Here is a 57671-nt window from a genome sequence, read left to right as displayed (position 1 = left end):
GGGAGCGAAGCGAGGCAGCAGCACGATCGTCGCTCCGCTCGCGATTCCGGCGTTCAACTGCACGCTCTGGCCGAACGAGTGGAACAGCGGCAGCGCGACCAGGTGGACGTCGTGGGGATGGTGCCCGAACTGCCGGTTCGCCAGCAGCGCGTTGTGCACCATGTTGCTGTGGGTCAGCTCGGCACCCTTCGGCTTGCCGGTGGTACCGCTGGTGTAGAGCACTACAGCGGTGTCGGTTTCGCGAGTCTGCGCGGTATCGAACTCGATCGGCTGGCCGTGCGTGAACTCGGCCAGCGAATCCACCTGCGGGATCGGCGACGTACCGGTGGGGTCGGTTGTGATCAGCACGAAGTGCCGGCAGCCCTCGGTGGCTTCGAACGCGGCGAGGTGGCTGCGAGCGAGCGGCAGTTCATCCGTGCCTTCGAAGCAGAAGTACGCCTTCGCCCCTGAATCGGCGAGGTGGTAGGCGATCTCCCGCTCGGTGAGCAGCACGTTCAGCGGCACGACGGTGGCCCCGGCCTTGAGGACTCCGTAGTAGACAATCGGGAAGTGCGGCAGGTTCGGGCAGCTCAGCGCGACAGTGTCCCCGGGCTTGATGCCGCGTGCCACGAGCCCGTTGGCGACCTGGTTCGCGGCTGCGTCGAGCTCGAGGTAGGACATGCGCCAGCCGTCGAGCACGACCGCGTCACGCTCGGGGAAGCTGCGCGCCGCGTCCTCGAGGAGAACGGCAAGGTTGAGCATGCGAACCTCCGCAAAGTGGATGAGGAGGCTTCATCGTGGCGTGGCGGGCGCGCGCCACGATAGTGAGCAAACCACAAAGTCAAGCGTGGCTGATTCACAAGTCGCCGGTCGACGACCGCTCAGCCGTCAGCTATCGGAACGGCAGATCCTCGGGATACGTGCAGGATGTCGACCAGCGGAGTAGGCAACCGCCTGGCTCCACACCTTGTCGGCTGAACGTGGATATGTTGCTCAACGACAAGACGATCCGCGAGGGCTTGTGGGCCGATCATCGTGTCTCGCCGGTCGTACGCCGGGATAGTCGGCTGCTACCCGAAAGCCCTCACGCACCTCTGCGAGGTCCTGAATGAGTTCCGGAAGATCGACGCTACGGCCGCCCGGCACGCAGGCGCACCCACGCCGTCCGATGGGGCGGATCGCTATCGCCTCGCTGGTCGGCACCACGATCGAGTTTTACGACTTCCTGATCTACGGCACCGCCGCTGCTCTGGTGTTCGGCCCGCTGTTCTTCCCGTCCCTCGGTCCGGCGGCGGCGACGGTCGCGGCCATCGCGACCTTCGGTGTCGCGTTCCTCTTCCGCCCCCTCGGCGCGATCGTGTTCGGCCACTACGGTGACCGGCTAGGACGGAAACGCACCCTCGTCACCACGCTGCTCATGATGGGCGGGGCGACGTTCGCGATCGGTCTCGTGCCGACCTCGGCGGTCGCCGGTGCGGCCGCCCCGCTCCTGTTGCTGCTGCTCAGGGCGGTGCAGGGGTTGGCGCTCGGTGGGGAATGGGCCGGGGCAGCGCTGCTGACGTCGGAGTATGCGCCCGCCGAGCGCCGCGGCCTCTACAGCATGTTCCCCCAGCTCGGTCCAGGCTTCGGCGTAGCGTTGTCCAGCGCCACCTTCCTCATCTCCGCGCTGGCGTTGAGCCCAGAGGCGTTCGTCGCCTGGGGCTGGCGGATCCCGTTCCTGGCCAGCGCGGTGCTGATCGCGGTCGGCCTGTACGTGCGGCTGCGGATCGCGGAGACGCCCGCGTTCAGGAATGCGGCGTTGCGCAAGGAGCAGGTCAAGCTGCCCTTCGTGGACGTGCTGCGCGAGCAGTGGCGGCAGGTGCTGCTCGGCGGCGGCATGCTGTCGATGACATTCGGCTCGTTCTACACCGCCGTCGTGTTCCTCACCGGCTACGCCGGGCAGGCCGAAGGCACCGGCACTCTCGGCCTCTCGCAGCCGACCATCCTGGTCGTCGACATCCTAGCCGCAGTGGTGCTGTCAGCCGCTGTGATCGTCTCGGCAATGCTCTCGGACCGCATCGGCCGCCGCCGCGTGCTGCTGGTCGGCGCCATCTTCGGGATCGTCGCGGGCCCACTGGCATTCCTCATCATGCGACCGGGCGACGCCGTCTCCTTCTTCATCGCGATGGCGCTGCTGATGCTGGTCCTGGGCATCCCGTACGGGCCGGCCGCCGCCTACCTGCCGGAACTGTTCCGCACCCGCTACCGCTACACGGGCGCGGGAATGAGCTACAACCTGGCCGGCATCCTCGGCGGCGCCCTGCCGCTGCTGGTGGCACCACCGCTGGTTGCCATGTTCGGCGGGATGGGAGTGGCCTACTTCCTCTCAGCGCTCGGCGTCCTCAGCACCTGCTGCCTACTCGCCATGAAGGACACGCGCGACGTACCCATCGACCCGGCGGCGTCGGCGACAACAACCATTGCATGAGAAGGAGATCCAGCATGAGTCACCAGCCGATGCCGGACGTCATGACCGAAGTGGCCATTACCCGCCCCGGAGACCCCGACGTGCTGCAGCCACGAACTGTCGCGATACCCACTCCGAGCGAGCAGGAAGTGCTCGTGCAGGTCGAGGCGGCCGGGGTCAACCGTCCGGACGTCATGCAACGGCTGGGCGAGTACCCGATGCCTCCCGGCGTCAATCCCACCCCGGGGCTCGAGATCGCGGGGGAGGTCGTGGCCCTGGGTGAGGGTGTCACCGGGTTCGCGATCGGCGACAAGGTCTTCGGACTGACAGAAGGGGGCGGCTACGCGGAATACTGCGTCATGCCCGCCGCGCAAGCGCTCCCCCGCCCCGACAGCGTCGACGCGATCCACGCGGCGGCCATCCCGGAGACCTTCTTCACCGTGTGGGCGAATCTGTTCGGCATCGCGGCGGCGAAGACCGGTGACATTGTGCTCGTGCACGGGGGCACCAGTGGCATCGGCTCGACCGCGCTGATGCTCGCCAAGGAGTTCGGCATCCGGGCCTGCGCCACCGACGCTGGCCCGGAGAAGTGCGCGGCGGCACTGGAGTTCGGCGCCGAGCTGGCCATCGACTTCCGCCAGGAGGACTTCGTCGACGCCGTGTCCGAGTGGACCGGCGGCCAAGGCGTCGACGTGATCGTCGACATCGTGGGCGGCACCTACCTCGAACGCAACATCACCACGCTCTCCCGGTACGGGACGCTCCTGCTGATCGGGTTCCTCGGCGGCGAAGTCGCCGACAAGGTCGACCTGCTCAAGATCGCCCTCAAACGGGCCACTCTGACCGGGTCGACGATGCGCTCCCGCACCGCGCAGGAGAAGGCCGACATCGCCGGCGACCTCCGCGCCAAGGTGTGGCCCGCACTCGCCGCCGGACGCTGCCTGCCCCTCGTGCACGAGGTGTTCCCGCTGGAGCGCGCGGCGGACGCGCATCGGCTGATGGAGAGCGGCCGACACATCGGCAAGATCGTCCTCCAGCCGACGACCTGACCGACGCCAGGAGAGGAAAGCCAAGTGCCACAACGAAGTGTCACCTTGAAGGTCGCCCCCGTTGCGTTGACAGCCGTGCTGGCGTTAGCCGTTCCACCGGGGCCGGCGGTCGGGCAGCCCGTCGCGCCGCCAACGTCGGCGAGCCCAGCCCTGCCCGACAGCGACGCCTTCTACGTCCCGCCCTCGCCACTCCCCGACGGGCGCGTCGGCGACGTGATCCGCAGCCGCGAGGTCGTCGCACCGCTGTACCCGAACGCAACCGTCCGCCAGATCATGTACCTGTCGTCGAACAACGCAGGTGAGCCCGTTCCCGTCACCGGCGCGCTTCTGACCCCGAAGGGGACTTCCGGCACCCGCAACCCGCTGGTCGTGGTCACACCAGGCACACGTGGACTCGGTGATCACTGCGCGCAGTCCAAACAGCTCAACCCAACGCAGGTCGCTCCCCAGGCCCCGGACTACCTGGCCGTACCGGTGCAGCAACTGCTCTTCAAGGGAATCTCGGTAGTCCTCACCGACTACGAGGGGCAGGGCACGCCGCGGCGCGCGGAGTACCTCGTCGGCCGGGCGGAGGGTCACCAAGCGCTCGACGCGCTCCGGGCGGCGACCCGCCTGACCGGCACCGGCGTCTCCGAAACATCCCCCGTCGGGATCGGCGGGTACTCCCAGGGCGGTCAGGCCGCCGGATGGGCCGCCGAACTGCAGCCGAGCTACGCGCCCGAACTCGACCTCAAGGGCATCGTGGCAGGCGGCACCTTCACCGACATGAACATCTGGATGGACCACGGCGACGGGAACGCCACCGCCGGCGACGGGTTCGCGCTGGCGGCACTGTCAGGTCTGGACACCGCCTACCCGGAACTCGAACTCGAGGAGAAACTGACCGCCGAGGGCAAGCACGTCATGGACCGGATCCAGCAGTCGTGCTACGCCGAGTACCTCACCACATTCGGCACCACGTCCACGGCTGACATCACCGAGCCCGACGTCCTCGCCCTGCCGCAGTGGCGGGAACGCTTCGCCGAGTCGCGGCTGGGCACAGGCAAGCCAGGCGCGCCCGCCTACGTCTACCACGCCAATGCCGACACCGTCGTCCCGTACGAGCTCGGCCGCATGCTCTACCGCGACTGGTGCGCCAACGGCGCGGCGGTGGAATTCGAGAGGTTGACCGGGGTGGATCACCTGGCGCCTCTGCTCGTGCCGCAGCGCGGCGTGGAATGGCTCGCCGCCCGCGTCACAGGCGTCCCCGCCCGCGACGGCTGCCGGGACGTGTCGATTCCGCAGAGCCCCGCCGAGGGGCCATAGGCCCGGCAACTGAGGAGCTACACGGCACCCAGTCGTCGCGTAGTGTGGACAGCCGTGCAGTTGCCGACACGGCTGTCCACACTGGACTATCTCCTGACGAGCGTGCCTACGAGCATGCTTGCTGCGGCGAGTCCGATCGTCGCAGCGAACAGGTAGAACGTGGTGGCAAGCCCCAGCGGCGCCGCGACGAACCCGGCGACGACCACCGGTGCGGAGATCGCCACGTACGCCACGACGAAGTAGGCGGCGAGCGTCTCACCGCGTGCGTGGGCGGGTGCCGCGTGCACCACCCGCCGGGTGGCTCCCATGAATGTCAGTCCGAAGCCGACACCGGTCGTGATCGCTCCCCCGAAGAAGACCACCGGGCTCAGCAGCGGCAGTGACACGGCGGTGACGAGCAGTCCTGCGATCAGCGTCGTGCTTCCCACGATCGACGCCGACGCGTTCGACATCCTGGTGAACACGAGCTGCGCGAGCCCACCCACACCCTGCATGCTGAGGATCACCAGCCCGACGACGAGGTGGTTGTCCACCTGCAGCAGCTCCTTGGCGATGCTGCCGCCCAGACCGAGGTACAAACCGGCTACGGCCCATGCCGCGAAGACCCCGAGCGATGCGAGGACGAACTGGCCGCGGATCTCGGCCGGAACCTTCAACCGCTGCACGCGGAAACCCGCCTCGCCGCCGGAGCGCTCCACCGTTTCCGGCACGCGCCACGCGATGGCGCTCAGCAGTACGAGCGCGATGACCACGAGCAGCACGTACGGCGCCCGCAGTGGGAACGGGACGAACTCCGCCAACGCGCCGGCGACCACGGCGCCGGCCGCGATCCCGGCCGATGTCGACGTGCTGTTCACCGTCGCAGCGAACCGGTGGTCCGAGCGGGGGTGCAGCTCGGCCAGCGCACCTCCCGCGGCCCCGGTGAACACACCGGTGGCCAGTCCCTGCAATCCGCGAGCCGCGTAGAGCCACCCCACACCGTCGGCGAAGACGAACAGGAGCAGGCTGACGACCAGACCCGCGATGCTGACGACCAGCACCGGACGACGTCCGACCCGGTCGGACAGTCCGCCCGCGAGCAGAAGGGCCACGACGACACCGGCGGCGTAGGTCGCGTAGACGGCCGTCAGCGTCGCCGCGGAGAACTTCCACTGCGCCTGGTAGTCCACGTAGAGCGGGGACGGCACCGCGCTGGCCGCCAGCGCGAACGCCATCGCCGCCGCGACGCTCCAGAACGCGAACGCCGATCGTGCAGGTGGCCGCGCCGAACCATCCTCTTTCGCCACACCAGCACCGTCGAGCACATCAGAGCCGTTGTGCTTCACCTTGCTCCCTCTTCCACTTCGATCGGCGATCGGACTGCGCGGCTCAACAGCGGAAATTTCCAGCACATTCCCGCCGCATTCGACATGTGGCACGGGAAACAACAATCAACCGGACTCGAACGAAAATTCGTGGTCGGCCGACAAACGAGGTTGTCGGCCGACCACAATAAATTGGCGTCCGCGTCCCGGAACTCGCCATTCGAGGCCGGGCATCGGGTCGTCGGCGGAGCCGGTTGAGTTGTGGGACATATGGCTCCGGTTTAACATGAGGGCCTGGCAGGCAGTGACGGCACGCATGACTTCGAGAAGTTGGCTTGCGATGCTGCCGCGTTGTCTCCGACAAGAAATTCTGAAACACAAATGAAAGCAGGACGAACGATGACTGCCGAGAACCTGAGCAAGAACCCCACGCCGGACGAGGCGGAGGACAACGCGTTCTTTCCGTCCCCGTACTCGCTGAGTCAATACACGTCGCCGAAGACCGACTTCGATGGAGTGCAGCACAAGGGCGCCTACACCAGAGGCAAGCGGAAGGTCCTCATGATCGCGACCGAGGAGCGCTACCTTCTGACGGAGAACGGCACGATGTTCTCGACCGGCAATCATCCGGTCGAGATGCTGCTTCCACTGCACCACCTGATGGAAGCGGGCTTCGAGGTCGACGTCGCGACGATCACCGGCTACCCGGCCAAGCTGGAACTGTGGGCCATGCCGAGCGAGGACGAGGCCGTTCTGGCGACTTACGAAGCGCTGAAGCCCAAGCTCAAGCAGCCCAAGAAGCTTTCCGAGGTTGTCGCCAACGAGCTCGGCTCGGATTCGGACTACCTCGCGGTGTTCATCCCGGGCGGGCATGGGGCCGTGGTCGGTTTGCCGACCAGCCGGGCAGTACAGCAGACTCTCGACTGGGCGTTGTCCAAGGACAAGTTCATCATCACCCTCTGCCATGGCCCGGCAGCATTGCTCGCCGCCTCGCTGGGTAGGGACGAATCGCCGTTCAAGGGCTACTCGGTCTGTGTCTTTCCCGACGCGCTCGACACAGGACCGAACATCGACATCGGCTACCTTCCCGGCCGGCTGCGGTGGCTGGTCGCCGATCTGCTGAGCAAGCAAGGAGTGACCGTTGTCAACGAGAAGATGACCGGCCAGGTGCACCAGGACGGGAAGCTCCTCACCGGGGACAGTCCCCTCGCCTCGAACGGCCTTGGTCGCCTCGCCGCCGATGCGTTGGTCGAAGCTGTCCAGGCGAAGGCGTGAATCGCCGGCGCACCACGGCCGTGGCCGACGCGGAGGTCAGGTAACCGAACTGGCCACATGATCTGGTGCTGGCCTCCGGCGGCGAACGCAGAGAGTGCCGCCGCACCTGGTAGGACCGCGGGTGCGCACGCGTGAGGGCATCGCGGCCGTTCGGACGTCATCGCATTAGTGATCAGCGTCGCGTTCGCGGATCATGTCACTTACCTTTCCCGCGACCCAGCCAAGCAGCGGCGGAATCAGCGGAGAGAACAGGAGCAAGTAAAGGGCGGCCATATCCACGAGCAAATCGTTCATGATGCAAATCCTTGGGGTCGCGAGCTGCGGTACGACAGGAAGTCGTGATCGGCGTGGCCTTACTTCTGCGGTGCCTCGTGGCCGGGTGACGCTGAGTGGCCGGGAGGTGTCGACGACTCATCCAACAGCGTTGCGAGGGTGCGGATGCCGCGGTGCGGCGGATTCAACTGGTCGTCGCAACACCTTGATCGTGGAGGTGTTGGGGCGGCGATGGCGCTCGAATCGCGGACGGAGTCGATCTTTCACCAGGACTCCTACGGGTATCGGCCTCGTCGCTCGGCGCTGGACGCGGTGGCCAACTGCCGTCAGCAGTGCTGGAAGAAGGACTGGGTGATCGACTTGGATGTCGCCAAGTTCTTCGACAGCGTGCCGTGGGAGTTGATGGTCAAGGCGGTGCAGGCCAACATCTCCGCTGATCAAAAGTGGGTGTTGTTGTATGTGAAGCGGTGGCTTGCCGCTCCGATCCAGCAGTCTGACGGCACCCTTGTCGAGCGGAACCGGGGAACCCCACAGGGGTCAGCGGTCTCGCCCGTGCTGGCCAACCTGTTCATGCATTACGCGTTCGACTCGTGGCTGGAGCGGGAGTTCCCGGCCGTGCAGTTCGAACGCTACGCGGACGACGCCGTGGTGCACTGCGCGACCGAGCGGCAGGCACGCCAGGTGCTGGCCGCTCTCGCCGAGAGAATGGAACAAGTCGGGCTGCGTCTGCATCCCGACAAAACCAAGATCGTGTACTGCAAGGACACCCGACGTCGTGGCTCCCATGAGCACACCTCGTTCACGTTCCTCGGGTACACGTTCCGCCCTCGCAAGGCCACGTACCCGGACGGGAGGCGTTCACATCCTTCCTGCCCGCGGTCAGCGCGGAGGCACTCAAGGCGATGGGTCGACGGGTCCGCTCCTGGCGGATCCACATGCGCGTCAGGGACGATCTCAGTGAGCTCGCCGAAGGGATCAACCCCATCGTGGCAGGCTGGATGAACTACTACGGCCGGTTCTACCGGTCGCAGCTGTATCCCTTCCTACGACGCATCAACACCTACCTGGTGCGCTGGGGTATTCGAGTTTGCCGGCTTCGGTTTTGATGTCGGCCTCAATTTCGGCGCGCTGGTCAGGTACGTCTTCCCACTCGCTTGCCAGGTGAATGAACCCGGTTACAGAGATTGAATGATCAAGATTACGGTGGCTCCGGGTCAACGGTGAGGCCGGTTTGGGCGAGGAAGCCGGTCAGCAGGTGGGGTCGGTACTGGATGCGCTTGAGCCGGTTGCGCACGATCGCGGCGAGGTGGTCGGCGGTGTCGGCGGCCAGGTTGCCCAGGCTGCGTTTGACGTGGGACCACACGCTTTCGGTGGGGTTGAGGTCGGGGGCGTAGGCCGGGAGCTGGATGACGTGCAGCCAGTCCCGGTTGCCGATCAATCGGCGCATCGCGGCGCTGATGTGGGTGTTGAGGTTGTCCCAGATCAACACGATCGGCGCTTTCAGGTACTGGTGGGCGGCATCGAGCAGGGCGGCGTAGTCGGTTTCGGCGAAGCTGCGGCGTTCGCCTTTGCGGGAGCGGTGGATCTTGACCCGGTACAGCAGGTGTGGGCGTTGGCCGGGGCGGACGCAGAACAGACCGGCCACCGAGATCCGGCCGGATCCCCTGCCCGACACCGGAATGACCGGGGTGTGTCCGCGTAGCGCCCCACGTCCGTGCCTTCGGCGGCCGTAGCGTATGACCTGCCTCATCTTCGAAGCAGACCGCCCCACGCTCGGCCGCTAGCCTTTTGCCTGCCGCCACACCTCCTGCCGCCACGTAGCGATCGCCTCCTCGTCGCGTTCGACTGGTCGATGCGCGGGCATCTGCGGGCTGAATCCCATGCGATGCAACAACATCGAGACTCCGCGCAGGGTGTACTGGACGCGGAAGAGTCGAGCGATCAGATCCGCCACCCGCGCCAGGGTCCACCGCTGATCTTCGATGTAGCCGTGCGCAGCGGGGCCTTCCTGCAGCACAGCGGCCAGCCGGTCCAGCTGCTCGGGCGACAGCCGACAGTCGGTCCCCGAGGGCCCCTTGGACACGAGTCCCGCTTCACCGTCGGTCAACCATCGGCGACGCCACACGTACACCGCGTTGTGCGATACCCGTAATCGCTTGGCGATCTCCGGCACCGCCACGTCCTGGGCGAACAACTCCGCCGCCTGCAACCGAACCGCCTCACGCCGGGCCCGGCCCTCAGCCGTCAGCCCACCACTATCGGGATAACGCACCCGGACCGGATACAGCACCCGACCAGCCGATGTCAGCCCGACACGCCGTGATCAAATCCCGACAGTTCAACCTCTGTAGCGACGGCCCGGCGGCCGGGACTTTGCGCGCAAGACGCCACAGTTGCCGTGCTCCGTCGTAGGGCTCTATCTGGCCGGTCCGGATGGCGGCGGCGACGCTGCGCGCCACGGTAGTCGCGGCGGTTTGATCATCGAGGGGCTGGGCACCGATGCCGGTCAGTACTTGGTCGACCAGTGGTTGAAGTTCCTCACAGAACACGTGGAGTGCGGTCGGGGCTGCTGCAGGGATGTGTGACAGCCGAGATGGCTTGCCTGTGTGGCGGGCTGGAAGGATGTCGCTGTGCCCAAGCCCTATCCCCCGTGAGTTCCGTGAGGACGTCGTCCGGGTGGCCCGTAATCGCGAGTCGGGCGTGAGTCTCGCGCAGGTGGCCCGGGATTTCGGGATCCATGAGATGACGCTGCAAAAGTGGCTGCGCAACGCCGATGTCGACGAGGGCGTCAAGCTCGGCGTGACGTCGGATCAGGCTCGTGATCTGCGCGAACTCAAGCGCCGCAACCGGTTGTTGGAGCAGGAGAACGAGGTGTTGCGGCGGGCGGCGGCGTATCTGTCGCAGGGCAATCTGCCGGGAAAATGATGTACCCGCTCGTGGGTCAGCTGGCCGCCGACGGGATTCCCGTGGCGGTGACGTGCCGGGTACTCAAGCTCCACCGCCAGCAGTACCCGGTGGAGATCCCAACCGGTCACCGATACCGAACTGGCCGAGGCGTATGTGGCCAACGCGATCTTCGACGCCCACCGGGATGATCCGGAGTTCGGATATCGCCTGCTGGCCGACGAGGCGTGGGCGGCCGGGCACTCGGCGGCCGAGCGCACGATCTGGCGGCTCTGCTCGAACAACGGCTGGTGGAGCGTGTTCGGCAAGAAGAAAACGCGAAGCACAAAGCGTCGCGTCGCGGGGCCGGCACATGACGATCTCGTGCGCCGTGATTTCACCGCCGAGGGCCCGAACCGGTTGTGGCTGACCGGTCTGACCGAGCATCCCACCAAGGAGGGCAAGCTGTATGTGTGCGCGATCAAGGACGTGTGGTCCAACAGGATCGTGGGCTACTCGATGGCCGACCGGATGGAATCGGCGATCGTGGTCACCGCCCTGGATTCGGCCGTCGCTCGTCGCGGCGCCGACGGCCGGCCACCGCGTGACCGGATGTGTGCTGCACAGCGACCGCGGTGGGCAGTTTCGGTCACGCAAGCTGCACCAAGCTCTGTTCCGGCACCGCCTCCGCGGCTCGATGGGCCAAGTCGGATCAGCTGGCGACAACGCCGCCATGGAAAGCTTCTACTCGCTGCTGCAGCACAACGTCCTCGACCGACGCCGTTGGGCCACCCGCGAGGAGCTACGGGTCGCGATCGTGCGCTGGATCGAGCGCACCTACCACCGCCGACGCCGCCAACCACGACTCGGACGCCTCACCCCTATCGAATTCGAGACAATCATGACCAAGACCGCCAACCAGGCAGCCTAACCACCTGTCACCAAACCCTGCAGCAGCCCCTCTCGGCGTGATCGAGGAGTTGGTGCCAGAGCAGTTGTGGTCTCGGGTTCAGCCGTTGCTCCCGCCACGCCCACCTCGCCGACATCGGTACCGGGCCGGTTGCCGGCAGATGATCGGGCCGCCCTGGTCGGCATCGTGTTCGTACTCAAGACAGGGATCACCTGGAAGGGTTCAAACACCTCCGCACTCGCTACGAAAGGCGCGCCGACATCCACCTCGGGCTCCTCCAACTCGTATGCGTCCTGATCTGCAACACGAACGCTCCCCGCAGACAACAGACCCACAGCGACGGAGCAGCCACTGCCCCACGACGTGACGTGGACACAAGCTCTGTGTCGGTCGCGTGCCCGCGATAGTGAGCGATCGCGCTCATCGCCTGCGCGCGGCTGAATGCGCCACACCGCTGGCGACCGACCGCATGACGTAGCGGCAACTAATCCACCGCAGGGGTGACCGGGCTTATCTTCCGGTCGGGCCCCATGACCAGGCAGAACCCATGCTTTTCGAACGCGAGCCCTCGGCGAAACAACGCTAGTGCCGTGTCAGGCAGGGTTTGCCCTGTTTGATCGCGACGCGCCGTGGTTGGTGCCGCATAGGTTGGTGTGATCGTTTCAGACTGTGGATCATGGCTGAGCGGGTACGGGTTCGGGAGCTCGATGACGATGAGGGCAACCGGTTGTTGCGGATCATTCGTCGTGGCAGTGGGTCGGTGGTGACCTGGCGCAGGGCGCAGATGGTGCTGCTGTCCGCGCAGGGCATGCCGGTGGCCAAGATCGCGACAGTGGCGTTCACCAGCGAGGATCGGGTTCGAGACGTGATCCACAACTTCAACACCGACGGGTTCGACTCGCTGTACCCGAAATACAAGGGTGGACGTCCGCCGACGTTCACTCTGCCGCAGCGGCGAGAGATCAAGAAGGTCGCCAAGTCCAAGCCTGCCGAGCACGGGCTGCCGTTTTCGACCTGGAGTCTGACCAAGCTGGCGGATTTCCTGGTCGCCGAGGGGGTGGTCGAGGACATCAGCCACGAGGGCCTGCGCGCGATCCTGCGCGCGGAAGGGGTGTCGTTTCAACGGATAAAGACCTGGAAGACCTCCCGGGATCCGGACTATGCGGTGAAGAAAGCTCGTATCGAGCACCTGTATGCGATCGCCGACGGCGAGATCGTCGGCGAGACCGACGATCCGACCGTGGTGTTCAGCATGGACGAATTCGGGCCACTGAACCTGCAACCCCACCCAGGACGGCAGTGGGCCGAGCGGGGTGGCAAGCACAAAGATCCCGGCCGTGACCCCCGGCCCCGGCAACGAGCTACCTACACGCGTCCCCACGGGGTCCGCCACCTGCTCGCCGCTCTCGACCTGGCCACCGACAGAATGTACGGACACGTCAAGACATCCAAGAAGCGAACCCAGTTTCTCCAGTTCTGCCGCTACCTGCGCGGTCTGTATCCACCGAAGGTGCGCATCGCGATCGTCTGCGACAACGCCAGCCCGCATCTGAGCACCCGGATCGACACCAGGGTCTCGGTCTGGGCTGAGGCCAACAACGTCGAGATCGCCTACACGCCAACGAACTCGTCCTGGATCAACCGCATCGAGGCTCAATTCACCGCGCTGCGCTACTTCACCCTCAACGGCACCGACCACACCAGCCACACCGAACAAGCCAGCATGATCCGCCGCTACATCGCCTGGCGAAACCGCAACACCGACAACCCCCGACTACGCAAGATCGTCCAACGGGCAAACGTAGCCTGACGCAGCACTAGTTTCCAGTTCGCCCAGCTCAGGCGCGGTCCAGCACTTTTGCCCTGAGTGTGACGCAACATCCGTCCAGTGTGCGTATGTTCTCCATGCACGTACGGCTGGTCCGTCGGATCAACGGACGGTTCAGTTGTGGTCTGCTTTCGGGCCTTCTTGCGAAGGTGCCGATGGTGCCGAAGGTGCCACTACATGGATGCGGGCACCTTCGGCACCATCGGGCACCTTCAGGCATAGCGCCAACTCAGATGAGCACTGCCCCGCCTCATCCAGGAGACGGAGCCCACGTTCTCATCGCACCAGCACCACTTACTCGTCACCTCCCCTGCAGTGCGCGGCGGGGGGGTGCGGTTCGCCAGTCAAGGCCGCGACCGCAGCGGCGACCTCCTCCAGGCCGGCCCGGATGTAAGTCGTGGTCGTGCCGCCATCGCCGCCGCTGCTGTCGGTATGGCCGGCGAAAGCCCGGGCGACCGCATAACCGAAATGGCGTTCCACCCAGGTCAGGGTGGTGTGGCGCAGCCAGTGCGTGCTGATCTGCTGCGAGGCCACCCACGGCAGATGCTCGCCCAGCCTGCGCCACAGGTAGTCGTAGCGGCGCCGGGTGATCGGCTCCCCGATGGCATACCGCAGCAACTGCCCACCCGATTCCGCCGCACCCCGATGCTCGGCGTGGTCCTGCAGATGCCGCATCAGGGTCGGCGAGACCGGTTGCCAGCGCACCGTTCCGCCTTTCTCCTGCAACAGCACCAGACACTGCTGCGGGTCCAGATCCCGTGGACGCAACGCCAATGCCCCGCCCCGGCGGCAGGCTGTCTCGGTGTGCAGCCGCAGCAGCAACGTATCCAGCGCCGGATCATTGCCCGTAGCCGCGGCCACCTCGTTGATCTCGGCCAGGCCGGAATCCGGCAGCCCCCGACGGGTGGACGGCAACCGGCGCGGTTTGGGTACCCGCTTGGCCGGGTTGTCGCCCTCGGCGATCCACCCGTCGGCGACCGCGTGGTTGTACACGCACCGCAGCGCGGCGATCAGGTGCTCGGCCGCACCCCGCCCGCCACGGGCATTGCGCCGGGGCACCACGTGGGTTCTGACGTGCTCGGCCAGCTGCTTGATCTCCAGCGCCGTCGGCTCATCCAGTCGCCGGTCAGCCCAGTGCTCGAGAATCCGGTTCCAGTACGAGCCATACACCCGCCTGGTGCCGGCCGACACCGCATCGGACACCTTCGGGATGTACTCGGCGAACGTCGGCGCCACCGGCTGCTGCGGAGGTCCAGCCACCAAGTCCTCTGGAGAAAGACCCATGCGCGCCAGCACCAGCCGCGCGGCTTCGATCTCCGCCTGCTCCGGCTGACCACCGCTCATGGCTGCTCACCCCCGACCAGGGAGTTCGCGTGCGGGGCCAGCACCGCGTCCAGCGCCCACATCGGAAAGGCCACGACCACATCCTGTGCGGGGTCGGCAGCCAGCAGCAGCCGGTCTCCCGCGCCCACGCCCACCCGAGTGCGCACCGGGGCCGGAAGCAGCACACGGCCTGCCGACGGGATCGTGAACGCGCCCTGCGGATCACGACGCACCACCGCCGCACCCCCACGCACACTCACACTCAGGTGATCACCGGCGGCCCAGCCCAGCGCCCGCACGACCGTGTTCTCGGCGATCCGGCCCGAGGCATCCACCCGTCCGATCCCGTAGCCCCAGGACGCGTCACCAGGAACAGTCGCGACCTCGGCCAGTGGCAGCCTCGACCGCACCCGCCGGGTCTCGGCCGCCACACGCGACCGAGCACCCGTCGACTGCGGCACCAGGGCCGACACGACCTGCTCAGCCATGGCCACCACCCCGGCAGCCATCCCGCTGAGCACCGGCCAGGAAACACCGAAAACCACTGCAGCAGGAACCCCGCTGCAGTGGACCGTCCAACTGTGTGTGTTGGGGAAATCGCACGCGATTTTGTGTCCGAGGACGGAGCCGACCCATACGCCTACCCCACCCAACACGGCAACATCGACCTATGACCGAACGATGGACTGCGAAAACGCCCGCTATACGCACTCACATTGCCGCCACTGGAGCCAACGTCAGATGACAGCCCACCGCAGAACTGACAAGAGCAGCGGCGTCTGCGTGGCCGGAGTCATCTGCACGAAGTAAGCGACGAAGCCACTTACCAGAGCGAGCCGCCGCAGCCGGCCGGGAAAGACCGCGCCCTACGGCGAGCACCGAAGCGTTCTGGATATTGGCATCCGCGCCGATCTCGATCGACTCGTTCTCAGCCGACAGCACGGCTGAGCACCCACGCCGACGTGCGCATACCAGTAGGCCGGTCGTCCAGGTCGCCAGTGGCGACCCGGGGAGCTCCGTTCCTCCCAGCCAGGGCGGATGTCCGTACCGGTCCCAAGCGTCAGCGCGTCGAGCACTCGCGGTGGCGCCGTCACTTCGACCCCGTGCCGGCGATCCCCTGCACGAACTGCCGCTGGAACACCAGGAACACGATCAGCACCGGCAGCACGGCGATCGTCGTGATGGCCAGGATCGTGCCCCACGGCGTGGAGAACAGGTCACCGCCCTGCAGCGAGGCGAGCCCGACGGGAAGCGTGAGCACATCGTCGCCCTGCAGGATGACGAACGGCCACAGGAACTCGTTCCACCGCGCCGTCACCGCGAGGACCGCGAGAACCGCAACCAGCGGACCGGACAGCGGCAGGACGATCCTGCAGAACGTGCGGATCTCGCCGGCCCCGTCGAGCCGGGCCGCCTCCATCAGCTCGTCCGGGATGGACATCATGAACTGCCGTGCGATGAAAACCCCGGTGGCCTCCGCAGCGCCGGGCAGGATGACGCCCCAGATCGAGTTCACCAGGCCGAGGTTCACCGCGACCAGGAAGGTCGGCACCAGGGTGACCTGGATCGGGACCATGATCGTGAGCAGGTAGGCGAGGAAGAACGTGGTGCGGCCACGGAAGCGGAACTTCGCGAACGCATAGCCCGCCATCAGGCTGACCGTGACGCTCAGCAGCGCGCCGAGCACCGAGATCACCACCGAGTTGCGGATCCAGGTCAGCAGCGGGTACCCGGTGAACGCCTCGACGTAGTTCTCGAGGGTCGGGTCGGCCGGCCACAGCCGGAACTCGGGACTGGTCGCCTGACCGTTGGGGGTGAGCGAGGTGACGATCATCCAAAGGAACGGGAACAGCATCACGAGCGTGATCGACGTCAGCAGCACGAGCACCAGTGCCCCGGCCGCCTGCCGCCTGCGGGGCCGCCAGGCGGGGCTCCCGGGTTCGACAGCCGGCACGCCTGGGGACAGTGCTCCGCCTTGCGGCCGGCGCAGGTTCTGAGCACGGTGAACAGACATCATGCGACGTCCTCCGTCTTCCGGCTGGCGCGGAACCTGAGCAGTGTGAACAGCACGAGGATCAAAGCCAGGACGACACCTGCCGCGCTCGCATAGCCCATGTTGCCCTGGGCGAACGCGGCTCGGTACACGAACTGGATCAGCACCGTCGTCGCGAAGCCCGGACCGCCGCCGGTGAGCACGAACAGCAGGTCGAACACCTGCAGCGAGAACACCACGTTCACGATGAGCAAGAAGAACGTCGTCGGCGCGAGCAGCGGCCAGGTAACGCTGCGGAACCGCCGCCACGGGCCCGCCCCGTCGAGCTGCGCGGCCTCACGAAGGGATTCCGGGATGTTCTGCAGCGCCGCGAGGTAGAGCACCATGCAGAACCCCACCCGGCTCCACAGCACGGCGAGGACCACCGTCGGCATCGCCCATGTCGTCGAGGTCAGCCACGGGACCCGGCTCGCCCCCGCAGCGGACAGGGCGTTGTTCACGACGCCGTAGTCGCCGTTGAAGATCCAGGACATGATCACCGCGACGCCGACGCCGGAGGCCACCATCGGCGCGAAGAGCAGCGTGCGGAACACCGCACGGCCGGGCAGCGGCCGGTTCAGCAGTACTGCGAGGAACAAGCCGCCGGCCATCGCCACCGGAACGGTGCCCAGAGTGAACACACCGGTGTTGCGCAACGCCTCCCAGAACAGTGGGTCGGAGACGAGCCTGGCGTAGTTGCCCACCCCGACGAAGTCAGGGTCGATTGTCACCGACCCGCTGAGTGTGCTGAACACGAGTGCGGCACCGATGGGGATTAGACCGAACAGCAGGAACAGGATGCCGCTGGGCAGCAGGAAGGCATACGGCACGATCTGCCGGCGCAGCGGCACGCGCCGTGCGCGCTGACCCGGCCCGGGACGAGTGCGCTCCTCAGGCATTGGCCAGACCTCGCTCGATTCGCTCTGCCGTCTCCGCGGCGGAGGCCTGCCCGATGAACAACAGGTCGAGAGCGTCGCCGAGCACCTCGCGCACGGTCTGGTAGTCGCGAGTCGCCATGTCCTGGCCCACCGATTCCGGAACGCTGGCCAGTTGCTCGATCGAGATGGCGATGTCGTCCGGGCGATACCGGTAGCCGACGTCCTGGGGTGTCACCGTCGCGAACGGCGAGATCGTGCCGCGGTCCCTGATCGCGGGCGTCGACCGTTCCGGAGAACTGGCGAAGTGCAGGAACCGCGCGGCCAGCTCCGGGTCCGGTGAGCTAGAGGTGACGACGTGGACGGAGCCGCTGAGGTTCGTCGCCGGGCGGTCCGCGGTGAACAGGTACGTGACGCCCCACTGCTCGTCCGGCATCGACTTGCGCAGTACCGAAACCTGGGCCTCATGGACCATGAACCCCACCTGCCCGGTCGTGAACAGCGAGGCGGCGGTATCGGCCTGCGAGGCCTTCACCGTGTTGCCGAGGGAGATCAGTCCCTCCGCGTAGAACGATCGGGACCACTCGAGCGCAGCCTCCGCGGCGGGCCCGCTCATGGCCGGTGTCCCCGTCCCGTCGAAGAGCGACCCGCCGCGCTGGTAGAGCGCCGGCAGCCACCGGTTGCCGCTGTTGGCGTTGATGTAGCCGTAGGACGTGCCGTACCGCCCGGTGATGCGTTTCGCCTCGACACACATCTGCCGGAACTCGTCCCAGCTCCAGCCGTCTTCGGGGGAGCCCGGAATGCGGGCGCCGATCCGGTCGACCACGTCCCGCCGGTAGTAGCAGGTCATGCACGTCGTCTCCTTCGGCAGCCCGAAGACCTTGCCGTCCCGCTCGACCAACGCGGCGAGGACCGGCAGGTAGGAGTCCATGTACCCGGCCGGGAGGTACGGGGCGATGTCTACCGCGGTCCCGTTGCGGGAGTAGCGGCTGACCGCCGAGACACCGAGCTGCACGATGTCGGGCGCCTGACCTGCGGCAGTCCGCGCGACGAGCCATGCGTCGAGCGCACTCTCCGGAAGCGGGGTGAACTCGATTCGGCAACCGGGGTTGCGCGCTTGGAACATGGCGGCGGACTCACGCAGGTGATCCGGCCACACCCCATCGTTGCTGGTTGCCATGGTGACCGTGCCGTCGGCCACCCGGCGCGCGGCGCAGCCGGACAGCGCGGACGATGCGGCCATGCCGACCCCGGCGAGGCCGGCGAGCTCGAACATGCGGCGGCGGGACAATGCGACGGGCGTGGGCATGCGAGTCCTCCTCGACTCGGCGGGCCGTGTGGTCAGGACGGCAGGACAAGCACCTCGAAAAGTCCGATCGCGGGGAGAACAACGGTGAGACCGCCATCGGCAGGCTCGATGGCCGGTTCGTGATCCGCCACCAAGGCGCGGACCCGCTCTGTGCCCGTGCCGCGCACCGTGATCCGGTGACCGGCGGGGACCGTGACGGGGCTCCCGAACGACTGGTGCCGTTGTCCCGTGAGATTGCGGAGGTGGATCACCTGGCCCACCTCGGAGCGACCGACGACGACCTCTACCTGGCCGGGTAGATCAGTCTCGATCTCCAGTCGCGCGCCGAGCAGCTCCCGCGCCGCATCCGCGATGACGTCGCCCAACCCGCCGAGCCCGACCTCGCGGTAGGCGCGACCAGGTGTCCACGGCAGTGCCACCGACCGGCCGGAACCGTGCTGGTACTCCAGTTTCGGCGGGTGGTCCAGCGGCAGGTGGCCGTAGCACTTCTCCGGGGGTCCGTAGGGGGCTCGCGACAGCACGGACATCCGCGGAACCGCCCCTGCACGCGGTCGGACGACGTGGAAGGCACCCAGGATCGGCAGCACCCTTCCCGGGTCCTCTCCGACCACCGCGGACGACCAGGTCATCTCCGCGGTGTCCATCGAGACGAGCCGCCGGCCGACTCCGCTGGACCCGAGTTGCGCCCGGTCGGCGTCCAGGCCGGTCGCGCCCGTGGTCAGCAACGCTCCGCCACGCTCGACGTACGCGTCGAGCTCCTTCGCAGCCGTCTCATCGAGCGCGCCCAGGTCCGGGAGCACCAGCAGCGCGAAGCGGTCCAGCGCACCGGCCTGCCCGAGCTCCGCGAGACGGTTCTCGGGCAGCGCGTCGAAGGGCACGTGCCGCTCCAGCAGGGCCGTCCAGACACCGCGGAACTCTGCTTCGGCGTGGGCGGGCTGCGTCCCGGCCGGTTTGAGCGGATCGGGCCGGACAAGCGCGGTCCGGGCGGCCGGGACAAGACCTGCGTACACGTCCTGGTGATCCCGGTGGAACCGGACGATGGCCGAGCCTGCCGACAGGCCCCCGTAAGGGAACTCGTCCGGCGTCCCCATGATGTAGGTGGATGGGATCGCCCCACGGGCCACCGCCTGCAGCAGGTACTGCTCGAACAGCCGCGGCTCCTCGCCGACCAGACGGTACGGCATGTCGAGGAAGGCGACCGAGTTGACCAGGACCGGCACCTCGGGACGGTAGCTGCGCGCGACGCTGACGTGCTCCGAAGTCTGGTGCGGCCACAGCGGCCGCCCGATCGCGTTGTTCGCCTCGTGGAAGACGATGTCCGCGGTGTCGCCCATGACCAGCGGGGCCTGCGGGCGGCGCACGGCGATGAACTCCCGTGCCCGCCCGAGCAGCCGGTCCAGCGCTTCGTTCGTCAGCCGCTGCCAATGCGTGTAGCCGGGCGACTCCGGGCCGGTTGGCAGGCTGCCGCCCAGCTGCGGGGCGAATGCTGCCCGGCACGACAGGCACTGGCACACTCCCCGATACCGCTTCGCGTAGTCGATCTCGTTGTAGCTCATCCAGTTGAAGAAGAACCCGTCGACCTCGTAGGAGTCGAGGATCTCCTCGAGCACCTCGAACAGCTTCTCCTGGTAGTACGCGCCACTCGGGCACACGCTGACGAGTCCGTTGTAGACCTGGCGGTCCCCGCCCGGCCCGACGTAGCACCACTCCGGATGCGCCTCGGCGATCGGCCGGGCGACTTTCGAGAAGTCCATCCGCGCCAGGACCCGGACGCCGCGTCGGTGCGCCGCGGTCAGGGTGTCGCCGAGCAGGTCGCCCGATTCGCGCTCACGCAGCACCGGGTTCGGGCTCTGGTGCGGTAACGCCGTCGGGTAGTTGGAGATGATCCCCCCGACGCTGAGCAACCAAGCGTTCGCACCGTAGTCTTGGATCTGGTCGAGCACTCGCTCCACGTCGAGCCCGGCGTCGATCTCGCGGATGTTCGTCTGGAACATCCGGAACGGCCGCTTCCACCACAGCTCTGCGGACCCGGCACCGTCGGCGGTCATCCGGCCACCACTCCCTTCTTCGATCGGTGGCTTCGGTGAGCGCTTGGTCATTCGGTCCCCCTCATCCCGTTAAGACCGGATCTCATTTGGGGTTGTTGTGGGTGAGCAGATCGAGCTTGACCGCGCGGCGGTAGCAGATCACCGCGCACCCCAGGCTGGCGAATGCCGCGTAGTGGGCGGCCTTGCGCTCGTAGCGGCGAGCCAGCCGACGGAACCGGGAAACCCACTCCAGGGTGCGTTCGATGACGTAGCGGTGGCGCCCCAGCCGGGTGGTCGACTCGATACCCCGGCGAGCGATCCGGGCGATGATTCCTCGCCGACGCAACGCGTGTCGGCAGACCGGATAGTCGTAGCCCTTGTCCGCGTGCAGCTTGCGCGGCCGACGCCGAGGCCGTCCGACAGGCCCTCTGACCGGCGCAACAGCATCGATCACCGTCTGAAATTCCCGGTGATCGTTGCGGTTGGCCGCGGAGATGACCACGGTCAGCGGGATGCCACTGCGGTCGCTCATCGCGTGGATCTTCGAGCCTGGCTTGCCCCGATCCACCGGGCTGGGGCCGGTCAGGTCCCCCTTTTGACCGCCCGGATGTACATGCTGTCCACCGACGCCCGGGACCAGTCGATCGCTCCAGCGGTGCCCAGCAGGTCCAGCAGTTCCTGGTGCAGCCGGGTGAACACCTGCGCGGCACTCCACTCGGTGAACCGGCGATGGGCGGTAGGAGCACTGACCCCGAACGACGTGGGAAGTGCTGACCACGCGCACCCGGTTTGCAGCACATACAGGATCGCGGCCAGCACCGTGCGGTCGTCCAACCGACGCCGACCTCCGCCCTGGTGACGTTGCGGCACATCCGGCAACAGCCCTCGCGCCAGCAGCCACAACGACTCCGGACACCACTTCTCCACATCGTCCATCGTTGATCAACAATATCGCCTACCCAACAACACACCCAAATGAGATACGGCCTAAGCTCCAAGGCCAGTGCGTAGAGGGCCGAGTGGTCCAGCTCGCCTCCGCCACGCGCCTTCACGGAGGCGACGAGGGAGGTCATCAGACCAGTGGCCGGCAGGGCGAGCCCCCGCTCGCGCACCGCGTCCGCGACGATGCCGAGGTCCTTGTCGTGCAGAGCGATGCGGAACCCCGGGGTGAGCTCCCCGCTCAACATCGCGGCACCCTTGCGTTGCAGCACGGTGCTGCCGGCCAGCCCGCCGCCCAGCACGTCGAGCGCACTCGGCAGGTCCACCCCGTGGGCACGGAGGAAGACGAGTGCCTCGGCGAGCATCTGGATGTGCCCCGCCACCATCAGCTGGTTGGCGGCCTTGACCACCTGCCCGGCGCCTGCTTCGCCGACATGCACCACTGTCGTGCCCATCGCGCCGAGCACGGGCCCGACCTCGTCGAGTGTTCGCGGGTCGCCGCCCACCATGATCGAGAGAGTTCCTTCGACGGCGCCGGCCTCGCCGCCGCTGACCGGCGCGTCGAGACAGCGGACGCCTGCCTCCACGGCGGCCGTGTGGACTGTGACCGACTCGGCCGGGCTGATCGTGCTGTGGTCCACGAGCACCGCGCCAGGCGACATCGCGGCCAGGACTCCCTCGCCGCCGAGAACCGCATCGAGCACCGCCGGGCCGTCGGGGAGCATCGTGATCACCAGGTCGGCGGCCGCACACGCCTCGCGGAGCGAGTCCGCCACGATGCCGCCGGTGGCCGCCGCCCGCTGCCGCGACTCCGGTGACCGTCCGCAGACCCGGACCTCGTATCCGGCGGCAACGAGGTTGGCCGCCATGGGGCGGCCCATCACGCCCGGGCCGATGAATCCGATCGTCTTCATGTCGTCTGCCTCCATCGAGCCGTCTGGCTGAGTCACGCGGACAGGCGGGCCCCGGTCTCGGGGTGGAAGAGGTGGATCTCGCTGCGGTCGCGCAGCGCCACGGTCACCTTTTGTCCGAGCTCGGGCGGCGTGCGGCCGTCGGCGCGGACGACGAAGCGCTCCTGCGAGCCGTTGACGTCGATCGAACCGTGGACGAGCGCGTCGGCTCCCAACTCCTCCACCAGCTCGACGGTCATCGCCAGCCCACCGTCGTCGTCACTCGAGGTCAGCGACAGCGCCTCGGGGCGAACCCCGAAGGTGATCTCCTCGAGGTCCCCGGCACCGGCGACGGCCTCCCGCGGCAGCGGGATGGTCGTCCCGTCCAGCACCGCGCCGTCGCCGCTGAGCGGTACCGTCTTGAGGTTCATCGCCGGTGAGCCGATGAAGCCGGCCACGAACGCGTTGGCCGGGTTCTCGTACAGCTCGCGCGGGGAGGCGCACTGCTGGAGCAGGCCGTCCTTGAGGACCGCGACCCGGTGACCCATGGTCATGGCCTCGACCTGGTCGTGGGTGACGTAGATGGTGGTGGTGCCCAGCCGCTTCTGCAGGGCGGCGATGTTGGCGCGGGTCTCCACCCGCAGCTTGGCATCCAGGTTGGACAGCGGTTCGTCCATCAGGAACACGCTGGGCTCGCGCACGATCGCCCGGCCCATCGCGACCCGCTGGCGCTGCCCACCCGACAGCGCCTTGGGCTTGCGGTCGAGGTATTTCTCCAGGTCGAGCATCTTGGCGGCTTCGGTGACCTTGTCGCGGATCTGCTGCTTGGGGGTCTTGCGCAGCTTGAGCGCGAAGCCCATGTTCTCGGCCACCGTCATGTGCGGGTACAGCGCGTAGGACTGGAACACCATCGCGATGTCCCTGTCTTTGGGGGAAAGTCGGGTGACGTCTGACTCCCCGATGCGGATCGCTCCGGAATCCACCTCTTCGAGGCCGGCCAGCATCCGCAGGCTGGTCGATTTTCCACAGCCGGAAGGGCCGACGAGGACCAGGAACTCGCCGTCGGCGATATCGAGGTCCAGCTCGTCGACGGCCGGGCGGGGCGAGCCCGGGTACACACGGGTGGTCTTGTCATACGCAATGGTGGCCACAGCGAGCTCCTTTGCTCCTCGACCCTGAAAGACGCAACGCGCTCCCTTCCAGACACAAACTCCCGGAAGCACGTCCGCAGCGGCAGGAGAGCCCTGCCAACAGCGCTCGAATTCCTCTTCCCGCGCGAGGTTCCCGGGTGTGGGGGCCGCGGACCGGTCCCCACACCCGCTGCCGTCAGGTTCGGCGCAGGCGCTTGTCCAGGGCCTCCTCGGTCATGGCGTAGGGGTGCGGGTCGACGTCGAATGACGATTCCGTGCTCTCGTTGCGGGCGATGCCGAGCCGGTCGAACAGCATCGCTCGCGCGCGCTTGTCGTTCTCCGATTCCTGGATGGCGTAGGTGAGTACGTCATCGACGAGTTCTTCCGGCACGATGATCGCGCCGTCACCGTCGGCGACCACGAGGTCGTCGCGGCGCACGAGTTGTCCGCCGATCTCGACCTGCATGCTGTGGCCACCCCACTCGACGCGCCCCTGGTACATGGGCTGGACGATCCAGCGCGACCAGATGGGAATGGCCTTCTGCTCCAGGGTTTCATCGGAGTCGCGGGTACCGCCGTTCGTCAGCACGCCGCGGGCGCCGAGTGCGGCCCAGCACATCGAGTCCATGGAGCCGACCGCGGGAGTCTGGGTGTTGCAGGTGTCGATGACCAGGAACGTCGTGTCGTCGATCTCCTGGGCGAGATCGTTGGCGAAAACCTCGCCGTACCAGTACTCGTAGGCCCACTTCGTGTACTCGCGCGGGGTCATCGTCGGAACGGACTGCTGGGTCGGGACGTGGCGGCAGGTCAGGGCGAAGCCGGCGGCCTTGGTGCGCCACAAGGGCCGGATCTCCGGGGAAACGGTGCCGAGGTGGTGCTTACCGACCCAATCCATCCCGTCGCGGATGTCGGTGACGCGCAGCTTCGCGACGGTGTCGAGGATTTCCTTTTTGCGTTCACTGGGAAGCGACATGCTTGGGTTCACCTTTCGCATTGGCGAGGTACTGATGCGGAAATACCGGGTAGCGCGCTCGCGAGCAGCTGTCCTACGCACCACCCGCTTTCGCCCCGGCTGCCCGTTCCATCTCGGCGAGCTGGGCCACTCTTCTTCGAACATCGGGGCCAGTGCCGAACGTCGCGGAGAGAAAGGCGACCACGGCGTCCTCGGCTATCCGCGGTCCTACGATCCAGGCACCGAGACAGGCGACGTTGACGTCGTCGTGCTCCACGCCCTGCCGGGCGACGTGGGTGTCGTGAACGACCGCGGCCCGGATGCCGGGCACCTTGTTGGCGGCGATCGCGGCGCCGACTCCCGTGCCGCAGACGAGGATGCCCCGGTCAGCGTGGCGCGAGGTGACCAGGTCGGTCACCTTCCGGGTCATCACCGGGAAGTCGCACGGCGCGTCGTCCGTCGTGCCCACGTCGATCACGTCGTGGCCACGTGCGCGGACAGCGTCGACCACTGCCGGCTTGAGCGGGAAGCCCGCGTGATCGTTCGAAATGGCAATGCGCATGATCTGCTCCTAACCACGCAGTCCTGTGGTGCTGATGCCTTCCACGAGAAGACGCTGGAAGGCGATGAAGATGCCGAGCACCGGCAGCAGCGACAGGATCGACATCGCGAACAGGGCTCCGAAAGCCGAGTTGGACGTGGTGTCGATGAACGACCGCAGCGCCAGCGGCACCGTGTAGAGCTCGGGGTCGTTGAGGTAGATGAGTGGGGTGAAGAAGTCGTTCCAGCTGTAGATGAACGTGAAGATCGCCGTCGTGGCCAGCGCCGGTTTCGTCAGGGGCAGGATGATGCGGACGAAGATGCCCAGGTGGCCGCAGCCGTCGAGGCGGGCGGCCTCGTCGAGTTCCCGCGGGATGGTTCGGAAGAACTGCACGAGCAGGAAGATGAAGAACGTGTCGGTGGCCAGTAGTTTCGGTATGACGAGCGGGAGGTAGGTGTCGACCCAGCCGAGCTCGCGGAACAGCACGTACTGCGGAACGAGGATCACGTGGTGCGGCAGCATCAGCGTGCCGAGCATGATCACGAACCACATCTTGCGCAGCCGGAAGTTGATGCGGGCGAATGCGTAGGCCGTGACCGAGCACGCCACCAGGTTGGCCACCACGCACAGAGCCGTGACGAGCAACGAGTTGAGCATGAACCGTCCGAAGGACACCCCCGAGACGCCCTGCCATCCCTCCACGTAGCCGTCGACGGTGAAGTGCTCGCCAGGCCAGATTCCCGGGTCGGCAATGGCGGCATCGTCCCGGAATGACGCCCCGAGCATCCATGCGAGCGGGTAGAACATGACGGCACCGAGCGAGATGAACAGGAGGTGGCGGAGGAACTGCTGACGCGCGAGGAGCTGTCGCCCAACCCTAACCCGTGAGGTTCCGCCTCCGGCGCTGCTTTCGTGGATGGTCATCGTTCGTCTCCGTAGAACACCAGGTGACGGCTCAACGCGAAGAGCCCGGCCGCCGAGGCCGCAACGAGTACGAGCAGGCCCCAGCCGAGCGCGGAGGCATATCCCATGTCGAAGTCGAGGAACCCTCGCTGGTAGAGGTAAAGGGTGTAGAAGAGGGTGGAGTCGGCCGGACCGCCGGTGCCGTTGCTCACGATGTAGGCGGTGTTGAACGCCTGGAACGCGCTCACCACGTTCATCAGCACGTTGAAGAAGATCACCGGACTCAGCAGCGGCAGGGTGACCGACCAGAACCGGCGGGCGGCGCCAGCGCCGTCCATCGCAGCGGACTCGTAGAGCTCGGCGGGGATCTGCCGCAGACCGGCAAGATAGATGATCATCGCGGCGCCGAACTGCCAGACGTTGAGGATCACCAGCGTCCACAGCGACGTTTCCGGACTGCCGATCCAGGAGTGCTCGGTAGACAGACCGACCGTGGCAAGCATGTTGTTCAGCAGGCCGTCGCCGTCGAACAGGTAGCGCCAGAGGATCGCGATGGCCACGCTCCCACCGATCAGCGACGGCAGGTAGAACACCGCCCGGTAGACGGTCAGACCGCGCACGCCGCGGTTCAGGATCGCGGCCAGGAACAGCGCGAACACCTGCACCAACGGCACCGATGTCACGAGATAGGTCAGTGTGACCTCGAGCGAGGTCCAGAACCTCGGATCCTCGGTGAGCATGCGCAGGTAGTTGTCCACCCCGGTCCACTTCGGACTGCGGAGCACGGAGTAGTGGGTGAACGAGAAGTAGAGGGAGGCGGCCATCGGTCCTGCCACGATGGTGACGAATCCGATCAGCCAGGGGCTGAGGAAGAGATAGCCGCTGAGGTTCTCGTGCCGGGCGCTGCCTCGCCGGGCGGCTGGGCTGGTGCGGGTCGTGCCGGCGTCGGGTGGGCGGTCAATCGCAACGGCCATCGACGGGCTCCGTTCAGGCCTCGGACGAATCGGTCAGCCGAGTACGTGCTCGGCGGTGGAGAAGAACGCGTCGACGGCTTCGTCGACGCTCATCCGGTCGAAGGCGACGCGCTCGTACAGGCGCGCCAGTTCCGTGGTGAGGCTGGGGAGCCCTGCTGGATAGGTCGTCGTGGTGAGGTCTCGTGCTTCGGTCAGCGCACGCCAAGTCGTGACGTTTCGCTTGACTCCCTGGGGAGTCTTGGAGTCACCGATGAGAACGTCCTGGGCGTGGACGTTGGTCACGATGCCGTTGTCGGACTTGAATGCGAGTGCGGCCTCGGCGTTGTTGGTGAAGAAGTCGATGAAGGCCGCGGTCGTCGCGACATCGCCGCAGTCGGCGGAGATCGCGATCCCATTGGCCCCGAGGACGTTCGCGGACCGAGAGACCTCCGGGCTCGGCATGGAAACCTCGGAGATAGCCGTACCGCGTTCGTTGGCGGCCAGAACCTGCTCGGTGACGTGGAGGTGCGGGATGTCGCGGGTACCGATCGCAGCAGTCCCCTGCGCCAGCGGAGTGAGCTCCACTGACCCGGTCTGCTTCGGGATGGCCGAGGGCGGAACCGTGACCCCGTCGCTGGTCAGCTCGAGCCAGAGCTGGAACCACTCCGCCAGCAAGCTCTTGCCGAATCCGAGCCGGTCACCGTCGAACATCCGCTCGCCGTGGCCGACCACCCACGAGGTGAGCGTGAACATGTTGGTCGCCTCAATCTCGGTGGCGCGAACCCCGTCGGGCAGACCACGCTGCATCTCGCGCAAGAATGCGGCGTAGTTGTCCCAAGTCATGTCGCTGGTGGGCGCCGTGGCTCCGGAGGAGGCGACCAGGTCCGCGTTGTAGCCGAGGATTCGGACGAACGTGCCAGTGGGGATCATGTACTGCACGCCATCGACGCGTCCGGCCGCCAGCACGTCGTCGGGGATGTTGGACACGTCGATCTGACCGCTTTCGGTGAGGTCGTCGAGCGGTCGCAACAGCCCGGCCTCGGCGTATTGGGCGCAGAAGGTGCTCTGCATGCCGAGCGCACACGCAAGGCCGCCGCCCGCGGCACGCACCGTGAGCCCTTCGACGTAGCTCGAGTAGTCCGCCACCTGGGTTCGTATCCGCGCTCCGGGGTGACGGGCGCCGAAGAGCTCGATGACGGCGTTCACCTTCTTCGCCCGGGAAGGACTACCCCAGAACGCGTAGGTGATCGAGTTGCCGTGAGCGGCTCCCTGCCGGGTGCCACCGCAGCCGGCGACGGCGACCACGGCAGCCAACGTTGAAGCCGCTTTGATCAGGGTCCGACGTGACGTGGTTGCTCGCATGGCGCTCCTCCTCTTCATCGAGTGGTGCGGGAGCGGTGGGCTGGCCGCCAAAGGGGCCTCAGTGCCTACAAGCCGAGTACTCTACACGAGTAGACCTCGAGCGCAAGGGTCAATTGAAGTCAATTCGGCCACCCTCCCGCTACTGGAGAGCGTCGGCACAGCCGCAGGATTCGCGGCAGACGAGGTCGAACTCCTGGTTGTCCAGCCTGCGCAAGGTGCCACCCTCGGTTGCCAGCACGGCAGCCACGGCCTCGCGGGCGATGGTGGCGATGGGCTGATACAACGTGGTCAAGCTGGGGATGGCGAACTCGGCGAGCTCGGTGCCCTCCCCGCTCGCGACCGCCAGGTCGTCAGGCACCCGGAACCCGTGGTCGCGCGCGGCGCGCAGCAGTCCGACGGCCTGAGCATCCGACTCCACGAACACAGCGGTGGGCGGCTCGGCCAGGGCCAGCAGCTCGCCGGCCGCCACGTAGCCTCCAGCTCGCGTGCACGGGCCGTGCCGGATGAGCTCGGGCCGGCTCGGCAGTCCGCTGCCTCGAAGCGCCGCTGCCCACCCCTCTCGGCGTCGGCGGCTGGCCACGAGCCGCTCCGCCGCTCCAACGAACCCGATACGCTCATGCCCGTGCGCCACCAGATGCGCAGTGGCCCGATGCGCACCGCGAACGGCGACTTCGGGTCGATCGATGACCACCGTCGGGATGCCGAGCTCCTCCACAGCTGAGAAGTCCTGCAGCGGATCGACACTCATCAGAACCACGCCGTCGACCCGACGCTCGGCGAGGCTGGCAAGCTGCGCACGTTCCCGATCGGGAAGCCAGGACGTGGTGCAGATGAGCATCTGGTGGCCGGCCTCGAAGGCACGCTCCACGAGCTGCTGCGTGATGGCACCGAAGTAGGGCAGGCCGATGTCGGGGACGACGAGACCGAGGGACTGCGTCTTGCCGGTGCGCAGATTCCGGGCGACTGCGTCACGCCGGTACCCCAGCTCGGCGATCGCGGCGAGCACTCGTTCCTTCGTGGCCGCGGACACCGGCCTCGGCCCGTCGTTGAGCACGTAGGACACCACGGCCGTGGAAACTCCCGCCAGCCGAGCCACGTCGTTACGAGTGACCGCCACTAGTAGTCAGAGGTGCGGAATCCGAAAAGCAGACTCCCTTCCCCCCTCCCCCTCTCACAGACGTGCCTGCGACCATCCGCCTGCTACAGGCCAGCGCGTAGGCTTGGTTTGCCTCCAGTCTAGGCGCCACCGGACACACCCTCGACCCACCACGGTGGGATAGCCGCACACTGTAGTCCTCCGGTGAGTAGTCCTTTGATCCATTTGCGGCCAGCATCACCACTTCGGCCGTTGAAGCAGCGCTGCTTGCGAATCGTTCACGGCAGCGCACTGTTGATCGAAGTGCAGCTTCCGCTGCGATCATCGCGAGCCCGGCCAGGGCAGACTGCGGGCTACACCAAGGAGCTCGCATGTGCCGCCACAAGCGGCGGTTTGACATTCGGGTCGCACGTTCAGCGGTTGGACTTGGCCGGGAGGGAGGCCAGAGCCTTCTCGATCGCCTCGAGAATCCGCAGCGGGGCCTTGTTGAGCGGCTCGCGGAGCTGTCGCCCAGGTGTCCAGCGGGTCGTCCTCCGAAAGACTTCGCCGCGTTCGGGGTCGCTGGCACGGATCGCGGCGAGCACCGCCTGGTACGCCTCGATGTCGTCGATGATCTCGGCGAGGCTGGTCGACAGGCTCAGCGCACCACGCGACGGCGACGAACGCCGATGCTCCTCAACCCAGGTGTGGACCCCACTACCGATGTCGTAGGTGGCCCCGGAGGGGAGTTCAACACGCGCGGTCGCGTTCGGCGGCACCTCGACCCGGAAGTGAACCCGGTCGCCCACGCGCCACCACCTCGAACTCGCTGTGCCGTAAGGCGTTTCATGCCACGCCGAGGCATCCTCGAGATCAGCGAGCAACGTGGGAGCGATGCCGATGACCCGATAGGCGGGTTCCAGCGGGGCGAGGCCGGCGACCTCTCGGTGCAACCAATCCGCCACCGCCCCGAGCGCGTAGTGGTTGAACGAGGTCATCTGCCCCGGGTTGATCGAACCGTCCTCGAGCATGGAGTCCCAGCGCTCCCACACGGTGGTAGCGCCCATGGTGACCGGGTAGAGCCAGGACGGGCACTCCGTCTGCGTCAGCAGCCGCGATGCGGCATCGGCATGCCCGGTGGCGGTGAGCGCGTCGCAGATGACGGGTGTGCCGACGAATCCGGTGGAAATCCGGTAACCGGACGCGCGGACGAGTTCGCGCAGCCGCCTGCCCATCGCATCGCGCTGCTCGTCCTCGACGAGCCCGAACACGATCGCCAGGGCGTACGCGGTGGGCGCATCGGACATCATCCGCCCCATGGGAGTCACATAGGCATCGCGAAACGCCGCGGCGGCCCGGTCGGCGAGACCGGCATAATGCCGCGCGTCGGCTTCGCGCCCGATCAAAGCGGCCGCCTTGCCGGTCAGCTCCGCAGAACGAAAGAAGTACGCAGTCGCGACGATGTCGGCGTCGACCTTCGCCTCGCCCGGCCGCTCCGGCGGGGCATCGGGGTCGAGCCAGTCGCCGAACTGCAGACCGTCCTGCCACAACAGGCTTTCACCGCTTCGCGCCTCGATCACGTCCACCCACGTGGCCATGGCCTCGAAGCATTCCCGCAGCGCGTCGAGGTCGCCGAAACGCTCCCAGAGCACCGAGGGGACCACTGTGATCGCATCGCCCCATGCCGCGACGGGCTCGGACAGGCCGGGCACCTGCGGAATCACCGCAGGTACGACCATGGGGACGACGCCGCCGGCCGCCTTCTGTTCGAGCCTGACATCCTGGAGCCAGGATCGGAGGAATGCGTCGCAATCGTACAGAAACGACGCGGTCGGGGCGAACACCTGCATGTCGCCGGTCCAGCCGAGGCGTTCGTCGCGTTGCGGGCAATCGGTGGGAATAGACAGGAAATTGCCCCGCATGCCCCATACGACGTTGTCGTGGAACCGCTGCAGCAGTGCGTGCGAGGTGGTGAAGCCTCCGGTCCTGGGCATGTCGCTGTGTACGACCACGGCCGTGACGTGCTCCGGAGCGAACTCACCCGGCCAGTTCTCGACCTCGGCGTACCGGAAGCCGTGGAAGGTCCAGCGCGGCTCCCATGTCTCCTCACCGTCGCCGCTGAGCGTGTAGTGGTCCGTGGCCGCGGCATTGCGGAGCGGGCGCACGCCGAGCTCGCCGTTCTCCAGCACTTCCGCGTGGCGCAGGGTCACCGTGTGCCCGCGGTCGCCCTGAACCCGGATCCGCAAGCGGCCGACGAGGTTCTGTCCGAAGTCCAGGACGGTCTTTCCGCTCGGGGTGGCGAGAACTCGCTGCACGGGCAAGTGTTCGACCGCCCGCACCGGCGGAGACGAACGCACGGTGGGAAGCACACCCGGCGCATCCACGCCGGACACCGCTGCCCAGCCCGAATCGTCGAAGCAGGGATCCGACCAGTCCGGCACTTCCAGCCGGGCATCGTAGGCCTCGCCCTGGTAGATGCCGGCGGCGACGACGGGTCCCGAGCCGCAACGCCACGTTTCACCGGTGACGACCAGATCCTCGGTTCCGTCGGTGTATTCCAGAACGAGCTGGGCGGCTGCCGCAGGTGGCCCCTGGTAGAAACGGCGTGCTTCGTCGCGGAAGCCGAATCGTTCGGTGTACCAGCCTCCGGTGAGCACGATGCCGATCGCGTTGGTACCCGACCGCAGGTGTGCGGTGACATCATGCACGTCGGCGTTGAGCCGCCACTGGTAGCTGGTCCAGCCAGGCTTGAGCTCGGTGTCGCTGAGGGCGACGCCGTTGACCTCCACGTCGTACGCGCCAAGCGCCGTGGTGTAGAGCAGCGCCCGGCGAATGTCGCGACCGAGCTCGAAGGTGCCGCGGATCAGCTGCGGATCTTCGGAGCCGGACCCGACCAAACGGGCGTGCCACTGCCCCGGTTCGAGGGCTGCGGCAGTCACCTCGGTCTCCGCACTCCACGGCGAGGCGGACCTGTCCGCACCGTGGACTCGGACGCGCACCTGGGCGGTCTCGCGCGGTCGTAGCGGAGCGAACGGCCACTCGACCAGAACCGAGTCCCTCCCCTCGATCACGGCAGAGCTCGTATTTCCTTGCCGTGTGACGGCGAGCTCCGCTCGCGCCTGGATCCATCCGGGGATCGTGGTACTCGTCTTCCAGGACACGCGTGGCTCGGTTTCACCGAGGAACGTCTCACCGCTGAGTCCGACCCGCGGAGCGCCGACCGTGACCTCACTCGCCTCGCGCATCACTGGGCCTGCTCCGCAACGGCTACGACTGGGGTGCTCGAGCCCAGCGACTCATTCCCGGGGTCGCGCAAGCGGCGAATGATCACAGCCCCGATGAAGCCCGACACGAGCGCGAACGCCGTCAACAGGAAGTAGAGCCCGTACGGGCTCCAAGCGATCAACGCGGGCGTGAACAGGGCAAATCCCGCGGCGATGAACCTGGCGGCGGCCATGGTCGCTCCCTGCACCGTCGCCCTGGCGTTGACCGGGAACGACTCCTGGGTCCAGATCTTGTAGAGCGCCTCACCGACGAAGGGGAAACCCACGTTGTAGAGCACGAGAGCAGCGATCATCACCGGCAGCACCGTGCCACCGCTGACCGCGATCAGAAGCTGGCATGAGCTGAACACGACGACCCCGGCGACGAAGAAGCGACTGCGCCACTTCGTGTCGGCGATGCGCGTGAACACGATCGTGCCGACCAGCCCGATGAGAGTGGTCAAGAACGACAGGGCAGTCGCGGTGCTTTGACCAGTGCCGCCCACGGTGACGAGGAAGTAGGTCTTGAACGAGCCGAACGTGTTGGCGACCAGAGTGAAGAACACGTAGAACAGCGCCGTCAGCACGATCATGCCCCGGAACGAACCGCTCTTCAGCAACGCGCGCAACGGAAGGGCGGTCGCCACGTCGACGCCCTCCGCGCCGTGCCGGGCCGCCGCCTCCACCTCAAGGTCCTTGAACGGCGGGTAGAACGCGCGAAACGCGAACGTCGCGCCGCCCAGAACCGCAAGCAGGGCGAAGATCAGGCCGATGCCGAGCACCCCGAGCGTCGACACGGCGAACCCGAGCAAGGTCGTGAACACGACGCCCGCGGTCCACATGACGTGCGTGAACGCGACCAGCCTGCCCTGAGCACCCGCTGGCGCACGCTCGGAAAGCACGGCGATCGACGTCGGCAAGTCCGCCCCCGCCGCAATGCCGATCACGATCACACCGGCCACCAGCACGGCCGCGTTCGGGGCGAGCGCGATGGCGATGGCCGCTGCGGCGTACACCAGGATGGTGATCGAAAAGACGCGGCCGCGACCAAAGAGGTCGGCAATCCGACCGCCAGTCAGCGCACCGAAGGCGATGAACAGGGTCAACGCGGAGCCGAGGACCCCAACGGTCCACACGTCCAGGTCGTACCTCTCCTGCCAGAGCGCGAGCCCCAGACCGACGGAGATGATCGCTCCCGAGTCGAGGAAGGACGCCATCCCCGCGGCAACCGCGAGCCTCCAATGCCTACCGTCAAGCCGCACGGGAGGCACGGCAGTCGTATCGGCCATGGAAGACCCCTTCCCCGTCGAGCTACGAGATGACGAGTGTCAGACAGGCAAATAGAACGTTTCAAGCTGATGGCCTCAGCAACGTGGCACGTCACTGGCGCGACGTCAAGAGGTCAAACACGCCAGTTGGTAAAACGTTCTAATGCGCTGGTAGATCAAGGATCGCCACGGAGGCGGCCAGATGGTGCTGCTGAGTACGCGGAGCCGCCTTCGGGTGCTTGGCGCGGCTCCACGAATTCGTGGCACATGGCACCGCCGGCATCATGCCCTACTACGGCATGCCAGTCGGGCTGACCATCGACGGCGAGACGGTCGAGAAGGTCGGTTTCGGCTACAGCAAGCAGATCCTGACCAGGCTGCTGCGCGTGCGCCTCGGATGCGACGGCGCGATCATGACCGACTGGGAAGTCGTCAACGACAACCACGTCGGCGACCAGGTGCTACCGGCCCGCGCGGGTGGGGCGTGGAACACCTCGACGCGCCGGGGCGCATGTGGGAGATGGGCCGAGGTGGATGGTCGGCTTCGGATCAGCAGTGTCATCGACGAGTCAGGAATGAGTCCGTGCCATGCTGATCAGGAACCCGATCAGGGACGCAGCCGAGATGATGATCGCGATGCCGACCACGACGAGGATTCCGGCAGTCATCAGCACGGGCCTCTTCCGCCCGAGCTCGTCCGCGATCGCCCCGGCGATCGGGCTGATCACGACGGCGGCACCGTTTCCGACCAGGTTCGCGAGGAACGCGCAGACGACCTTTGCCGGCGTGGAGCCCGGAGGCGACACTTCTGCGGGAGTCGAGCAGCGTTGAGCCAGGTTTTCCAGCGATGTAAGGGTCAAGCCGTCGCGCGCCGGCATTCGAGCGATGTCGCCGATGAACGAGGGATGTGCGGCCAGGCGATCGCGCTGCGCGCGCGATGCACTTCAACGCGGGCTTCCAGTCCTCATTCGGGTCCACGGCAACCGCCATGTCTCAAGCAGGCCCTGGCGGATCATCTGCGCGATGTCGACACGCCCCGCTACATGGCTGCAGAGACCCCTGAAACTGCGGTCACCAGCTGAAAATGATCTTACCACTCAAAGCGGCGTCTGCTTCTTCGAGCATCGTTTCGAACTGAGCGATCGGGACCACCTTGTCCACCGTGGCAAGAAGGTCGATCTCGTGCCGTCGGACGAAGTCCAGCATGTCCTGCCAATCTTCGATGTCGTAGAGCCATGACCCCTTGATGGTCACCTGCTTCAGAATGGCCACAGGTACCGGCCCCACGGACGTTTCGTGGCCCAGACCCACAAGAACGATCGTGCCTCTGCGCCTGATCGCTGAGACCAGAAGCGCGTGGACGGACCCGACTCCCGTGGTATCGATGATCGCCTCGGGACCTTCCCCTCCGGCCAAGGCGTGCACCGCGTCGACCACGTCCGGACGTGAGCCGTCTACGACAGTTGCCCCGAACTTCTCGGCAACCCTTCGTCTCCCTTCCGAGATGTCGACACCGATGATCTCCGCTCCGAGCGCTTGGGCGATGAGAATGATGTTGAGGCCGACAGGCCCCAGTCCCCAGACCACGACGGTCCCATTGGGGAAGGAGAAGGCGTTGCGGACAGCGCCCCAGGCCGTGCCGAAGTTGCAGCTGAGCACGGATCCTTCCGGAAATGAGAAGTCTTCGGGCAGCGGGAGCACCTGCCCCACCGGTGCGAGGACGTACTCGGCATTCGAACCGTCGCGCCCGAAAGTCATGCTGTTTTGCGGATCCGTCGCCGCATGGCAAGCCTTGTAATCCCGCTCCCGGCAGTAGCGGCAATCACCGCAACCACCGACGTGGTAAACAACCACCCGCTCTCCGACGGTCGGCCACGTTACGCCTTCGCCGACCGCTGTCACCTCGCCTACCGGCTCGTGACCACTGAACGTTTCGGCATACGGCGCACGCTCGTCCTTCGACGCTCGGTAGCCGTGGAGATCCGACCCGCAGATCGACGACGTTCCGGATTTGATCAGCACTTGCCCCGGACCCGGCGACGGGGTGGGCTTTTCCACGAACGCGACCTCCCGGCCGCCGGGAAATGCGTAGCCTTTCATGAGCACCTTCTGACTTGTTCGATCCGGCATTTCACGGCCAGCCGCGGAGGCAGTCGAAAACTACATGCTTCCTCGAACGATCACGCCCGTCGATAACCTTCGAGTACGCTGTCATCGACATCGTCAAGGTTGACCACGATGTTGTCCGGCGTTCGCGCCGTGAGCCACACCAATTCCTCGGTCACGCTCATGTTCGCCTCAACGTGCGGCATGAACGGCGGGACGAACACGAAGTCACCCTCTTCGAGGTCCTCGTACTTCGAGTAGTTGTCCCCGAAGTAGATGCGCCCCTTGCCGGACAGCACGTACCCGCCGGTCTCCGCTTCACCGTGGTGATGGGGAAGCGACCTGTAGCCCGGTTCGTTGCTGACCTTGCCGTACCAGATCCGAGTGGCGGGCGTGTGCTGCGGACTGACTCCCGAGATCCGCACTGCCCCACCGGACTGACCCGTGTTCCGAGACTCCTGCCCCTTGCGGGTCACCACAGGAACGTCGCCTTCAGCCATCCCTGGCTCCTCTCCACTCCGACGCTGAATCAGGCCACGAGAACATCGACCCACCACCCAACATGTTAACGAACGTACGCTCGCTAGTCTACCTCTCATCTGCATCAGCGTAGGTTAGGACATGCGTACGACTGTTTGCCGAAGGAACCCGCGGCGTAGTGCGGTGGCAACCCGAGAGCACCAGACGGCGGTTCCGCGCGAGGACCGGATCGGCGCACTGCGACCTCGACGGCGCCCTTGCGAGCCCGGCGCATTAAGCAACAGCGCTCTCACTTCGATCCCGTGCCCGCGATGCCCTGCACGAACTGCCGCTGGAACACCAGGAACACGATCAGCACCGGCAGCACGGCGATCGTCGTGATGGCCAGGATTGTGCCCCACGGCGTGGAGAACAGGTCACCGCCCTGCAGCGAGGCGAGCCCGACGGGAAGCGTGAGCACGTCATCGCCCTGCAGGATGACGAACGGCCACAGGAACTCGTTCCACCGCGCCGTCACCGCGAGGACCGCGAGAACCGCAACCAGCGGACCGGACAGCGGCAGGACGATCCTGCAGAACGTGCGGATCTCGCCGGCCCGTAGCCGGAACTCGGGACTGGGCGCCTGACCGTTCGGGGTGAGCGAGGTGACGATCATTTAGAGAAACGGAAACAGCATCACGCGCGCAGGGCACTGCCTGGTCCAGCATATGCGGCGCGACCTGGTTCTCGGCATGCTGGCACGACACTGGCGAACGAGACTTTCGTCGAACCCGCCAGACTCACCTCAGTGAATCGGGGCGTCGCTGCCGAGGCTGCGAGCGGTTCCGGGTCCCCGGACTTGTCCGAGGTTGTCAGCCGTTGAATGCGGCGACCACTCTGGCCACGGCCTCGAGGTTCGCCATGCCGCCGGAGGGACTGTTGGCGGGATCGACCCAGAGGGCGGCTCGCTCGACACCCTGCGCGGCGTACCGCTCGAGAACAGCGGGATCCGGCGGCGCGGAGGCCACGGCGATGCTGATCGAGTCGCGGTCCCGGCCCACTTCATCGACGATCTCCCAGAACTTGGGGATCGACGACTCCAGGGTGGGGTCGTGAGGCGGGGGCACGACGTACCAGGCGTCAGCCCATTCCGCGGCATGCCGCATCGTGGTGGGGCCGGCGCCTCCGAGATAGATCCTGGGGCCACGCGGCTGCTTCGGCTTGGGCCACGACCAGCTCCGCGCGAGCGACGCCTCCACACCGTCGTAGCTGGCTTCCTCCTGGGTCCAGAGGGCCTGCATAACCTTCACCTTGTCGCGAATGATGCTGAACCTCTTCTTCCACACGACTCCGTGGGCCTCCGCCTCCTCCTGGTTCCACCCGAAGCCGATACCGCAGACCAGTCGCCCGCTGGAGAGGAAGTCCAGAGTGGCGAGCTGCTTGGCCTTGGAGATCGCGTCGTGCTGCGCCAGCAGGCAGATGCCGGTACCCAGGGTCAGCGTCTCGGTGTTGGCGGCGATCGCCGAGAGCGTGACGACCTGGTCGAGGGTGTGGAGGTAGAACGACGGCAGCTCGTCACCCCCGTAGGCAGCCGGGTAGGGCGTCTTGCGGGAAACGGGGAAGTGGGTGTGCTCGGGCAGGAACAAGGATTCGAACTGGTAACCCTCCGCCGCCTGCGCGAACTCGACCGGGTCAGGCCCGTCGTCGGTGAAGAAGTAGACAGCGCCAAGCTTCATGATCGTGGCCTTCCAGGCATTTTCAGGTCCCGTGCGTCAGTTGACGTCTTCTACGGTCTCCGCCGACAACGCCATCGGGGCCGGCGGCAAGCGCGAGGTGCTCCTAGGGAAAGCTGGGCGCATCCGGGACAGCGATCCGGCGTTCTCGGCGGTCGAGCCGCAGACCGAGGCCATACGCGCGACAGCAGCGCGGCGAACGTTCGATCGTTCGCGAGATTAGTTACGGCGGCCCCTGCGGGTCAAGGCCCGCGGTCACCACATCCTCACAAACACGTACTCATGCCACATTCGCGCGCCGAAGACCAGCGCACACTCCACCCGAGGACGAAATCCGACGGCAGACTTGAAAAACGAGCGACCGTTCGTCTAGCTTCGAATGCCACGCCACTCGGCTTGTCCGGCCACCGCCCCTCTCTGGTGGGGGCACGGGCGCGCCCGGTGCTCATCGTGGAGAACCGGAGGGAGCAGGACTGTGAAGACCAAGGCCGCCGTGATGTGGCAGAGCACGGGGAACTTCGAGATCACTGAGCTGGAGCTCGACCCTCCGGAAGAGGGCGAGGTCCTGGTCCGCTATGACTTCGCGGGGCTGTGCCATTCCGACGAGCACCTGCGGCACGGTGACCTGGTGATCGAGCCTCCGATGGTGGGCGGTCACGAGGGCGCCGGCGTGGTCGAGGAGGTCGGGCCGGGAGTGACGCACATCAAGCCGGGCGACCACTTCATCAGTTCCTGGATGCCACAGTGCGGGCGATGCCGGTTCTGCCTGATGGGCAAGTCGAACCTCTGCGACAACGGCGCGTTCCTGATGCAGGGCACCATGCTCGACGGCACCCAGCGACTGCACGGTCGTGGGAAGGGCATGGGCGGGGTCGACCTGCTCGGCACGTTCTCCCAGTGGAACGTCATCCCCGACTCCTCGCTGGTGGTCGTCGAGCCCGACGTGCCGCTCGACGTGCTTGCGATCGCCGCGTGCGGCGTCCCCACCGGCTGGGGCTCGGCGGTCTACGCCGCCGACACCCGTCCCGGGGACACCACCGTGGTCTACGGGATCGGCGGAATCGGCATCAACGCGGTGCAGGGCGCGGCGCACGCCGGCGCGGAGCTGGTCGTCGCGGTGGACCCGGTGGAGTTCAAACGCGAGATGGCGCTGAAGCTGGGCGCCACCCACGCGTTCGCCTCCGCAGCCGAAGCCCACGAGTTCGTGTGGAGCCAGACCCGCGGTCAGGGAGCCGACGCCTGCATCGTCACCGTAGGCCTGGTCGAGCCGCAGGTCGTCACCGACGCCTTCGCACTGGTCCGCAAGGCAGGCACGGTGGTGGTGACCGCGCTGGCCAACCCGGACACCAAGTTGGCCATCCCGAGTCTCGAACTGACCCTCTACGAGAAGCGACTCGTCGGCAGCCTCTTCGGCTCCGGCGCCCCGCACCTGGACATCAAGAAGATCGTCAAGCTCTACCAGAACGGCCAGTTGCGCCTCGACGAGCTGATCACCAACCGGTACTCGCTCGAGGACGTCAACCAGGGCTACGACGACCTGCTCGCCGGCAAGAACATCCGCGGAGTTCTCACCATCGACCACTGACGTCGAGGCCGCGCGATCGCCTCCGGCCAACTGCGCCGACTCGGGGACCAAACCGGTTGCGACGACGGCGCCCGTGACATGGCCTCCCAACGGCACCTCCCCCAGCGATCGACAAGGAGTGCACATGCCCGAGACCGGCGTGAGCCGACACCAACTGCTGATCGACGGAAAGTGGGTCGACCCCGTCGACGGGGCGCACATCGACACCCACGACCCTTCGACCGGGCAGAAGCTGGCCGAGCTGGCCGCCGCCGGACCGTGGGACGTCGACCTAGCGGTGCAGTCCGCGCGCCGGGCCTTCGACGACGGCCTGTGGCGGCGCATGCCCGCAGAAGCCCGCGCCCGCCTGCTGCACCGCTTCGCCGACCTGATCGAAGAACACGCCGACGAGCTGGCCTCTATCGACACCCGCGACTGCGGAAAGCCGTATGCGTTCATCCGCAACGTCGACCTGCCCAACATGGCCGACCTCGTGCGCTACATGGCCGGATGGGCCACCAAGCTCGAAGGCCGCACGATCCCGCTCTCCCGGCAGGACCCCACCGCCTACCTCTCCTACACCCGCCGCCAACCGGTCGGAGTGGTGGCGCAGGTGATCCCGTGGAACGGGGCCGTGCTGGCCGCAACCTGGAAGCTCGCCCCGGCCCTGGCCGCGGGATGCACGGTGGTACTCAAGCCGGCCGAGCTCGCCTCACTCGGTCCGCTCCGCCTGGCCGAGCTCGCGGTCGAGGCCGGGCTACCCGACGGCGTCGTCAACGTCATCACGGGCACCGGCGCCGACGCCGGCGCACCGCTGGTGGCACACCCGCAGGTCGACAAGGTGGCGTTCACGGGGTCGGTCGAGACCGGGAAGGGCATCGTCGCAGCAGCGGCGCAGAACCTCACCAAGCTCACCCTCGAGCTCGGAGGCAAGTCCCCGGCCGTGATCTACGACGACGCCGATCTCGACCTCGCCGTCGACGGCGCGCTCGCCGCCGTCCTCTACGCCCAGGGTGAGGCCTGCACCGCCGGGTCACGTCTGTACGTGCAGCGGCCGGTGCACGACGAGGTCCTTTCCCGCATCGAGGCGGCCGTGCCGAAGCTACGCCTGGGCGAAAGCTCCGACCCAGACGTCGTCGTCGGCCCCCTGGTCTCCGAGCGGCAGCGTTCCAAGGTGATCTCCTTCGTCGACGGCGCTGTCGGTGACGGCGCTGAGGTGATCGCCGGCGGAGCAACCGCCCGAGACCCCGGTTACTTCCTCGAGCCAACCGTTCTCGGCGGCGTCCACGACCAGATGACCGTCGCTCGCGAGGAAATCTTCGGACCGGTCGTCTCCGTCATGGCCTTCGACGACGAAGCCGAGGTGATCCGCCGCGCGAACGACACCACCTTCGGCCTCGCCGCAGGGGTGTGGACCACCAACGTCGCCCGAGCCCACCGCTTCGCCAACGCCGTGAACGCCGGGGCGGTCTGGGTGAACTGCTACAACGTCTTCGACGCCGCCCTGCCGTTCGGCGGGTTCAAGCGATCCGGCTGGGGCAAGGAGATGGGCGAGGAAGCCCTCGACGGCTACCTGCAGAGCAAGGCCGTCACCCTCGCCATCAGCTGAGACCCCGATCGACTCGAACCCACCATCCGAGAGCAGGAAATTCCCCTCGGGCGGTGGGTTCGCCCACGAACTGAACTGTCCATGTCGGACATTCACACGAACTCCGCTCGTGAAGCCAACCGGGACAGCCACGCGACTATCCGCGACTACCGGTCGCGCCACAACGACGCACCGGCCCGCAGACAGGAGGCAGCACTGCAATGAGCACTACGCCCCACACTGTCAGCGACCTCGCTGACGTCGACCGCCGACTCACCCGGCTCGAGGACATCCACGCGATCGAACAGCTCAAGTACCGCTACGCCGCCTACTGCGACGACAACTACGACCCCGACGGCATCGCAAGCTGCTTCGTCGAGGACGGCCGCTGGGTCGTCGACGGTGAGGGCGGCTCGATGGTCGGCCACGAAGAGATCAAGACCCACTTCCGGGCTCTCTCGGGCAAGATCAGCTGGGCGCTGCACCACGTGCTCAACCCCCGCGTCGAACTCAGCGATGACGGGCAGAGGGCCACCGGCACCTTCTACCTGCTCTGCTTGTGCACCATCGAAAGCGTCGACAACCCCGCCGAGAAAGACCCGGTCATCCTCACCATCCGCTACACCGACCAGTTCGTGAAGCGGGACGGATCCTGGTACTTCCAGGAGTTGCTCGGCAAGACCCACCAGGTGTCCAACTGGGAGCAGGGGTGGGTCAAGCAGCCCTTGCGCGGATGAGCCGTCCCGGACACACGAGCTCGGACCGCGAGACCCACGCCAGCTCCACGGAAAGAAAGGGGCACGCCATGACCGGGACCAGTCAGCGCCGCGTCGCCGGCAAGATCGCACTAGTCACCGGGGCCGCGCGCGGCCAGGGACGCTCACACGCGGTCACCCTCGCCGAGCACGGTGCCGACGTCATCCTCGTCGACGCCGTACGCACGATCGACACCATCGGCTACTCGATGCCAACCCCGGACGACCTCAAGGACACCGCCCGGGCCGTGGAGGCCCTCGACCGCCGCGCGGTGGTCATCGAGGCCGACGTCCGGGACGATGAACTCGGATCGCTGGTCGGCGACGCGGTTGCCGAGCTCGGCGGGCTGGACGTCGTCGTCGCCAACGCCGGCGTGGTCGGCTCGCCCAAGCCCTCCTGGGAGCTCAGCCGTGACGAATGGTCCGCCGTCGTCGACATCAACCTCACGGGTGTCTGGCAGACCACCAAGGCCTCGGTGCCGCACCTGATCGCCGACGGGCGCGGCGGCTCGATCATCGCGATCAGTTCGATCGCAGGACTGCGCGGAATTCCGAACGTCGCCCAGTACTGCGCGGCCAAGCACGGTGTCGTCGGACTCGCGACCGCGCTGGCCAACGAGGTCGCCGAGCACCGAATCCGGGTCAACACCATTCACCCCACCAACGTGCGCACCCCGATGATCGACAACCCCGTGACGGCGAAGGTCTTCCGGCCCGATCTCGAGGAACCCACGCTCGATGACAGCAGCGATGTGCTGCGCCGCATCAACATGCTGCCGGTGCCTTGGGTGGAGTCGGCGGACATCTCCCAGGCCGTGCTGTGGCTGGCCTCCGACGAGTCCCGCTACGTCACGGGCGCCGCGGTGCCGGTCGACGCCGGAATGCTCAGCAATTACGCCGGCTGAACCAGCGTCGTCGGCACACATGCGGCGGCAACCCACTCAACGACGAGCGAAGGGACCACCATGGCACGCAGCAGCAAGCCCGTCCGGACCATCGCCCTGTTCAGCCGCAAGCCGGGCATGTCGTTCGCACAGTTCGACGAGTACTGGCGCGAAAAGCACGCTCCGCTCGCCGCACAGGTACCAGGCGTCATCCGCTACGTGCAGCGCCACATCGTCCCGCAGAGCGATCAGGCGGAGCCGGACAACGGCTTCGGCATCGACGGGTTCGCCGTGCTCGACTACGAAAGCGCTGAGGCCATGACCGCCGGTTGGGCGTCGGAAGCCGGCCAGCGCGCCCTCGCCGACACCGAGAACTTCATCGGTGAGCACCACGTCGTCGTGCTCGAAGACCTCGTCGTGATCGATCACGAGGACAACGGCTGACCACAACGGCACCCCGGCTTTCAACGCAGGCGACACCCACCTCGTGGACGTGGGTGTCGCCTGCGTCTCCACAGCAGCTGCCGGTTCAGCGTCCTCGCGGTCGTCGACTGCGAGGACACTCCTAGTGAACCATGTCAGGCCAGCAGACCTTCTTCACGGAGTCGCCGCACAGCCCAGTGGTGGGGCCAGGATTCGAGAGAGAAGTCGGCGTCGGACGCCTTGTAGGGAACCGACTCCCCGGTGCTTTCGATCTGGTCCCGCAGTTCCGCGTATCGGCGCTCTGCCGCCAGCGAGGGGTAGTCGGTGTAACCGCGTTCGTCGCCCCCGTAGAGGGTCTCCCGTTGCGGCTCGCTGAGTCGTGCACCTTCGGCGAATCGGCGAGGAAGGTCGGGGTTGGCGATGAAGAGGCGCCCGAAAGCGACAGCGTCCGCACGCCCGTCCCGAAGCGCCTTCCCGGCTGTCATCCGGTCGAAGTTGCCCGCAGCGATGAGTGTCCCCGGATAGCGCTTCCGAACCCAGGCGCTGTCGATCGCGTCCGCAGACCTCTGCACGGACTGCGCACCTGAGATGCCCGGTTCGACGAGATGCAGGTAGGCCAGGCCGAGCGGCGACACTGCGCGGAGGACATGGTTGAACAACGCGGTGGGGTCGGAGTCAGCCATGTCCTGGAACGTGCTGCTCGGCGACAGGCGCAGTCCCACCCGGTCGGCCCCGGCCACACCGATGAGAACGTCCAGGACTTCCAGCAGCAGGCGTGCGCGGTGCTCGATCGACCCTCCGTACCGATCCGTGCGCTGGTTGGCACTGTCCTGCAGGAACTGGTCGATCAGGTATCCGTTCGCCCCGTGCAGTTCGACGCCGTCGAACCCGGCACGGAGAGCGTTTTCGGCAGCGTGGCGATACTGCGCGACGATGCCCGGGATCTCCTCGGTCTCCAGCGCGCGCGGAGTCACGTACGGCACGCGCCCATCACGTGCGAAGGTCTTGCCCTGGATCGCGACCGCGGAAGGCCCGGCGGGCGTCTTGCCTCCGGGTTGCAATGAAGGGTGCGACGCCCTGCCCGTGTGCCAGAGCTGGGCCACGATCCGGCCGCCTGCGTCGTGCACCGCATCGGTGACCGGCCTCCACCCGTCGACCTGCTCGTCGCTCCACACCCCGGGAACGAAGGGATTTCCCACTGCTTCGGGCGAAATGCAGATCCCCTCCGAAACGATCAGTCCCGCGGACGCACGCTGCGCGTAGTACAACGGCGCGGCGGTGCCCGGACGTCCATCCGGCAACGCACGACTGCGCGTCAGCGGTGCCATGACGATGCGGTTCGGCATAGCCAGCGAACCCAGCTCGATGGCATCGAACAAAGTGATTTCGGGCGACATTTTCTTCCTCACGTTTGGTTGGGTGAAACCAGCCCATGGAGGTCGGCGTCTCATGACGCATGGGCGTCTTTCGCGCCAGAGGGCACAGCGTGCACTCGAAGCTAAACCTTGACGTCGGCGTCAAGGTCAACGATCGCACCCGTGACGCCGGCCACCGCGTCATCACGCGGGATCGGCCGGCGCTTCGAGCACCGCCAAATACCGGCGAAGGGCGTTTCGGCTCAGCGTCAGGTAGTGGATCCGTTCCTCGGTCTCGCGCAGTTCCGCGGTGAGCATCGCCACCATGTCGACGTCGGGGACGGCACACGGTTGCGGATCGGCCTCTGGACCGCGGACGCAGGGAAGAATGTTGCGGATCACCCGCGTAGGAAGCCCTGAGAGCACCAGTTCCCGGATCTGCCTCACCCGGTCCACCGATCCCTCGGGATAAGTTCGGTATCCGTTCGCTTCCCGTACGGGGTGAAGCAAGTCCTGGCCTTCGTAGTACCGCAAGGCGCGCGTACTCACGCCGGTACGTCGAGACAGTTCCCCAATTCTCATCCCACACCTCACCGGGACACTCGCGAGGCAGGCCGCGTTCTCCCCGGCCTCGAAACACGGTCAGAACGACCGGGGCAGCCCCAGCATCTGCTCGCCCAGGTAGTTCTTGAGCATCTCGTCGGTCAGCGGAGCGAACGTGTAGAGCCGCGCGTCTCGGAAGTACCGCTGCATGGCGAACTCGCGGCTGTACCCAGCCCCGCCGAGGATCCGCATCCCTTGATCGGTCACTTCGGTTGCCGCTTCGGACGCCGCGAGCTTGGCCATGGCCGAGAGCACGTCTGCGCGTTCGCCGCTCGCAGCAGCATCCGCAGCCCGGTTCAGCAGCCCGCGAGCAGACTCGATCCGCAGCGCCGACTGCACCAGTCTGTGCTGCAATGCCTGGAACGCACCGACCGGCCGGTCGAACGCGTGTCGCTCTCCCGCATAGCGGACGGCCAGGACGAAGGCACCCTCAGCGATCCCCAACGCCGCCGCTGCCGCGTTGAGCCGTTCCTGGTTGAGGGTGGCAAGCAACGACCGGAAGCCCGCCCCGACTGCGCCGAGCAGAGCCGTCTCCGGCACCTGCACCTCGTCCAGCACGAGTTCACAGGTGTCCAGGCTGTTGATACCAACGGTGTCCAACTCCCGAATCCGCAACCCCGGCGCGGTCGTCGGCACCACGAACAGGGAGATCCCGTCCACACGAGATGGTTCCGCCGGCCCCGTGCGAGCCACCACGATCACGTGATCCGCGACCTTCGGCCCGGAGATCCATGTCTTGGTGCCGCTCAACACCCACCGGCCGTCGCTTCTCTCCGCACGCGTTCGCATCGCCGCGGCCACGTCCGTCCCGGCGTCCGGTTCGGTGAGCGCGAAGGCGATCCGCTGCGCGCCACCCGCCAGCGGCGCCAGCACGTCCTCCTTCTGCTCGCGTGTGCCAAGGGTCGTCAACAACTGGACACCCATGTACTGGACGATCAGGCAGACGGCCATCGATGTCGGTCCCGCGGCGAGTTCCTCGACCACAGCCACCTGGTAGCGGGCGTCCGGGTGAGCACTGCTGGCGGCATCCACTCCAAGGCCGACGAGGCCGGCTTCGCCGAGGCCGCGGTAGAGCTCGTGGTCGAAGGTGTGCGCCTCGTCGTGACTGCGGATCTTCTCGTCGGGCGACTGCCTGGAGACGATCTGACGGGCCAGCTGACGTACCTCCGCCTGCTCGGGGGTGTCGAGCGATTCATTGCCCGGCAGGCCGCCCGCCGCTTTCGGCTGCGATGTGTGCCTGGTGTCCATCAGTCGGCGAGCTCCCTTTCGTCGAGGTTTGACCACGGTGTTGGTCAGGCGGCCCCGGCGATCCTGAGAGCCCCGCCCGAGTGCGCGATGTCGGCCGTCGCCTTCCCAGCCGGCACGACGTGGGGCTCCCTCCCATGGCCGCACCTTGCAAACGTACAACCGTTCGCTTCTCATAGTTGCCGCCGTAGACCCCTCACGTCAACGCGCCCGCATGAGCATGCGCCACGCCGGCCGAGCCTCACGTCCAGTCTCTTAGCAGCACATAGTCACTGTTTCGATACACCATGACCTCCACGCCGCGACCCTTGTCAGCCGTGATGCGAGTCTCTACGTTAATAAACGAACAAACCTTCGTTCGTCAGTGAGGACAAACGTGAGACGACCAAGCGAGCAAGGCCGGGACCGCCCGACGCCGCGAGCCGACGTGGTGGCCCCGGAGCAGATGCGGGCGCTCCTGCGCGCTCGGCGGCGGTTCTTCGTTCCCGCGTGGGCGGCCTTCCTGACCGCGGCAGCGCTGTTCTTCGGCCTAGCCGCGCTGGCCCCTCAGACCTTCGGGATTCCGATCGCACCGGGCATGCCGCTCGGGGTTCTGCTGAGCGTGTTCTACACCGCGCTCATCTTCACGCTCGGCTACCTGTACGAGAGGCGTTCAGCGCACTGGGATGAACGGATCGCCGACATCCGTGCCGCGCACCGCGAGGTGGCGCCATGAGCACAGGCGGCTTCAACGTCACCGCGATCCTGGTCAGCGCCGCAGTCGTCGGCGTGACGCTGCTGGTGACCTACTTCGCGTCGCGGCGCACCGAGACGACAACCGACTTCTGGGCCGCAGGTCGCAACGTGTCCGGCAGGATGAACGGTGTCGCGATCGCCGGTGACTTCCTGTCCGCCTCCTCCCTGCTGGGCTACGCCGGGCTGGCTTTCCTGTTCGGCATGGACGGCCTGGTTTACGCGGTCGGTGCGACGGGCGCGTTTCTCGTCGTGCTGTTCCTCCTGGCCGAGAAGATGCGCAACCTCGGCAGGTTCACCTTCGCCGACGCTCTCGCCCTCCGCCTGAAGTCGCGGCAGACGCGCGCCATCGCGGCGCTGTCGACCTTGTCGATCGGACTGTTCTACCTGCTGGCACAGCTGGTCGGCGCGGGAGTGCTCATGGAGGCGCTGACCGGCCTGGGGTTCAGCACCGGAGTGGTCATCGCAGGGCTGCTCATGCTGGCCTACGTGCTCTTCGGTGGCATGCTCGCCACCACCTGGGTGCAGATCATCAAGGCCATCCTGCTGATGGCGACCGTGGTCTTCCTGGTGGTGCTGGTGCTGTGGCAGGTGAGCTTCAACCCCCTGGACGTCATCAGCCAGGCCACGCAACGCTCGACCCACGGTGCGCACTATCTGGCCCCCGGCCTGTTCTTCGACAATCCGCTCGACCTGATCTCGCTGGGCGTCGCGGTGACCCTCGCGTCGGTCGGCCTGCCGCATGTCCTCATGCGCTTCTTCACGGTGCCCGATGCCTCGGCGGCCCGGCAGTCCGGCAACTGGGCAGTCCTGCTCGTGGGGGTGTTCAACGTTCTCATCGTGTTCCTGGGCTTCGGCGCCCGCGTTCTCCTCGATCCCAGCCAGGAGAAGGCCGCGGGCTCGAGCGGAAACATGGCGCTTCCCATGCTCGCCCAAGAGCTCGGCGGCGGACCGGGATCCTTTGGCGGCGACCTGCTGCTGGCGCTGATCACCGCCGTGGCGTTCACCACGATCCTCGCCGTGACGGCCGGACTCGTGCTCGCCGCGGCAAGCGCGGTGGCGCACGATCTGTGGGCGAATGTCTTCCACCGACCGGAGTCCGAGGAGCGGATGGTCGGCCGCATTGCCGCGTGCGTCGTTGTGGGTGCGGCCATGCTGGTGGCGGTCGCGGTGGGCGACACCGCGAACGTCACGTTCCTGGCTACTCTGGCGACGTCGATCGCGGCGAGTGCGAACTTCCCGGTCCTCCTGCTCACGTTGGTGTGGAAGCGCATGAACACCACAGGCGCCATCGTCGGGGCCTTGTTCGGATTGGCCAGCGCACTGGCGCTGATCTTGCTCAGCCCCTCGGTGTGGCCCGGTGGCGAAGCGACGGCTCCGTGGCCGCTGGCCTTCCCCATTCTCCTGTCGGCGCCGCTCGGCTTCGCCGGCTGCTGGCTCGGAAGCGTGCTCAGCAAACGGGAACCCGGAGACGAGCAGCGGTTTTCCAACCTGCAGCTGCGCGGCCTCACCGGCATCGGATCCGAAGAGGCCCCGGCCACGCCTGACGCGTCGGTACCGGCGAAGACCGCGGAGTGAACGACCGGAAGCGGGTTGGGGGGGTGCACCGATCGTGAGTGCCCCCCCAACCCGCGTTGTTTGCTCTGCTCTCTGGCCGCGAGCAAGCGTGGCCCGTCTCAGGCTGCTGATCCGCAGCGTGTCACCGACTTCAACAGTGGCCGGCCAGCGCGGATCGGCCTCCGGCTTGCGAGATTCCAAAGGCATCTGCCCCTCGCGACGGCTACCGTAGGACCCGACCTGACGCGAAACCATCATGGCCACACCCCGCATCACACCAACGGCCAGCAACTACCGCCCACACCCGAAAAAGGGCGGCCTCAGGTGCTCATGAGGCCGCCCAAGCACGCATCGCGTCACACTGGTGTGACACCGTTGCGCCGCTCCGGCGGCCGCGTCGAGCGCTTGCGATACATGCGGAAACGCGCGATCAGTTCGCTGCGCAGTTCTTCGGCGGGAACAACGGCTTCCACCGCGTTCTCATTGGCGATCTTGAACACGTCGATGCCTTCTGCGTACTCCGCCTGCTTCTCGGCGATGAACCGGGCACGCTCCTGCGGGTCCTCGATCGCCTGGATCCGGTTGAAGTGGACCCCGTTGACCGCGGCGTCGGGCCCCATGAGCGCCGGTTTGGCCGTGGCGAGCGCGATCACGGCGTCAGGGCGCATCGGCGCGCCGGACATGGCGAGGTAGCCTCCGCCGTACGCCTTGCGCACCAGGACCGCGATCCGAGGCACCCGGCTCTCGGCGACGGCGAAGAGCATCTTCGCGCCGTGCCGGATGATGCCCTGCCGCTCCACCTCCGAACCGATCATGTAGCCGGCGATGTCGTCGAGGAACAGCAGCGGGACGTTGAACGCGTTGCAGATCCAGATGAACCGGGCCGCCTTGTCCGACGAGTCCGGGAACAGCACACCGCCCATGTGCTTCGGCTGGTTGCCGACGATCCCCACGGTCTCCCCGCCGAGCCGCGCGAAGCCGGTTACCAGCTCTGGAGCGAACAGCTCCTTGTACGGGAAGAAGGTCCCGTCGTCGACGACTGCGTCGATCAAATCGTGCATGTCGAAGACTTCGGATTCCCGCACCGGCACGATCTCGCGAACGGTACGCCCCGGTGCGGGTGGTTCCGATGCCACCGACGGTGGCGTCTGCTGCCAGTTCTCCGGCAAATACGACAACCACACACGGATGGCGGCGATGGCTTCCTCGTCGTCCTCGACCAAGGCGTCGCCGAGCCCGGAGGTCCGGCAGTGCATGTCAGCGCCGCCCATCTCCTCCAGCGTCACCTGCTCGCCGGTGACCATCTCGGCCAGTCGCGGCGAGCCCAGGTACGCGGTGGCGTGCCCCCGGACCATCACGGTGTAGTCGCACAGCGCCGGGACGTAGGCCGAGCCGGCCGGCGAGGGACCGAACAATGCGCACACCTGGGGAATCCGACCGGATACCTGCACCTGGTTGTAGAAGATGTTGCCCCAGGCGCGCCGCCCCGCATAGCTCTCGAACTGCTCATCGATGCGAGCCCCCGCGGAGTCGAACAGGTAGACCAGCGGCGTACCCGTCTCCTCAGCGATCTCCTGCATCCGCACGATCTTCTCGAACGTGCGTTTACCCCAGGTGCCCGCCTTGACGGTGTAATCGTTGGCGATCACGCAGACGTCGCGCCCGTCGACCTTGCCGACGCAGGTCACCACGGCATCGCCGGGAAGACCCTCGTCGAACCGCGCGAGCAGGCCGTCCTCGAAGCTCCAGCCTTCGTCGAACAGCAGTTCAAGGCGCTCCCGGACGAGCATCTTCCCAGCCTCGACCTGCTTCTTGCGGTGCTTCTCCGCGCCACCGAGCCGCGCCACCTCCAGCCGCCGCTCGAGTTCGTCGTGCACCGCGCCCAGCGGTGCTTCGCGCTGCCCTGCCTCGCTCATGCTCACATCCGAGTCGTCGGTCGGCCGTCGTTGACCGTGGTTCGCTTTCGCCAGTAGTGTAGCGAACGAACGCTCGTAAGTTAAAGAGGTGCAGATGGTCAAGGTCGTAGCGCTCATCAGACGCCGGGAAGACCTCAGCCGGGAGGAGTTCCTGCGGCGCTGGCAGAGCGAGCACCCCGAGTTCGTACGCGCTCTCGGTGGGGTGCTCAGGTACGTGCAGAACCCAGCGATCGCCCATCGCCGGGACTGGCCGTACGACGGTCTGGCCGAGTTGTGGTTCGGATCGGTCGAGGCCGTCAGAGCCGCATTCGAGGGGCCCGCGGCGGATGCTCTCCGCGAGCACGAGGAGTCGTTCATCGGCCGGCTGGACTGGTTCCTCGCCGAGGAGACCGCGGTTCCGCTGGAGACGGGAGTGGAGAAATGAGCGTGAACATGCAAAGCGTGGAGGCGGTGCGCGTCACCGGTCAGTCCGAACGCTTCTGGGAGGACCTCGCCGAAGGTTCGCTGCTGCGTGGGCCCGGTATCACGATCAGCGAAGCGCACCTGGTCAACTGGGCAGGCCTCACCGGGGACTGGGTTTCCCTGCACCTCGATGAGCAGTACGCGGCCGGGACGCGGTTCGGACAGCGGATCGCGCACGGCCCGCTCACCCTGTCGCTCGCGTTGGGCCTCATGACCCAGACCGGCTACTTCGGCAACGTCGTCGCCTGGCTCGGTCTCGACGACGTTCGCGCGACCGCACCGGTGCACATCGGAGACACCGTGCGGCCCGAAGCGGAGGTCGCCGCGACGCGACGCTCATCGAGCTCGTCCCAGGGGATCTGGACGCTCGCCTACCGCGTCGTGAACCAGAACAGCGACGTCGTCATGACCTTCCGCAGCAGCTTCATGATTCGTTGCCGTTAAAGACGGACGGGCGTGGTGCCGGCAACTCCGCCGGCACCACGCCCGTTGCCGGGAAGCTATGCCGCGGCGTTCTTGCGCTTCATCATGCCGGCTCGGCGGAGTCTGCAGACGAGCTCGTCGCGCTGGTTGTAGGCACGGTGCTCAAGGCGCACCACACCGCGGTCGGGCTTGGACCGCGACTCCCGCTTGTCCAGCACCTCGGTCTCCACGCGGAGCGTGTCGCCGATGAGTACGGGCTGGGGAAAGGTCACCTCCTCGAACCCGAGGTTGCCGAGGGTGGTGCCCAGCGTCGTCTCGGCGACCGGGATGCCGGTGACCAGCCCCAACGTGAAGACGCTGTTGACGATCCGCGCACCGAAGACGCTGTTCTTGCCGAACTCCTCGTCCAGGTGCAGGGGCTGCGGGTTCATCGTCAGCGTGGTGAACAGCAGGTTGTCGGTCTCGGTCACAGTCCGAGTCGTGGCGTGTTCGATCACCGCTCCGACTTCGAACTCCTCGAAGTGCAGTCCGCTCACAGCCGATCACCTTCCTTCTCTCGCGCTTGCTGTTCCAGCACGTCCGTCGCGTGCTCGACATGGGCCAGGTCGACGTGTTCGCCTTCGAACAGCACGGCGCCCGATCCGGAGGCCGCGGCCTGTTCATAGGCCGACACCAGCCGGCGATACCGATCCAGTTCGGTCTGGGACGGGCTGTAGACCTCGTTGACCACCGGCGCGTGTGAGGGGTGGATGATCACTTGGCCCCCATAGCCGATCCGGCGATTGGATTCCGCGAAGTCCCGCAGCCCATCGAGATCGGAAATCTCCTGCCACAGGCCGAGCACGACGTGGCGCACACCCGCAGCGCGAGCCGCGCTCACCACCTTGCTTCGCATGTACAGCGTTTCCTCGCCCTGAGCAGTCCAGGTGAACCCCAGCTCCCGCGCGGCGTCGCCATCGCGAGCCGCCGCGGCCATCAGGCTCCCGACCCGCGGCGACGCATCGGCTATCTCCTGAACGTTGGCCAGGCCACGTGCCGTTTCGAACGAGGGGATCAAGGCCACCGACCCGCGGGGCAATCCGCGCTCGATCTCCGCGGCGCTCACCAACGCGTCGAAGCGGACGACGTCGTCACGGTGGTAGAGCTTCGGCAGCAGTAAGGCGCTGAGCCCGGGACGGACGGCAGCGGCGACATCCCGGGCGAAGTGCTCGCTGTCGAGTGGGTTGACCCGCACGACCGCTCCGACCCGCGGGTGTTCCGCGGCCAGCCAGGCGATCGACTTCGCGACGGTGTCGCGCGCGGATTCCTTGAGGTCTTCGGGGACGGCGTCCTCCAGGTCGAGGATGAGCGCGTGGGCTCCTGCCCGGACCGCCTTCTCCACCCAGGCATCCTTGTGACCTGGGACGAAGAGCAGCGAGCGGTACGGTTTCATCACGTCCTCCGTGCTGGTCGTGTCGCGTCGTGGTGCGCAGCCGCGCTCGTCATGCCGCTTGCTCCGCTGGCACCAACACGGCGAGCGACGCTCCGGCGACAACGACGTCGCCGACCGACACCTCGACGCCTTCGACGGTGCCGTCACCGGACGCGATGACCGGGTTTTCCATCTTCATCGCCTCAACGACGAAGAGCACCTCTCCGGCGCTGACCCGGGCACCCTCCTCGACGTTGACCTTGACAACGGTCCCCTGCATCGGGCTCGTGACGGTCCCGGCTGAATGTGCTGCGGCTTTCGCCGTCCTCTTCTTGGGAGCGGTACCACCGGCTCGTCGGCGGGCCGCCGTCGGCGCTCCCGCGGACTGCCCCGCCACCCTCGCCGTGTGGAAGGGGACGGCATACCGGCGGCCTGCGACCCACACTTCGTCGCGGCACGCGTCGTCGGCCTCTTCTTCGACGTGTCCGACGTGGTCAGCGGGCGCAGCGGGCAGTTCCACGTCGGATTCCAGCCAGCGCGTGGTGAACTCGACGGCAGCGAAGTCCGGGTGTTCCAGCACCGCTCGCGCAGCAGGCACGGTCGTGGGCACACCCCGCACGGTGAATTCGTCCAGGGCCGCGAGCATGCGGCGGACGGCGGTCGAACGATCAGGAGCCCACACGATCAACTTGCCGATCATGCTGTCGTAATGCGGCAGAACTTCATCGCCGGCCTCGTAGCCGCTGTCGAAACGCAGACCGACCCTCGGCAGCACCTCCAGCTCGGCGAGCTTGCCCGGTGACGGGACGAAGAGCCCCCCGGCCGTGTTCTCCGCATTGATGCGCACTTCCAGAGCATGGCCACGCGGCTGCGGTCCGGAACCCGCAATGCTGAGCTCCTCACCCGCAGCGACCTTGAGTTGCTCGGCGATCAGGTCCAGCCCCAACACCTCCTCGGTCACCGGGTGCTCGACCTGGATGCGGGTGTTCATCTCGAGGAAGTAGAAGTTCTCGCCCTCCACGAGGTACTCAACGGTCCCCGCGCCGACATAGCCGACGGTCCGGGCAAGCCGGACCGACGCCTCGCCCATCGAAATCCGAAGTTCCGGGGACAGCCCCGGAGCGGGAGACTCCTCGACGAGCTTCTGGTGGCGCCGCTGGACGGAGCAGTCGCGATCTCCCAGCCAGCGGACGTTGCCGTGGGTGTCGGCGAAGACCTGCACCTCGACATGTCGCGCGTTCGCCAGGTACCGCTCCAGATACACGTCAGCGCGGCCGAACGCGCCCTGAGCCTCCCGGCGAGCCGACTCCAGCGCGTCTTCGGCTTCATGCTCCGAATGCACCAGCCGCATCCCCCGGCCACCGCCACCATAGGACGCCTTGATCGCGATCGGATAGCCGTGGGCCGCGCCGAAATCGACCACTTCCCGCGCCGACTCGACCGCACCAGCGCTGCCGGGAACCTGCGGAACATCCGCCTTCAGTGCGACCGCTCGCGCGGCGACCTTCTCGCCCATCACCTCGATCGCGTCCGCCGGAGGACCGATGAACACCAGCCCCGCATCGGCGACCGCGCGTGCGAACTCCGCACTTTCGGCGAGAAACCCGTACCCGGGGTGAATCGCATCCGCCCCGGACTCCTTGGCGGCCTGGAGCAACTTGCCGATGTCCAGGTAGCTCTCCGCAGCCGCGGTCCCGCCGAGCGCCACGGCCTCATCGGCAACACGCACGTGCAACGAGGACGCATCAGGGTCGGAATGCACAGCCACGGCCGTCAGACCGAGTTCGGCGCACGTGCGTATCACCCGTACCGCGATCTCACCCCGGTTGGCCACCAGCACCTTGGAGAACATCAGCCGCCTCTCGACTTCCGCACACCGCCCGACCGCAGCGCGGAGCTGTCACGTAGGGCTATACGAACTATCGTTTGTTTTTCTCAACCTACGCGGCAGCGGGACACGGGTCAAGAAGAGCTCGCGCGAGCCGGACCACCCGGCGCGGACGGCTGGCAGGCGGCCGGCAGCCGCGGTGTCAGCTTGCCGCGCGCGCCTCGCGGATCTCCGATTCGGCTACGCCCAACTGCCGGAGGGCCATCACCGTGTATGTCTCGACGATCTCGTCCAGCGACATCGCCCCCTTGGGGCGGTACCAGCTGGCGACGTGAGTGCCCATCGCGACGATGGCGTAGGCCTGCAGCCGCGGGTCCAGGACGTCGGCACGCCCTTCCTGGTCGGCCCTCTCGATCAGGTCTCGGAACATCTGCTCGTAGTCGTCGCGCTGCGAGACCACCTTGTTGCGGTCCTTCTTGGACAGCGAGCGGAGTTCGGAATTGCCGATGAAGACTTCCCGCGCGCGCTGCGCGTGGAACCGGATGTGGCAGTCGATCGCCGCTCGCAGCGCGTCGATCACGTCGGCGTGGGAGTTCGCCACGGCCTTCTGAGCAGCCAGCAGGTCGGCCATGATGCCGGTCATCAGACTGCGGAGAAGATCTTCCTTCCCGCTGATGTGGTTGTACAGGCTCCCGACCTGGATACCCACCTTCTGGGCCACCTGGCGCAGCGTCGTCGCCTCGTAGCCGTGCTGGTAGAACAGCTCCGCCGCGGCCTCCTGGATCGCGTCGGCTGTGCGGACGCCGCCTGCGGGGCGTGGCATGCTCGTGCTCCGATCACTCGTCGTGCTTCCTGCGTAGCGCTGTCGGCGACCGGGTCGTCCGCACGCGACCACACTACGGCGGAGCCGGCCGCGCCCACGCTCACGACCTCATGATACTCCACGAACGTTCGTTTTCTGCGCGAACCCGCAGAGCCACGGCGAACGAGCGTTCGACAATACAGGCTGGCCCTGAACGTGGCCCTAGGCATCGATCGGGAGAGCTTCCTCGGCGGAGATGGGGTTGCGCAGCACGCCGATCTTGTCGACGTCGACTTCGCAGACGTCGCCCGGTCGCATCCACAGGGGTGGCTCCCGCCGGCTGCCCACCCCGCTGGGCGTGCCGGTGGCGATGACATCACCCGGCCGCAGGGTGGTCCACGTCGAGCAGTAGGCCACGATTTCGGCGATCGAGTACGTCAGGTCCGAAAGTTCGGCCTGCTGCACCACGGTGCCGTTGAGCCTGGTGGTCAGTTTCGCGTCCGGGATGCTCCCGAACTCATCCGGCGTGACGAGCCAGGGCCCGACCGCGCCCGTCGCGGGGAAGTTCTTCCCGGGGGTGAACTGGTGGGTGTGCGCCTGGAAGTCCCGCAGCGATCCGTCGTTGAAGCAGGTGTATCCCGCCACGTACTCGAGCGCGCGGTCCTGGGGAACTCGCCGGCACGGCTCGCCGATGATCACGGCCAGCTCGCCCTCGTAGTCGAATTGCGCGCTGTCGCTGGGCTTGATCAAGGGCGATCCGTGGCCAGTCAGGCTGTCGGCGAACCGGACGAAGATCACCGGGTGCTCGGTGCGCGGCCGGCCGGTTTCGAAACGATGCCCCTCGTAGTTCAAGCCCACGCAGAGGATCTTGCCCGGATCGACCACGACCGGTAGCAGCCGAACATCCGCCAGCGCGTGGTCCGCAGGAAGCCCCGTCGACTTCGCGGCGATGTTCGTCAAGTCGCCCTCCTGCAGCGCCGAGAGCAACGTCGGCCAGCCCAGTTCCGATCGGCAGCCGAGATCGACGACTCCGTCCTCGTTCACCACGCCCCAGGACTCGCGCCCATCGACGGAAAAGGACAGCAGTTTCACAAGGGCTCCTTCGCGGCAGAACATATCTCGGGTCGTGGTGCGGTTCAGTCGTTGACGTAGCGGAAAACGGCGGTCGCGCCACCGTCGACGACCAGGTTCTGCCCGTTGACCATGGCCGCCTTCTCGCTGGACAGGAAGTCGATCGCGTGGACGATGTCGTCAGTAGCCGCGATTCGGTTCACAGGGGTCTTCTGCAGGAACATCGGCTTGGAGGACTGGTCCATCATCGGCGTGTCCATCGCGCCTGGAGAAACGGCGTTCACCGTCACGCCGCTCCCCCAGAAGTCGATCAGAAGTGACCGGGTGAGGTTGACGACGCCGGCCTTGGATGCCGCGTAGGCGGGGAAAGGGTAGCCGGTGGTTCCCGCGATCGACGCCACGTTGACGATCCTGCCCGATCGCCCGGCAGCGCGGAGGTCGTCAGCGAATATGCGGATCACCGCGTAGGTCCCGGACAGGTTGACGTCCACGACTCCGCGGAACGCCTCGGCCGGAAGCTCCACCATCGGCCTGCGGTCCAGCACTCCAGCGATGTTGAGCAGGACGTGCACGGGACCCAGTGCGGCCACGACGTCGTCACGGAAACGCGAAACGTCACGCTCGTCGGCGATGTCGACCGCGAACGCATGCGCCTGACCT

53 protein-coding genes and 3 pseudogenes (2 of these 56 running past the window's edge) are annotated in these 57671 nt (G+C 66.8%); 20 read left to right on the top strand and 36 right to left on the bottom strand.

Features of this window, described 5'->3' with window-relative positions; all coding sequences use genetic code 11:
- Positions 1–741, bottom strand: partial view of a long-chain-fatty-acid--CoA ligase gene (locus HUO13_RS14395; RefSeq protein WP_211901869.1) — the 5' end (the start) only. Its footprint begins 810 nt before the window's first position; the window shows 741 of its 1551 coding nt (coding positions 1–741); its start codon is at positions 739–741; its stop codon lies beyond the left edge, outside the window.
- A 406-nt stretch (positions 742–1147) separates the two neighbouring features.
- On the opposite strand from HUO13_RS14395, the gene HUO13_RS14390 reads away from it, so the two are divergent.
- From HUO13_RS14390 to HUO13_RS14380, 3 genes are read left to right on the top strand one after another with little or no spacing between them, the layout of a single operon-like run.
- Positions 1148–2446, top strand: a complete 1299-nt coding sequence (locus HUO13_RS14390; protein ID WP_249124795.1) for an MFS transporter — start codon at positions 1148–1150, stop codon at positions 2444–2446.
- A gap of 14 nt (positions 2447–2460) precedes the next feature.
- Positions 2461–3474, top strand: coding sequence for an NAD(P)H-quinone oxidoreductase (locus tag HUO13_RS14385; protein WP_211901867.1), 1014 nt, complete (start codon positions 2461–2463; stop codon positions 3472–3474).
- Between the two features lie 24 nt (positions 3475–3498).
- Positions 3499–4779 carry a lipase family protein gene (locus HUO13_RS14380; protein WP_211901866.1) on the top strand — a complete coding sequence of 427 codons (1281 nt, stop codon included), beginning with the start codon at positions 3499–3501 and terminating at the stop codon, positions 4777–4779.
- An 86-nt stretch (positions 4780–4865) separates the two neighbouring features.
- On the opposite strand, the gene HUO13_RS14375 is transcribed toward HUO13_RS14380, so the two are convergent.
- The gene (locus tag HUO13_RS14375) at positions 4866–6065 is read right to left on the bottom strand and encodes an MFS transporter (protein ID WP_211901865.1); all 1200 of its coding nucleotides are present in this window, start codon (positions 6063–6065) and stop codon (positions 4866–4868) included.
- 417 nt (positions 6066–6482) lie between these two features.
- Here HUO13_RS14375 and hchA point away from each other — a divergent pair, with 417 nt between their 5' ends.
- Entirely contained in the window at positions 6483–7358 is an 876-nt protein-coding gene (hchA, locus tag HUO13_RS14370) for a glyoxalase III HchA (protein WP_211901864.1), read from the top strand.
- A 165-nt stretch (positions 7359–7523) separates the two neighbouring features.
- Here the strand turns inward: hchA and HUO13_RS38065 are convergent, their stop codons facing one another.
- Positions 7524–7652: a hypothetical protein gene (locus HUO13_RS38065; RefSeq protein WP_282976561.1), complete on the bottom strand. Its 129-nt coding sequence runs from the start codon at positions 7650–7652 to the stop codon at positions 7524–7526.
- Positions 7653–7862: 210 nt separating this feature from the next.
- On the opposite strand from HUO13_RS38065, the gene HUO13_RS14365 reads away from it, so the two are divergent.
- Both HUO13_RS14365 and HUO13_RS37385 read left to right on the top strand, forming a co-directional pair.
- Positions 7863–8633, top strand: coding sequence for a reverse transcriptase domain-containing protein (locus HUO13_RS14365; protein WP_249124794.1), 771 nt, complete (start codon positions 7863–7865; stop codon positions 8631–8633).
- Positions 8567–8737 carry a group II intron maturase-specific domain-containing protein gene (locus HUO13_RS37385; RefSeq protein ID WP_249124793.1) on the top strand — a complete coding sequence of 57 codons (171 nt, stop codon included), beginning with the start codon at positions 8567–8569 and terminating at the stop codon, positions 8735–8737. Before HUO13_RS14365 ends, HUO13_RS37385 begins: the two co-directional genes overlap by 67 nt.
- A gap of 92 nt (positions 8738–8829) precedes the next feature.
- Here the strand turns inward: HUO13_RS37385 and HUO13_RS14360 are convergent, their stop codons facing one another.
- Both HUO13_RS14360 and HUO13_RS14355 read right to left on the bottom strand, forming a co-directional pair.
- Positions 8830–9381, bottom strand: coding sequence for a transposase (locus HUO13_RS14360; protein WP_432757837.1), 552 nt, complete (start codon positions 9379–9381; stop codon positions 8830–8832).
- 30 nt (positions 9382–9411) lie between these two features.
- Entirely contained in the window at positions 9412–9921 is a 510-nt protein-coding gene (locus HUO13_RS14355; protein ID WP_211901863.1) for a winged helix-turn-helix domain-containing protein, read from the bottom strand.
- A gap of 332 nt (positions 9922–10253) precedes the next feature.
- On the opposite strand from HUO13_RS14355, the pseudogene HUO13_RS14350 reads away from it, so the two are divergent.
- The 3 genes and pseudogenes from HUO13_RS14350 to HUO13_RS14340 all read left to right on the top strand — a co-directional run bounded on the left by HUO13_RS14350 (position 10254) and on the right by HUO13_RS14340 (position 13234).
- A pseudogene (locus HUO13_RS14350) lies at positions 10254–11445 on the top strand (IS3 family transposase).
- A 37-nt stretch (positions 11446–11482) separates the two neighbouring features.
- Positions 11483–11643 (top strand): annotated as a pseudogene (locus HUO13_RS14345) (transposase); the annotation flags it as partial.
- Between the two features lie 457 nt (positions 11644–12100).
- Complete coding sequence (locus tag HUO13_RS14340; protein ID WP_211897129.1) at positions 12101–13234, top strand: IS630 family transposase; 1134 nt, start codon at positions 12101–12103, stop codon at positions 13232–13234.
- Positions 13235–13546: 312 nt separating this feature from the next.
- On the opposite strand, the gene HUO13_RS14335 is transcribed toward HUO13_RS14340, so the two are convergent.
- The 17 genes and pseudogenes from HUO13_RS14335 to HUO13_RS14255 form a co-directional block, all read right to left on the bottom strand.
- Positions 13547–14596, bottom strand: coding sequence for a tyrosine-type recombinase/integrase (locus tag HUO13_RS14335; RefSeq protein ID WP_211901862.1), 1050 nt, complete (start codon positions 14594–14596; stop codon positions 13547–13549).
- A complete protein-coding gene (locus tag HUO13_RS14330) occupies positions 14593–15063 on the bottom strand; it encodes an AbrB/MazE/SpoVT family DNA-binding domain-containing protein (protein WP_249124790.1) in 471 nt (156 codons plus the stop codon). The genes HUO13_RS14335 and HUO13_RS14330 overlap by 4 nt, the downstream gene beginning before the upstream one ends.
- A gap of 602 nt (positions 15064–15665) precedes the next feature.
- Positions 15666–16529 (bottom strand): carbohydrate ABC transporter permease, encoded by an 864-nt coding sequence (locus HUO13_RS14325; protein WP_211901861.1) that lies wholly within the window; start codon positions 16527–16529, stop codon positions 15666–15668.
- Between the two features lie 59 nt (positions 16530–16588).
- Positions 16589–17506 carry a carbohydrate ABC transporter permease gene (locus HUO13_RS14320; RefSeq protein ID WP_211901860.1) on the bottom strand — a complete coding sequence of 306 codons (918 nt, stop codon included), beginning with the start codon at positions 17504–17506 and terminating at the stop codon, positions 16589–16591.
- On the bottom strand, positions 17499–18791 hold the full coding sequence (locus tag HUO13_RS14315) for an ABC transporter substrate-binding protein (RefSeq protein ID WP_211901859.1): 1293 nt from the start codon (positions 18789–18791) through the stop codon (positions 17499–17501). Before HUO13_RS14315 ends, HUO13_RS14320 begins: the two co-directional genes overlap by 8 nt.
- 32 nt (positions 18792–18823) lie before the next feature.
- Positions 18824–20839: an alpha-amylase family protein gene (locus HUO13_RS14310; RefSeq protein ID WP_211901858.1), complete on the bottom strand. Its 2016-nt coding sequence runs from the start codon at positions 20837–20839 to the stop codon at positions 18824–18826.
- A gap of 82 nt (positions 20840–20921) precedes the next feature.
- Positions 20922–21754 (bottom strand): IS5 family transposase gene (locus HUO13_RS14305; protein ID WP_211900699.1). Its coding sequence is split into 2 segments (ribosomal slippage): positions 20922–21412 and positions 21412–21754, totalling 834 coding nucleotides; the frame shifts between segments, so codons are not numbered across the junction.
- A 125-nt stretch (positions 21755–21879) separates the two neighbouring features.
- Positions 21880–22626, bottom strand: a pseudogene (locus HUO13_RS14300) (NAD(P)-dependent oxidoreductase); the annotation flags it as partial.
- A gap of 77 nt (positions 22627–22703) precedes the next feature.
- Positions 22704–23798 carry an ABC transporter ATP-binding protein gene (locus HUO13_RS14295; protein WP_211901857.1) on the bottom strand — a complete coding sequence of 365 codons (1095 nt, stop codon included), beginning with the start codon at positions 23796–23798 and terminating at the stop codon, positions 22704–22706.
- Between the two features lie 175 nt (positions 23799–23973).
- A complete protein-coding gene (locus HUO13_RS14290; protein WP_211901856.1) occupies positions 23974–24750 on the bottom strand; it encodes an RraA family protein in 777 nt (258 codons plus the stop codon).
- A gap of 73 nt (positions 24751–24823) precedes the next feature.
- Positions 24824–25291 (bottom strand): RpiB/LacA/LacB family sugar-phosphate isomerase, encoded by a 468-nt coding sequence (locus tag HUO13_RS14285; RefSeq protein ID WP_211901855.1) that lies wholly within the window; start codon positions 25289–25291, stop codon positions 24824–24826.
- Between the two features lie 9 nt (positions 25292–25300).
- Positions 25301–26077, bottom strand: a complete 777-nt coding sequence (locus tag HUO13_RS14280) for a carbohydrate ABC transporter permease (protein WP_249124789.1) — start codon at positions 26075–26077, stop codon at positions 25301–25303.
- Between the two features lie 113 nt (positions 26078–26190).
- Positions 26191–27147, bottom strand: a complete 957-nt coding sequence (locus HUO13_RS14275; RefSeq protein WP_211901853.1) for a carbohydrate ABC transporter permease — start codon at positions 27145–27147, stop codon at positions 26191–26193.
- A 33-nt stretch (positions 27148–27180) separates the two neighbouring features.
- Complete coding sequence (locus HUO13_RS14270) at positions 27181–28431, bottom strand: ABC transporter substrate-binding protein (RefSeq protein ID WP_211901852.1); 1251 nt, start codon at positions 28429–28431, stop codon at positions 27181–27183.
- Positions 28432–28627: 196 nt separating this feature from the next.
- Positions 28628–29584, bottom strand: coding sequence for a LacI family DNA-binding transcriptional regulator (locus HUO13_RS14265; protein ID WP_211901851.1), 957 nt, complete (start codon positions 29582–29584; stop codon positions 28628–28630).
- Positions 29585–29997: 413 nt separating this feature from the next.
- A complete protein-coding gene (locus HUO13_RS14260) occupies positions 29998–32502 on the bottom strand; it encodes an alpha-L-rhamnosidase (RefSeq protein ID WP_249124785.1) in 2505 nt (834 codons plus the stop codon).
- A gap of 305 nt (positions 32503–32807) precedes the next feature.
- Entirely contained in the window at positions 32808–34115 is a 1308-nt protein-coding gene (locus HUO13_RS14255) for an MFS transporter (protein ID WP_211901849.1), read from the bottom strand.
- A 263-nt stretch (positions 34116–34378) separates the two neighbouring features.
- Here HUO13_RS14255 and HUO13_RS14250 point away from each other — a divergent pair, with 263 nt between their 5' ends.
- Positions 34379–35176 (top strand): hypothetical protein, encoded by a 798-nt coding sequence (locus tag HUO13_RS14250; RefSeq protein WP_211901848.1) that lies wholly within the window; start codon positions 34379–34381, stop codon positions 35174–35176.
- On the opposite strand, the gene HUO13_RS14245 is transcribed toward HUO13_RS14250, so the two are convergent.
- The 4 genes from HUO13_RS14245 to HUO13_RS14230 all read right to left on the bottom strand — a co-directional run bounded on the left by HUO13_RS14245 (position 35166) and on the right by HUO13_RS14230 (position 38395).
- On the bottom strand, positions 35166–36194 hold the full coding sequence (locus tag HUO13_RS14245; protein WP_211901847.1) for a zinc-binding dehydrogenase: 1029 nt from the start codon (positions 36192–36194) through the stop codon (positions 35166–35168). The two genes, HUO13_RS14250 and HUO13_RS14245, sit on opposite strands and share 11 nt — an antisense overlap.
- Before the next feature lie 80 nt (positions 36195–36274).
- Positions 36275–36700, bottom strand: a complete 426-nt coding sequence (locus tag HUO13_RS14240; protein ID WP_211901846.1) for a cupin domain-containing protein — start codon at positions 36698–36700, stop codon at positions 36275–36277.
- A gap of 269 nt (positions 36701–36969) precedes the next feature.
- Positions 36970–37335: an ABC transporter permease subunit gene (locus tag HUO13_RS14235; RefSeq protein ID WP_211901845.1), complete on the bottom strand. Its 366-nt coding sequence runs from the start codon at positions 37333–37335 to the stop codon at positions 36970–36972.
- 196 nt (positions 37336–37531) lie between these two features.
- Complete coding sequence (locus HUO13_RS14230; RefSeq protein ID WP_211901844.1) at positions 37532–38395, bottom strand: TIGR03619 family F420-dependent LLM class oxidoreductase; 864 nt, start codon at positions 38393–38395, stop codon at positions 37532–37534.
- Between HUO13_RS14230 and HUO13_RS14225 the strand changes: the two genes are divergently transcribed.
- The 6 genes from HUO13_RS14225 to HUO13_RS14200 all read left to right on the top strand — a co-directional run bounded on the left by HUO13_RS14225 (position 38394) and on the right by HUO13_RS14200 (position 43627).
- Positions 38394–38615 (top strand): hypothetical protein, encoded by a 222-nt coding sequence (locus HUO13_RS14225; RefSeq protein ID WP_211901843.1) that lies wholly within the window; start codon positions 38394–38396, stop codon positions 38613–38615. The two genes, HUO13_RS14230 and HUO13_RS14225, sit on opposite strands and share 2 nt — an antisense overlap.
- Before the next feature lie 252 nt (positions 38616–38867).
- Positions 38868–39977: an NDMA-dependent alcohol dehydrogenase gene (locus HUO13_RS14220; RefSeq protein ID WP_211901842.1), complete on the top strand. Its 1110-nt coding sequence runs from the start codon at positions 38868–38870 to the stop codon at positions 39975–39977.
- Between the two features lie 124 nt (positions 39978–40101).
- Entirely contained in the window at positions 40102–41565 is a 1464-nt protein-coding gene (locus tag HUO13_RS14215; RefSeq protein ID WP_211901841.1) for an aldehyde dehydrogenase family protein, read from the top strand.
- 200 nt (positions 41566–41765) lie between these two features.
- Positions 41766–42281 carry a nuclear transport factor 2 family protein gene (locus HUO13_RS14210; RefSeq protein WP_211901840.1) on the top strand — a complete coding sequence of 172 codons (516 nt, stop codon included), beginning with the start codon at positions 41766–41768 and terminating at the stop codon, positions 42279–42281.
- A 68-nt stretch (positions 42282–42349) separates the two neighbouring features.
- Entirely contained in the window at positions 42350–43204 is an 855-nt protein-coding gene (locus HUO13_RS14205) for a mycofactocin-coupled SDR family oxidoreductase (protein ID WP_211901839.1), read from the top strand.
- A 60-nt stretch (positions 43205–43264) separates the two neighbouring features.
- Positions 43265–43627, top strand: coding sequence for an EthD domain-containing protein (locus HUO13_RS14200; RefSeq protein WP_211901838.1), 363 nt, complete (start codon positions 43265–43267; stop codon positions 43625–43627).
- A gap of 134 nt (positions 43628–43761) precedes the next feature.
- On the opposite strand, the gene HUO13_RS14195 is transcribed toward HUO13_RS14200, so the two are convergent.
- The 3 genes from HUO13_RS14195 to HUO13_RS14185 all read right to left on the bottom strand — a co-directional run bounded on the left by HUO13_RS14195 (position 43762) and on the right by HUO13_RS14185 (position 46812).
- Positions 43762–45003 (bottom strand): alkene reductase, encoded by a 1242-nt coding sequence (locus HUO13_RS14195; protein WP_211901837.1) that lies wholly within the window; start codon positions 45001–45003, stop codon positions 43762–43764.
- 162 nt (positions 45004–45165) lie between these two features.
- The gene (locus tag HUO13_RS14190) at positions 45166–45543 is read right to left on the bottom strand and encodes a MerR family transcriptional regulator (protein ID WP_211901836.1); all 378 of its coding nucleotides are present in this window, start codon (positions 45541–45543) and stop codon (positions 45166–45168) included.
- A gap of 60 nt (positions 45544–45603) precedes the next feature.
- A complete protein-coding gene (locus tag HUO13_RS14185) occupies positions 45604–46812 on the bottom strand; it encodes an acyl-CoA dehydrogenase family protein (RefSeq protein WP_211901835.1) in 1209 nt (402 codons plus the stop codon).
- A 373-nt stretch (positions 46813–47185) separates the two neighbouring features.
- On the opposite strand from HUO13_RS14185, the gene HUO13_RS14180 reads away from it, so the two are divergent.
- Both HUO13_RS14180 and HUO13_RS14175 read left to right on the top strand, forming a co-directional pair.
- On the top strand, positions 47186–47524 hold the full coding sequence (locus HUO13_RS14180; RefSeq protein ID WP_211901834.1) for a DUF485 domain-containing protein: 339 nt from the start codon (positions 47186–47188) through the stop codon (positions 47522–47524).
- Positions 47525–47577: 53 nt separating this feature from the next.
- A complete protein-coding gene (locus HUO13_RS14175) occupies positions 47578–49119 on the top strand; it encodes a solute symporter family protein (RefSeq protein WP_211901833.1) in 1542 nt (513 codons plus the stop codon).
- A gap of 335 nt (positions 49120–49454) precedes the next feature.
- Here the strand turns inward: HUO13_RS14175 and HUO13_RS14170 are convergent, their stop codons facing one another.
- Positions 49455–51116: an acyl-CoA carboxylase subunit beta gene (locus HUO13_RS14170; RefSeq protein ID WP_211901832.1), complete on the bottom strand. Its 1662-nt coding sequence runs from the start codon at positions 51114–51116 to the stop codon at positions 49455–49457.
- Here HUO13_RS14170 and HUO13_RS14165 point away from each other — a divergent pair.
- Both HUO13_RS14165 and HUO13_RS14160 read left to right on the top strand, forming a co-directional pair.
- Positions 51109–51438: an EthD family reductase gene (locus HUO13_RS14165; protein WP_211901831.1), complete on the top strand. Its 330-nt coding sequence runs from the start codon at positions 51109–51111 to the stop codon at positions 51436–51438. The genes HUO13_RS14170 and HUO13_RS14165 overlap by 8 nt on opposite strands.
- Before the next feature lie 8 nt (positions 51439–51446).
- Positions 51447–51920 (top strand): MaoC/PaaZ C-terminal domain-containing protein, encoded by a 474-nt coding sequence (locus HUO13_RS14160; protein WP_249125123.1) that lies wholly within the window; start codon positions 51447–51449, stop codon positions 51918–51920.
- A 56-nt stretch (positions 51921–51976) separates the two neighbouring features.
- On the opposite strand, the gene HUO13_RS14155 is transcribed toward HUO13_RS14160, so the two are convergent.
- From HUO13_RS14155 to HUO13_RS14130, 6 genes are all read right to left on the bottom strand, one after another.
- Positions 51977–52435 carry a MaoC family dehydratase gene (locus HUO13_RS14155; protein ID WP_211901829.1) on the bottom strand — a complete coding sequence of 153 codons (459 nt, stop codon included), beginning with the start codon at positions 52433–52435 and terminating at the stop codon, positions 51977–51979.
- Complete coding sequence (locus tag HUO13_RS14150) at positions 52432–53331, bottom strand: HpcH/HpaI aldolase/citrate lyase family protein (RefSeq protein WP_211901828.1); 900 nt, start codon at positions 53329–53331, stop codon at positions 52432–52434. Before HUO13_RS14150 ends, HUO13_RS14155 begins: the two co-directional genes overlap by 4 nt.
- A 49-nt stretch (positions 53332–53380) precedes the next feature.
- Positions 53381–55162, bottom strand: a complete 1782-nt coding sequence (locus tag HUO13_RS14145; protein ID WP_211901827.1) for an acetyl-CoA carboxylase biotin carboxylase subunit — start codon at positions 55160–55162, stop codon at positions 53381–53383.
- 178 nt (positions 55163–55340) lie between these two features.
- Positions 55341–55961: a TetR/AcrR family transcriptional regulator gene (locus HUO13_RS14140; RefSeq protein WP_211901826.1), complete on the bottom strand. Its 621-nt coding sequence runs from the start codon at positions 55959–55961 to the stop codon at positions 55341–55343.
- Positions 55962–56162: 201 nt separating this feature from the next.
- The gene (locus HUO13_RS14135) at positions 56163–57032 is read right to left on the bottom strand and encodes a fumarylacetoacetate hydrolase family protein (protein WP_211901825.1); all 870 of its coding nucleotides are present in this window, start codon (positions 57030–57032) and stop codon (positions 56163–56165) included.
- 44 nt (positions 57033–57076) lie between these two features.
- On the bottom strand, positions 57077–57671 hold the 3' portion of the coding sequence (locus HUO13_RS14130; protein WP_211901824.1) for an SDR family NAD(P)-dependent oxidoreductase. The gene runs 170 nt beyond the window's last position; only the last 595 of its 765 coding nucleotides appear in the window; the start codon falls outside the window, past its right edge; it ends in the stop codon at positions 57077–57079.

Origin of the sequence: Saccharopolyspora erythraea (genome assembly GCF_018141105.1) — a bacterium.
Classification (GTDB): Bacteria; Actinomycetota; Actinomycetes; order Mycobacteriales; family Pseudonocardiaceae; genus Saccharopolyspora_D; species Saccharopolyspora_D erythraea_A.
This window is presented reverse-complemented; position numbering and strand designations above follow the sequence as displayed.

Bases quoted from the DNA above. Each gene is read 5' to 3' on its own strand.
- HUO13_RS14390 (WP_249124795.1), top strand. From the start codon at position 1,148: ATGGGGCGGATCGCTATCGCCTCGCTGGTCGGCACCACGATCGAGTTT.
- HUO13_RS14385 (WP_211901867.1), top strand. From the start codon at position 2,461: ATGAGTCACCAGCCGATGCCGGACGTCATGACCGAAGTGGCCATTACC.
- hchA (WP_211901864.1), top strand. From the start codon at position 6,483: ATGACTGCCGAGAACCTGAGCAAGAACCCCACGCCGGACGAGGCGGAG.
- HUO13_RS38065 (WP_282976561.1), bottom strand. From the start codon at position 7,652: ATGAACGATTTGCTCGTGGATATGGCCGCCCTTTACTTGCTCCTGTTC.
- HUO13_RS14365 (WP_249124794.1), top strand. From the start codon at position 7,863: ATGGCGCTCGAATCGCGGACGGAGTCGATCTTTCACCAGGACTCCTAC.
- HUO13_RS37385 (WP_249124793.1), top strand. From the start codon at position 8,567: ATGCGCGTCAGGGACGATCTCAGTGAGCTCGCCGAAGGGATCAACCCC.
- HUO13_RS14360 (WP_432757837.1), bottom strand. From the start codon at position 9,381: ATGAGGCAGGTCATACGCTACGGCCGCCGAAGGCACGGACGTGGGGCG.
- HUO13_RS14340 (WP_211897129.1), top strand. From the start codon at position 12,101: ATGGCTGAGCGGGTACGGGTTCGGGAGCTCGATGACGATGAGGGCAAC.
- HUO13_RS14335 (WP_211901862.1), bottom strand. From the start codon at position 14,596: ATGAGCGGTGGTCAGCCGGAGCAGGCGGAGATCGAAGCCGCGCGGCTG.
- HUO13_RS14330 (WP_249124790.1), bottom strand. From the start codon at position 15,063: ATGGCTGAGCAGGTCGTGTCGGCCCTGGTGCCGCAGTCGACGGGTGCT.
- HUO13_RS14320 (WP_211901860.1), bottom strand. From the start codon at position 17,506: ATGCCTGAGGAGCGCACTCGTCCCGGGCCGGGTCAGCGCGCACGGCGC.
- HUO13_RS14315 (WP_211901859.1), bottom strand. From the start codon at position 18,791: ATGCCCACGCCCGTCGCATTGTCCCGCCGCCGCATGTTCGAGCTCGCC.
- HUO13_RS14310 (WP_211901858.1), bottom strand. From the start codon at position 20,839: ATGACCGCCGACGGTGCCGGGTCCGCAGAGCTGTGGTGGAAGCGGCCG.
- HUO13_RS14290 (WP_211901856.1), bottom strand. From the start codon at position 24,750: ATGTCGCTTCCCAGTGAACGCAAAAAGGAAATCCTCGACACCGTCGCG.
- HUO13_RS14285 (WP_211901855.1), bottom strand. From the start codon at position 25,291: ATGCGCATTGCCATTTCGAACGATCACGCGGGCTTCCCGCTCAAGCCG.
- HUO13_RS14280 (WP_249124789.1), bottom strand. From the start codon at position 26,077: ATGTTCTACCCGCTCGCATGGATGCTCGGGGCGTCATTCCGGGACGAT.
- HUO13_RS14275 (WP_211901853.1), bottom strand. From the start codon at position 27,147: ATGGCCGTTGCGATTGACCGCCCACCCGACGCCGGCACGACCCGCACC.
- HUO13_RS14255 (WP_211901849.1), bottom strand. From the start codon at position 34,115: ATGGCCGATACGACTGCCGTGCCTCCCGTGCGGCTTGACGGTAGGCAT.
- HUO13_RS14250 (WP_211901848.1), top strand. From the start codon at position 34,379: ATGCCCTACTACGGCATGCCAGTCGGGCTGACCATCGACGGCGAGACG.
- HUO13_RS14245 (WP_211901847.1), bottom strand. From the start codon at position 36,194: ATGAAAGGCTACGCATTTCCCGGCGGCCGGGAGGTCGCGTTCGTGGAA.
- HUO13_RS14240 (WP_211901846.1), bottom strand. From the start codon at position 36,700: ATGGCTGAAGGCGACGTTCCTGTGGTGACCCGCAAGGGGCAGGAGTCT.
- HUO13_RS14235 (WP_211901845.1), bottom strand. From the start codon at position 37,335: ATGATCGTCACCTCGCTCACCCCGAACGGTCAGGCGCCCAGTCCCGAG.
- HUO13_RS14225 (WP_211901843.1), top strand. From the start codon at position 38,394: ATGATCGTGGCCTTCCAGGCATTTTCAGGTCCCGTGCGTCAGTTGACG.
- HUO13_RS14230 (WP_211901844.1), bottom strand. From the start codon at position 38,395: ATGAAGCTTGGCGCTGTCTACTTCTTCACCGACGACGGGCCTGACCCG.
- HUO13_RS14215 (WP_211901841.1), top strand. From the start codon at position 40,102: ATGCCCGAGACCGGCGTGAGCCGACACCAACTGCTGATCGACGGAAAG.
- HUO13_RS14210 (WP_211901840.1), top strand. From the start codon at position 41,766: ATGAGCACTACGCCCCACACTGTCAGCGACCTCGCTGACGTCGACCGC.
- HUO13_RS14205 (WP_211901839.1), top strand. From the start codon at position 42,350: ATGACCGGGACCAGTCAGCGCCGCGTCGCCGGCAAGATCGCACTAGTC.
- HUO13_RS14200 (WP_211901838.1), top strand. From the start codon at position 43,265: ATGGCACGCAGCAGCAAGCCCGTCCGGACCATCGCCCTGTTCAGCCGC.
- HUO13_RS14195 (WP_211901837.1), bottom strand. From the start codon at position 45,003: ATGTCGCCCGAAATCACTTTGTTCGATGCCATCGAGCTGGGTTCGCTG.
- HUO13_RS14190 (WP_211901836.1), bottom strand. From the start codon at position 45,543: ATGAGAATTGGGGAACTGTCTCGACGTACCGGCGTGAGTACGCGCGCC.
- HUO13_RS14185 (WP_211901835.1), bottom strand. From the start codon at position 46,812: ATGGACACCAGGCACACATCGCAGCCGAAAGCGGCGGGCGGCCTGCCG.
- HUO13_RS14165 (WP_211901831.1), top strand. From the start codon at position 51,109: ATGGTCAAGGTCGTAGCGCTCATCAGACGCCGGGAAGACCTCAGCCGG.
- HUO13_RS14160 (WP_249125123.1), top strand. From the start codon at position 51,447: ATGCAAAGCGTGGAGGCGGTGCGCGTCACCGGTCAGTCCGAACGCTTC.
- HUO13_RS14150 (WP_211901828.1), bottom strand. From the start codon at position 53,331: ATGAAACCGTACCGCTCGCTGCTCTTCGTCCCAGGTCACAAGGATGCC.
- HUO13_RS14145 (WP_211901827.1), bottom strand. From the start codon at position 55,162: ATGTTCTCCAAGGTGCTGGTGGCCAACCGGGGTGAGATCGCGGTACGG.
- HUO13_RS14140 (WP_211901826.1), bottom strand. From the start codon at position 55,961: ATGCCACGCCCCGCAGGCGGCGTCCGCACAGCCGACGCGATCCAGGAG.